The following is a 56345-nucleotide window of genomic DNA, read 5'->3' as shown; positions in this document are numbered from 1 at the left end:
ACCCAGGCCAGCATCGAGGTGGTGGTCGTCTTGCCGTGCGTGCCGGCCACGGCCAGCACATGCCGGCCCTGCAGCACGTGTTCGGCCAGCCACTGCGGGCCGCTGGTGTAGGGTTTGCCGGCGTCGAGGATGGCTTCCATCAGCGGAAACTTGGGGCTGCCGTCGGGCAGGCGGGCCCGCGACACCACGTTGCCGACCACGAACATGTCGGGAGAAAGTGCCAGCTGGTCGGCGCCGAAGCCTTCGATCAGGTCGATGCCGAGCGCGCGCAGCTGGTCGCTCATCGGGGGGTACACGCCGGCGTCGCAGCCCGTGACCCGGTGGCCTGCTTCGCGCGCCAGGGCGGCCACGCCGCCCATGAACGTTCCGCAGATACCCAGAATATGAATGTGCATCGGGCGATTCTAGGGAGCCGCCACAGGGGGGCGCGGGCGCTTCGCCCCGGGCGCCGTACTGATGTTCATGTGAGGGGCGTCCGCAGCGGGCAGAATGCGCCGATGGACACGTCCAAGCGTGAAATCGCCGCCGTTGCCGCCCGACTCGTCGTCGAGGAGGGGCTCGAGTACGGCCCGGCCAAGCGCCGGGCATTGCGCGAACTCGGCCTCCCGACGCGCACCGCGTTGCCCAACAACGACGAGGTCGAGGCCGAGGTGCGCGACTACATCGCGCTCTTCTGCGCCGACACCCAGCCGCAGGAACTGCATGCGCTGCGCCTGCTGGCGCTCGAGTGGATGGAGCGCATGACGGTGTTCCGGCCGCATGTGGGCGGCGCCGTCTGGCATGGCACGGCCACGCGCTTGTCAGACATTTATATTCAATTGTTCTGCGATGATTCCAAGTCGGCCGAAATCGCCTTGATCGATCACCATGTGGACTACGAGCCGCGCATGGTGACCGGCTTCCACGGCGAGCAGGTCGAAGCCCTCAGCGTCCACGCGCCGAGCCGGGCGCTGGGCGAGGAAATCGGGGTGCACCTGCTGGTGTATGACCTCGACGACCTGCGCGGTGCCCTCAAGCCCGACGCCCAGGGGCGTGCGCCGCGCGGCGACCTGAATGCGCTGCGCCGACGCATTGAACAAGAAAAGGACCAGTGAATGACTTCAACGCCCACACGACGCGGCATGCTGTATGCCGGCGTGGCGGCAGTCGCTGCCGCGGCCGGCATGGCCGGCGCCTGGTGGCGGGAGCGCAATGACAGCGGCGTCGCGGCTTCAGGCGGCGAGAAGCTCGATGCGGCCATGTTCTGGGACCAGCGCTTCGAGCGCCCGGAGGGCGGCGAGCTGGCCCTGACGAGCCTGCGCGGCAAGCCCGTGCTGCTCAACTTCTGGGCCACCTGGTGCCCACCCTGCGTCGAGGAAATGCCGATGATCGACGCCTTTTTCCGCGAACATGGTGCCAACGGCTGGCAAGTGGTCGGTTTGGCCATCGATCAGCCCAGCGCCGTACGCAAGTTCCTGCAGCGCACGCCGGTCACCTACCCGACCGCGCTGGCTGGACTGCAGGGCATGGAATTGGTGAAGAATCTGGGCAATACGGCGGGTGGCTTGCCGTTCACCTTGGTGCTCCATGCCGACGGTTCGGTGCTGGCTCGTAAAATGGGCAAGCTTGAAACGACCGACCTGGACGCGTGGCGACGCCAACTTGTTCACGGTTAGAATTTAAATACACAAGCTGGCGTTAGACGCCAAACGCCGAAAATCGACGGTTTTCGGTCAAGTTCTTTCCTAAAGACCGGCAAAGCTGGCACTGGAGTTCCATGGATCTGCGCAAACTCAAGACACTGATCGATCTGGTGTCCGAATCGAATATTTCCGAACTGGAAATCACCGAAACCGAAGGCAAGGTCCGCATCGTCAAGGGTGGCGGTGCCGCGCCCGTGCAGTATGTGCAGACCCTGGCCGCCGCGCCCGCCATGGCGGCTCCCGTTGCCGCGGGTGCCGTGACTGCCGCCCCGGCCGCTGGCGCACCTGTCGCCGAAGCGGCGCCGAGCGGCCACGCCGTGAAGTCGCCGATGGTCGGCACCTTCTACCGTTCGTCCAGCCCGGGCGCCGCGGCTTTCGTCGAAGTCGGCAGCAAGGTGAACGAGGGCGACACGCTCTGCATCATCGAGGCGATGAAGATCCTCAACGAAATCGAGGCCGACAAGGCCGGTACCGTCACGCAGATCCTCGGCGAAAACGGCCAGGCGGTCGAATACGGCCAGCCGCTGTTCATCATCGAGTAAGCATGTTCAAGAAGATTCTGGTTGCAAACCGGGGGGAGATCGCCCTTCGGATCCAGCGCGCTTGCAGCGAGATGGGCATCAAGGCCGTGATGGTCTATTCCGAAGCCGATCGCGAAGCCAAGTACGTCAAACTGGCGCAGGAAGCCGTGTGCATCGGCCCGGCACCGTCGGGGCAGAGTTACCTCAACATGCCGGCCATCATCTCGGCCGCCGAGGTGACCGACGCCGAAGCCATCCACCCCGGCTATGGTTTCCTGAGCGAGAACGCCAATTTCGCCGAACGTGTGGAGCAAAGCGGCTTCCAGTTCATCGGCCCGACGCCCGACAACATCCGCACGATGGGTGACAAGGTCTCGGCCAAGCAGGCCATGATCAAGGCCGGCGTGCCTTGCGTGCCCGGCTCGGAAGGCGAACTGTCCGACGACGCCGCCACCAACAAGCGCATCGCCCGTGCGATCGGCTACCCGGTCATCATCAAGGCGGCAGGCGGCGGCGGTGGCCGCGGCATGCGCGTGGTGCACACCGAGGCGGCGCTGGTCAACGCGATCCAGATGACCAAGGCGGAAGCCGCCGCGGCCTTCAACAATCCGGCCGTGTACATGGAGAAGTTTCTCCAGAACCCGCGCCACATTGAAATCCAGGTGTTGGCCGACAAGCACAAGAACGCGGTCTACCTCGGCGAACGCGACTGCTCCATGCAGCGCCGCCACCAGAAGGTGATCGAGGAATCGCCGGCCCCCGGCATTCCGCGCAAGCTGATCGAGAAGATCGGCGAGCGCTGTGCAGCCGCCTGCAAGAAGATCGGCTACCGCGGTGCCGGCACCTTCGAGTTCCTGTACGAGAACGGCGAGTTCTACTTCATCGAGATGAACACGCGCGTGCAGGTGGAGCATCCGGTCACGGAGTTCACCACCGGCATCGACATCGTGAAGACGCAGATCATGGTCGCCGCCGGCGAGAAGCTGCCGTTCACGCAGCGCCAGATCGAGATGCGCGGCCATGCCATCGAGGTGCGCATCAACGCCGAAGACCCGTGGAAGTTCACGCCGTCGCCGGGCCGCATCACCATGTGGCACCCGCCGGGCGGTCCTGGCGTTCGCGTCGACTCGCACGTGTACACCAACTACTTCGTGCCCCCGAACTACGACTCGATGATCGGCAAGATCATCGTGTACGGCGACACCCGCGAACAGGCCATGGCGCGCATGCGCACGGCCCTGAACGAGACGGTGGTCGAAGGCATCCAGACCAACATGCCGCTGCACCGCGAGCTGATGGTCGACGCCAAGTTCATGACCGGCGGCACGAACATCCATTACCTCGAAGAGTGGCTGGCAGCGCACAAGCGTTGAGCACTCCAGGCTTCGCGAGCTTCGCGTTGCAACACCAGCCCTTCGCAGGGGCAGCACCAGAGGCCCGGCAAGATCGGGCTCTCGGTGTTTCTTGACCAAAAGGGGCTCTTGTATGTTTGAACTCCGCCTCATGGCGCCGGAAGACCGGGTCGAATTGCTCGGCGATGCGCTCGACGCACTCGATGCGCTGAGCGTGTCGGTGGAAGATGCCGACGCGCAGACCGATGCCGAGCAGGCTTTGTTCGGCGAGCCCGGCATGCCGCCGCCCAAGGAGGGCTGGCAGCGTTCGCGCGTGATCGCGCTGTTCCCCGACGAGGCGGCTGCCAACGAGGCAGCCTCGGTGCTCGCGCTGCAGGACTTCTTCGAAGGCTGCTCGGTGCTCGGCGTGGCGCCGGTGCCCGACCAGGACTGGGTGCGGCTCACGCAATCGCAGTTTGCACCAGTCGAGATCACGCCCGAGTTCTGGATCGTGCCCACCTGGCACGAACCGCCCGCGCAGGCGAAGCAGGTGATCCGGCTCGATCCGGGTCTGGCCTTCGGTACCGGCACGCACCCGACCACGCGCATGTGCCTGCGCTGGATCGCGACGCGGGGCGAGGGCGCTTTTGCCGATCAGCGCGTGCTCGACTACGGTTGCGGCTCCGGCATCCTGGCCATCGGCGCGGCCAAGTTTGGCGCCCGCGACATCGATGCCGTCGACATCGACGACGCCGCGGTCTCCTCGACCCGGCTCAATGCCGAAGCCAACGGCGTGCAACTGAAGGCTGGCCTGCCCGAAGCGGCCAAGGGCCAGTACCAGACGGTGCTTGCCAACATTCTTGCGACGCCGCTCAAGGTGCTGGCGCCGCTGCTGCGCAGCCATGTGGCCGCCGGCGGCTCGCTGGTGCTGGCCGGCATCCTCGAGCGCCAGGCCGACGAATTGAAGGCGGCCTATGCGCCGTACGCCGCGCTCGAAGTCAGCGACACCGAGGACGGCTGGATCCTCATGACCGCGCGCTGCTGAAGCACGCGACCGTGCTTCCGCGCCGCGGACGCCTGCCTGCGCGGCGAGGGCCCAACCCTACAATCGCCCCGTCATGAGCCTCGTCACGCGTTGCCCCGCCTGCACCACCACCTTCAAGGTGGTGCGCGACCAGCTTCGCATCTCGGACGGTTGGGTGCGCTGCGGCCGCTGCAGCCATGTGTTCGATGCAACGCTCGACCTGCAGGACACACCCGACGGAACCGTGCCGGCGCCTGCTGCGCCGGCATCCTCATCCGCCTCGCCGATGTCTTCGATGGCCGCGCTGGTGGCGTCTTTCAATGACGTGCGCCTCGAGCCTGCAGTCGTGCCGCCGCCGGCAGCCTCGTCACCGGCCGTCGAGGAAGCAGACTTTCTCGATGACGAGCCGGAGTCGCAGCCGACGCCGCTTTCAGCGCCGGAGTCCGCCGAAGCACAGCCTTCATCTGATGTTGCTCCCGCCCCTTCAGCCGCACCGCAGCCTTTCGCACTGACGCTGCCCGCGCACGGCCTTGCCGCAGACGAACCCTGGTCCGACCTCGACGCCACCGAGCCCGCATGGCGTCCGCCGGCGAGTTCGCTGCCGCCGTTTCCGAACATCGACCTGAACCTCGGCGCACCGCCGCCCGTATCACCGTCGCCTCCGCCGCCGTTGCCCAACCTGCCGCGCAGCACAGCGCTGCGCGGACTGGTCGCATCGACCGACGAAGATGACGGTGCAGCCGCGGAGCGCGAGCAGGAAGAAAAAGATCACGACCAGCTCCAGATACAGAAGGCGCTGCGCCGTGCGCGCGCCAAGTCGGCCAAGATCGCGAACGCCAAGGCGCGCGATGCGCAACAACACCACGAGGCCGCCGTGCCGGTGCCAGGCCCTGGTATCCGCGCCGAAGGCGAGCCTGACTTCTCGCTTTCCGCGACCTTCGAGGCACCCGACGATCACCGTTTCGCCGAAGAAGACGAGCCGGCGGAAAAACCTCCCGCCTTCTGGCAGCGCAAGGGCGTGCGTCGCCTGCTGGTGCTGCTGGCGGTGCTCGCGGCATTGATCCTCGTCGTGCAGGTCGTTCGCCATGAGCGCGACGGCATCGTGGCGCGCCAGCCGAACCTGCGGCCGGCCCTGACGGCGCTGTGCCAGTACACCGGTTGCGAACTCGCGGCGCTGCGCCAGATCGGCGACATCGTGATCGAAGGCGCGGCCTTCGCGCGCGAGAAGAGCGGCGGCAACGACTACCGCTTGAGCTTCACCTTGCGCAATGCGGCGACCGTGCCGCTCGCCATGCCGGCCATCGAACTGTCGTTGCTCGACACGCAGGAGCGGGCCGTCGTGCGGCGCGTGCTGACGCCGGCGGACTACGGCGCATCGGGCGTGCTGGCGGCGCGTGCCGATCGCGCGGCCTCGTTGCCCCTGACCCTGTCGGCCACCGAGGCGGCGGCGCTGCCGCCGATCGCGGGCTACCGCGTCGAAGCTTTCTATCCCTGAGCGAAGTGCCGACACGCGCGCCGTTCTTTCTCTTGTTCATCCAACCTACGGTTCACCCATGGCAGCAGTGATTTGCGGTTCCCTCGCGTTCGACACCATCATGACTTTCGAGGGCCGGTTCGCCGACCAGATCCTGCCGGACCAGCTGCACATCCTGAATGTGTCGTTCCTGGTGCCGGGCCTGCGCCGTGACTTCGGCGGCTGCGCCGGCAACATCGCCTACAGCCTCAACGCGCTCGGCGGCACGGCACTGCCGATGGCCACGCTGGGCAGCGACGGTGCCGACTACGCCGAGCGCATGCGCACGCTGGGCATCAGCACGGAGTTCGTTCGTCAGCTCGACGACACCTTCACCGCGCAGGCGATGATCATGAACGACACGGACAACAACCAGATCACGGCGTTCCACCCCGGCGCGATGCAGCAGGCGCACATCACGAAGGTGGTGGCACGCGAGGACATCAAGCTCGGCATCATCGCGCCCGACGGCCGCGAGGCGATGCTGCAGCATGCGGAGCAGTTCGCCGCCGCCGGCATTCCCTTCGTGTTCGATCCGGGTCAGGGCCTGCCGATGTTCGACGGCGACGCGCTGCGTCACTTCATCGATCTCGCGAGCTGGGTCGTCGTCAACGACTACGAGGGCAAGATGCTGTCGCAGCGCACCGGCTGGAGCCTGGCCGAGATCTCGAAGCGCGTGCGCGGCCTCGTGGTCACGCTGGCCGCCGAAGGCTGCGAGGTGTGGACCGACGGCGAGCGCGAGCACGTGCCCGGTGTGACGCCGACGGCGGTGATCGAACCCACGGGCTGCGGCGATGCGTGGCGCGGCGGCCTGCTGTACGGCCTGGAAAAGGAATGGCCGCTGGCGCGCTGCGCGGCGCTCGGCAACCGCATCGGCGCGCTCAAGATCGCGCAGCGCGGGCCCCAGAACTACCAGGTCGATCGCGCGACGCTCGAGCTGTAAATCACAGGCCTGCCCGCATCGCTTCGGCGACGGCGGGCGCCCATGAAAAAAGCCCGGCACCTTGCGGTGCCGGGCTTCGTGCCTTTCAGGGCTGCTGAGAATTCACTCAGGGCTTGCTGGCCGTCGGAAACGGCCATGCTGCCTGGGGATTCAGCGTCGTTTGCGCCGCAGGGGCAGGCGCTACGGCAGCCTTGGCGGGCGCGGCAGCCTTCTTGGGGGCAGGCTTCTTGGCAGCAGCGGCAGGCTTGGCAGCGGGCTTTTTCGCGGCTTTCTTGGCCGCGGCCTTTTTGGCAGGGGCCTTCTTGGCAGCAGCCTTCTTCGCAGGCGCCTTCTTGGCGGCAGCCTTCTTGGCAGGCGCCTTCTTCGCTACGGCCTTCTTGGCAGGCGCCTTCTTGGCGGCGGCCTTCTTTGCCGGTGCCTTCTTGGCAGCGGCCTTCTTCGCCGGTGCAGCCTTCTTCGCTACGACCTTCTTGGCCGCAACCTTCTTGGCGGCGACCTTCTTTGCCGGAGCCTTCTTCGCTACGACCTTCTTGGCGGCGGCCTTCTTTGCCGGAGCCTTCTTGGCAGCGACCTTCTTTGCCGGAGCCTTCTTCGCGGCGACAGCCTTCTTAGCCGGAGCCTTCTTTGCAGCGGCCTTCTTGGCCGGCGCTTTCTTTGCAGTTGCCATTTCTATTTCTCCTTGATCAAGTTGAAAAAATCAACCTATTGAAGCACTCCACGCGCGTTGGGAGCGTGAAGCGATTCATGGCGTTGGAATCTGAGCCCCAGCACCATGAACACCTGAGCCCTCGTCCATGCCGCGCTCTGTGGCGCAGTCGGTGGCAAGGGCAATTCTTGAATTCATGAATTGTTGTGTATCGAAAAATTCAATCCCAGGAGAGCGCACCACCCGACTGGTACTCGATCACGCGGGTTTCGAAAAAGTTGCGCTCTTTCTTCAGGTCAATCATTTCGCTCATCCAGGGGAACGGGTTTTCCTCGTTCGGGAAGAGCGTTTCGAGGCCGATCTGCTGCGCGCGCCGATTGGCGATGTAGCGCAGGTAGCCCTTGAACATGGAGGCGTTCATGCCGAGCACGCCGCGCGGCATGGTGTCTTCGGCGTATTTGTATTCGAGCTCGACGGCGTGCAGGAACAGCGCCTTGATCTCGGCCTTGAACTCGGCGGTCCACAGGCCGGGGTTCTCGAGCTTGAGCTGGTTGATCAGGTCGATGCCGAAATTGCAGTGCATCGACTCGTCGCGCAGGATGTACTGGTACTGCTCGGCGGCGCCGGTCATCTTGTTCTGGCGGCCCAGCGCAAGGATCTGCGTGAAGCCGACGTAGAAGAAGAGGCCTTCCATCAGGCAGGCGAAGACGATGAGCGACTTGAGCAGCGTCTGGTCGGTCTCGTGTGTGCCGGTCTTGAAGTTCGGGTCGCTGATGGCGTCGATGAACGGGATCAGGAACTGGTCCTTCTCGCGGATCGACGGCACTTCGTTGTAGGCGTTGAAGATCTCGCTCTCGTCCAGGCCGAGCGACTCGACGATGTACTGGTACGCGTGCGTGTGGATCGCTTCTTCAAAAGCCTGGCGCAACAGGAACTGGCGGCACTCGGGCGCCGTGATGTGGCGGTAGGTGCCCAGCACGATGTTGTTGGCGGCCAGCGAGTCGGCGGTCACGAAGAAGCCGAGGTTGCGTTTGACGATGCGGCGCTCGTCTTCGGTCAGGCCGTTCGGGTCCTTCCACAACGCGATGTCGCGCGTCATGTTCACTTCCTGCGGCATCCAGTGGTTGGCGCAGGTGGCGAGGTACTTTTCCCAGGCCCACTTGTACTTGAACGGCACCAGCTGGTTGACGTCGGTCTGGCCGTTGATGATGCGCTTGTCGGAGGCCTTCACGCGCTGGCCGGCAGCGGCGGCCACCGGTGCGGTGGCGTGGGCGGGTTGTGCAAGCGACGAAGTCGGAGCGGCGACCGCGCGACCTGCGGGAGAACCGCTGGTCGATGCGTGGTGCTGCTGCAATCCTTGTTGCATATCCTTTGGTAAGGAGGGCTTGACTTCTTCGTCCCAGGTCAACATAGAAAAATCCAATGCTCAATTATCGGAGCAACGATGTGAGTTGCAAAGTGCCCGTTCACATCGCGCGCCATTTATGTGGTTGTTATGTTGCTCGCATGCATCGCGCGACGTCAGTCAATGCCTTGATTGATTGAACGTCGCGCGCTTTTGCGAACTCCTCGCTGATCGATCGAAGCGTCTGCAATGACGCTTCACTTGCACATCACTGGCAGGCTTCGCAGGTCGGATCGTCGACGCCGCAGAACGCGATGTCGGTGGCGGGAATGGCGCTCATCTGTGCCTTCGCTGCTGCAGCGGCGGCTTCGAGTGCGCTCATGCCCGAGGGTGCGTCATTGCTTGCGCCACCAGAGGACACCGCGTTGAGACGGCCCGATTGCACGGTCGACTTCTCTGCGTGCGTCGCGCTCTGCGTGCGCAGGTAGTAGGTGGTCTTCAGGCCGCGCAGCCAGGCGAGCTTGTAGGTGTCGTCGAGCTTCTTGCCCGATGCGCCGGCCATGTAGATGTTCAGCGACTGCGCCTGGTCGATCCACTTCTGGCGACGCGCGGCGGCTTCCACCAGCCACGTGGTTTCGACTTCGAACGCGGTGGCGTAGAGCGCCTTCACGTCCTGCGGCACGCGGTCGATGGGACGCAGCGAACCGTCGAAGTGCTTCAGGTCCATGACCATCACGTCGTCCCACAGGCCCAGGCGCTTCAGGTCGCGCACCAGGTAGTGGTTGATCACGGTGAACTCGCCCGACAGGTTCGACTTGACCGACAGGTTGCCGAAGCAGGGTTCGATCGAGGCGTCCACGCCGATGATGTTCGAGATGGTCGCGGTCGGGGCGATGGCCACGCAGTTCGAGTTGCGCATGCCGTCGGCCTTGATCTTGGCGCGCAGCGTGTCCCAGTCGAGGGTGGCCGAGCGGTCCACTTCGACGTAGCCGCCGCGGGCCTTCTCGAGCAGGTCGAGCGAGTCGATCGGCAGGATGCCCTTGTCCCACAGCGAGCCCTTGTAGCTCGAGTACTTGCCGCGTTCCTTGGCCAGCTCGGTCGATGCCCAGTAGGCGTGGTAGCAGATGGCTTCCATCGACTCGTCGGCGAATTGCACGGCTTCCTGCGAGGCGTACGGAATGCGCAGTTCGTACAGCGAATCCTGGAAGCCCATCAGGCCCAGGCCGACCGGACGGTGACGCAGGTTGGAGTCGCGCGCCTTCTTCACGGCGTAGTAGTTGATGTCGATCACGTTGTCGAGCATGCGCATCGCCGTCGAGATGGTGCGCTTGAGCTTTTCCTGGTCGACCTTGCCGTCCTTCAGGTGCTGCAGCAGGTTCACGGAACCCAGGTTGCAGACGGCGGTTTCGGTGTCGCTGGTGTTCAGCGTGATCTCGGTGCACAGGTTCGACGAGTGAACCACGCCGGCGTGCTGCTGCGGCGAGCGCACGTTGCAGGCGTCCTTGAACGTGATCCAGGGGTGGCCGGTCTCGAACAGCATCGTGAGCATCTTGCGCCACAGGTCCGACGCCTGGATGGTGCGGGCGGGCTTGATGTCGCCGCGCGCCGCCTTTTCTTCGTAGGCGACGTAGGCTTTCTCGAATTCGGCGCCGAACAGGTCGTGCAGGTCAGGCACGTTGGAGGGCGAGAACAGCGTCCAGGTGCCCTTTTCCATCACGCGGCGCATGAACAGGTCGGGGATCCAGTTGGCGGTGTTCATGTCGTGCGTGCGGCGGCGGTCGTCGCCGGTGTTCTTGCGCAGCTCCAGGAACTCCTCGATGTCGAGGTGCCAGGTTTCCAGGTACGTGCAGACCGCGCCCTTGCGCTTGCCGCCCTGGTTCACGGCCACGGCCGTGTCGTTCACCACCTTCAGGAACGGCACCACGCCCTGCGATTCGCCGTTGGTGCCCTTGATGTGGCTGCCCAGCGCGCGCACGCGGGTCCAGTCGTTGCCCAGGCCGCCGGCGAACTTCGACAGCAGCGCGTTTTCCTTGATCGACTCGTAGATGCCGTCCAGGTCGTCGGGCACGGTGGTCAGGTAGCAGCTGGACAGCTGCGAGCGCAGCGTGCCGGCGTTGAACAGGGTGGGCGTGCTCGACATGAAGTCGAACGACGACAGCACTTCGTAGAACTCGATGGCGCGGGCTTCGCGGTCGATTTCGTTCAGCGACAGGCCCATGGCTACGCGCATGAAGAAGGCTTGTGGCAGCTCGATGCGGGTCTTGCGCACGTGCAGGAAGTAGCGGTCGTACAGCGTCTGCAGGCCGAGGTAGTCGAACTGGTTGTCGCGCTCGGCCTTCAGGGCGGCGCCCAGGCGGGGCAGGTCGTACTGCAGCAGCTTCTCGTCGAGCAGCTCGTTCTCGACGCCCTTCTTGATGAACTGCGGGAAGTAGTCGGCGTAGGCGGTGGCGCGTTCGGCCGGCATCACTTCGCGGCCGATGATTTCCTTGAAGATCGTGTGCAGCAGCAGGCGCGCGGTGGCGAAGGTGTAGTCGGGGTCCTTCTCGATCAGCGTGCGGGCAGCGAGGATGGACGCCTTGTAGACCTCGTCCAGCGGCACGCCGTCGTACAGGTTGCGCATCGTCTCGGCGACGATGGGGGCTGCGGTGATGCTGTCGCCCAGGCCCTGGCAGGCCGATTCGATCAGGCCCTTGAGTTCGTTCAGGTCGAGCGCCACGCGCTCGCCGTTGTCGAGCACGTGCAGCGCCGGTGCGGCGGGCACGTCCTGCTCGCCCTGGCGGGAGCGCTCCTGCGTGCGGCGTTCGCGGTACAGCACGTAGGCGCGCGCGATTTCATGGTGGCCGCCGCGCATCAGGCCGAGCTCGACCTGGTCCTGCACGTCTTCGATGTGGAAGGTGCCGCCGCCCGGACGCGAACGCACCATGGCGCGGATCACGCCCTGGGTCAGCACGTCGACGGTCTCGCGCACGCTGGCCGAGGCCGCGCCCTGGGTGCCATGCACCGCCAGGAAGGCCTTCATCATGGCGATGGCGATCTTGTTCGGCTCGAAGGGAACGACGGCGCCGTTGCGGCGAATGATCTGGTAGTGGGCGAGGTTCTGACCGGTGGGCGAGCCCGCAGTGTCTTGTTGCTGCTGCGGCGTCGCGGGGACGGCGCGGGGGGTCGACGGGGTGTTCAGTGCAGTTTGCATTCGCTTCCTCTCGGTTGGGCAATTCTTGTTGGATGGCAAGGCCTCGGCGGGCCTTGCGTCGGCGTTGGTGCCGAACGGGAGGACACTATATCTAGGGTGTGGGAGGGCTACAACCCACTAGATGTAGCGTTTTCCTATGGATACAACCCCTACGGAATTGCTTTGGGTCCAGCGCATCGCCAGCGATGCCGCGTGAATACTGGCCCATGGTGGCGCAACCCGCACAGGGCGTGGCTTGCAAGGCGATTTGGGCCTGCAGGCCGCATGGTTGCTGCATCGCGCGGTGGCGCCGATCAAATTGCTGCGCCGCGAGAGCGCCGCATCACACCTCGCCGCCCGATTGAAAAAATTAGCGCGCCACCACCTGCTCGGGAAACATCTGTGGACTCCAGCCCAGCTGTTCGCGCAGCAGGCGCCAGTCGAAACCGGCACCGGGGTCCTGCTTGCGGCCGGGCGCGATGTGTTCGTGGCCCGCCACATGAGCGATGGCGTAGTGCTGCGCGAGTGCGGCGCAGAGGCTGGCCAGCGTTTCGTACTGTGCCTCTTCGAAGCGCTCGCCCTCGAGGCCTTCGAGCTCGATGCCGACCGAGTCGTCGTTGCAGTTGGTGCGTCCGCGCCATGCCGAAACGCCGGCATGCCAGGCGCGGTCGTCGCAGCTCACGAACTGCCAGAGTTCGCCGTTGCGCCGCACATAGAAATGCGAGGACACCTCGAGCCCGCGGATCGACTGGAAGTAGGGATGCGCGTCCCAGTCGAGCTGGTTGGTGAAGAGCTGTTGCACGGCGTCGCCGCCGTATTCGCCAGGCGGCAGGCTGATCGAGTGCAGCACGATCAGGTCGGTCTGCGCGCCGGCAGGGCGCGGGCCGAAGTTGGGCGAGGGCAGGGCCTTGGCGAAGCGGTACCAGCCGGCGCGCCAGAGTCCGTCGTCGCCGGCGGGTGCCGTGGCGGGGCTGTCAGTCGTCGGCATGCGAGGTGGCGCCGTCGTCGCCGTTGGGCGTGGAGATGCCCAGGCGCGCGATGCGGTAGCGGATCTGACGCAGGCTCATGCCGAGCCGCGCGGCGGCGGCCGTGCGGTTGAAGCCGCTTTCGTGCAGCGCGCGCACGAGGATTTCGCGCTCCTGCTGATCGAGCCAGGCTTGCAGGTCGGAGGGCAACGGCGGCGGCACGGGCTTGGGTTCGGCGGCTGGCGCGGGGGCGGGAGCCACCGCAACGGCGGGCGGCGCCTCGGCGGATTCGCTGCGGGGCGCGACCGGCGCTGCCGGCATGGGCTTCATCGCGCCCATCAGGTCGATGTGCAACTCGTCGCCGTCGTTCAGCGCCACGGCGCGGTGCAGCAGGTTCTCGAGTTCGCGCACGTTGCCGTCGAGCGGGTGCTGGGCCAGGCGCTGCAGTAGCGCGTCGGACAGACGCGGCACGGGCAGGCCGCCGTCCTGCGCGATGCGCGCGAGCAGCGCGGTGCACAGCGCGGGCAGGTCTTCGCGGCGCTCGCGCAACGCGGGCACCGCGATCTCGATCACGTTGAGGCGGTAGAACAGGTCCTGCCGGAAGCGGCCGGCCAGCACCTCGGCGTGCAGGTCTTTATGGGTGGCGCTGACGATGCGCACGTCGACCGCGTCTTCCTGCGTCGAGCCGATGGCGCGCACGCTGCGCTCCTGGATGGCGCGCAGCAGCTTCGACTGCATGGCCAGCGGCAGGTCGCCGATCTCGTCGAGGAACAGCGTGCCGTCGCGCGCGGCCTGGAAGTAGCCGTCGCGGTCCTGCGACGAGCCGGTGTACGAGCCCTTCTTGGCGCCGAAGAATTCGGCCTCGAGCAGGTTCTCGGGGATCGCGCCGCAGTTCACCGCGACGAAGGGGCCTTCGCTGCGCTGGCTGCAGCCGTGCACGGCACGCGCGACCAGCTCCTTGCCGGTGCCCGACTCGCCGCGCACCAGCACCGGCGCCATGCCGCGCGCCACCTTGGCGATGCGCGACTTGACGAGGCGCATCGGGTCGGATTCGCCGACCAGCCGGTCGAGCGCGGTGGCGCCGCTGCGCGTCACGGCCAATGCATCGGGGCGCTCGCCCTGGCCGGCGGCCCGCGGCGCCGGCTTCTGCGGTACGACCACCGCGGCGCGGTTGGCCTGCACCGCCGACGCCACCACGGCGCGGAACTGCTTCAGGTCGACCGGCTTCGTGAGGTAGTCGAAGGCGCCGGCCTTCAGCGCCTCGACCGCGTTCTCGGCCGAGCCGTAGGCGGTCATGACCACGCAGCGCTCGCTGCGCTGGTCCTTCTGAATGCGGTGGATGATCTCCATGCCTTCGCCGTCGGGCAGCCGCATGTCGGTGATCACGGCGTCGAAACGGCCGGCTTCGAGGTGCTGCCACGCTTCGGACACGCTGCCCGCCGCTTCCACCCGGTAGCCTTCACGCAGCAGCGTGAGTTCGTAGAGCGTGCGCAGGTCGGGTTCGTCGTCGATGACGAGGATCTGCGCGGGACGCGGGGCGGCGGCGGAAGACGGGAGGGAGCTCACGGCCGCTATTGTGTCAGCCGGTTTTCGCTCGGCGCGAAGCTGACGAAGAATTCATTGCCCTCGGGGCCGCCCGGCACCAGCGCGCGCCGTTCGTAGCCGATGGTGGCGCCGTGGCGCCGGCACAGCTCACGGCACAGGAACAGGCCCAGGCCGCTGGAGCGGCTCTCGGACGAGAAGAAGGGCTCGAACAGGTGGCGCTGCACCGCCGGCTCCAGCGGTGCGCCGTCGCTCCACACCAGCAGCACGGGCCGCTGCACGCCGGCGCGCTGTAGCGTGGTGATGACCTGGATCGCACCGTCGCGCTGGCTCGCGTAGCGCGCGGCGTTGTCCAGCAGGTTCACCAGCAGGCGGCGCAGGTGCTCGGCTTCGAAGCGCACTTCGCTGCCCTGCGCGTCGAGCGCCACGCGCACGCCCTTGCGCTGGGTCTGGCGCACCCATTCCTCGGCCAGGATCTGCGCGGCGGGGTCGAGCACCAGCTGTTCGCCCAGCGAGAGCACGCGCTGCTGGCGCGCGCGCGAGACGTCGAGCACGTCGTCCACGATGCGCGCCAGGCGCCGGGCGTTGTGCTGCACCATGTCGGTCAGCTTGCGATGCGCCGGGTCGGTCAGGTCTTCGTTGAGCAGCGCGCTGGCCTGCGCGATGGCGGCCAGCGGGTTGCGGATTTCATGCGCCACCGCGGCCGACATGCGGCCCATCGCGGCGAGCTTCTCGGTGCGGATGCGGGCTTCGAGTTCGCGCAGGTCCTGCAGGAACATCACGCACAGGCTGTCGGCGCGGCGGTCGTCGGTGGGCGTGAGACGGGTGCGCACGCGCACCTCGCGCGCGGCGCCGCGCGCCTGCGCCACCGGGATTTCTTCTGTCTGCGGCGCGCGCCGCGCGAAGGTCTGCCGCGCGAGCGCGGCCAGCGCATGCCAGGCCGGTTGCGTGTGCAGCGGGAACGGCAGTGGCAATTGCGCCAGGCCCTGGCCGAGGATCGCATCGGCCGCCGGATTGGCCGCGTGCACGAGGCCGTCGGCGTCGATCACCAGCACGCCTTCGCTGAGGGTTTCGATCACCAGGTCGTTGACCTGTGCCTGCATCTGCGCGTGGCTGCGGCTGCGTTGCGCCACCGCTTCCTCGCGCGCCAGCCGGCGCGCCAGTTCGTGCGCGAGCAGCGCGACCACGAACAGGCCGGTGCCGGTGAGGGCGGCCTGCACGAAGCGCGCCGAGGCGTCGGTGGGCGACTGCAGCCAGTGCCAGCCGGCGTCGGCCAGCAGCAGCAGCGTCACGGTGGCCGTGGTGCCCAGGCCCACGATCAGTGTGCCGAGCACCGCGCTCATCAGCACCGGCAGCGCGAACAGCGGCGTGTAGTTGACGCTGCCGCCCTGCAGCACCTGCAAGGCGCTGAAGATGCCCAGGTCGACCCCGATGGTCAGCAGCCACAGGGTCGAGAAACCGCGGATCGGCGGTTCGAAGTGCGCGTAGCGCATCTCCAGCCAGGCCAGCACGAGGTAGCCGCCCGACAGCACGATCGCCACCGGCTGCACGGTCTGCCCGATGGCGAAGGCCACGCCCTGCAGCAGCACCAGCACCACCGCCACGAAACAGCGCGCCGCCATGAAGCCGCGCCACAGCCGCAGCAGCGCCGTGCTGTCGCCGGCGCCCAGGTCGAGCACGTCCCAGTCGGTGGCCGGTTCCCCGCGCGACCGGGGCAAGGCGCTCATGGCGTGGCGCCGGCCTGGCGGTGTGCGGGGCTGCAGTACACCGCGCCGTCCGGCCCGGCGATCGCGTCGGCCGCGGGCAGGTGCAGCCCGCAGTGGGCGCAGCGCACCATGGCCTGCGGCGGACCGACGGCCGGTGTGCGTTGCTGCGCCTTCCTGGCGCGCTCCTGCTGCGCGTCGTGCATCTCTTCGCGCCGGTTCTTGCGCCAGAGCCAGATCGCGAGCCACACCACCGCGAGGACGAGCAGGTACTTCATACCGGGGGCCGCGTCAGAACGACTTCGAGCACGAAGCGCGATCCCACATAGGCCAGCAGCAGCAATGCCGAGCCCGCGTAGAGCACGCGCCGCGCGGTGCGTCCGCGCCAGCCGAAGCGCGCGCGGCCGGTGAGCAGGACCGCGAAGCTGAGCCAGGCGAGCACCGAGAAGATGGTCTTGTGGTCCCACTTCCAGGCCCGGCCGGCGGCGCCGTAGAGCTGTTCGCTGAAGAACAGTCCGGCCAGCAGCGTGGCCGACAGCAGCACGAAGCCAGCGGTGACGAAGCGGAAGGTGAGCCGTTCCAGCGTGAGCAGCGGGACGCCGGCCTGCGCCTCGGCGCTGGCGAGGCGGATCTGCTTTTCGGCCCGCGTGATCAGCCAGGCGTGCACCACGGCGGCGCCGAAGAGGCCGTACGACGCGATGCCCAGCGCCAGGTGCAGCGGAAGCCAGGGCGAGGCGCTGACATGCAGCGGCGTGCCCGGGAACAGCAGTGCCAGCAGCACCGCGGCCGCGCCCAGCCAGGCCAGCGCGCGGCGCACCTTCAATTGCGGGTACAGGCGGCTTTCGACCGCGTAGACCGTGAGCACCAGCCACGCCGTGACCGACAGCGCCGGCGCGAAACCGAAGCGAGGGTCGCCGCCGACCAGCCCGTGGCCCAGCACCGCGGCATGCAGCAGCCATGCGATGCCGAGTGCCCACTGGGTGGCTTGGCGGCTGAGCCGCGTGCCGGCGGCAGCGGCAAAACCGTAGGCCGCCGCGGTGGCGATGCCCAGCGCCACGCCGAGTGGGGAGGGGATCGCTAAAATCATGAACGCAGTTTATCTCCCCCAGGCTTGCGCACTTCGTGTCGCAGCGCCAACCCCCTCGCCGGGGGCGACACCAGAGGCCCGGCAAAGCCGGCTCCTCGGTGTCTCGTGAAGGGGCCGTAGGCCGCCCGATTCCGTTCACTACTTCCCAAGAGCCCGCCGCAGCGGGCAACAAGGCATCCCGCTCATGGCCACCGCTCTCACCGAAAAGTTCTCCCGCCTCGTCAAGACGATGAGCGGCCAGGCGCGCATCACCGAAAGCAACGTGCAGGACATGCTGCGCGAGGTGCGCATGGCGCTGCTGGAGGCCGACGTGGCACTGCCCGTGGTGCGCGACTTCGTCGCCCGCGTGAAAGAGAAGGCGCTCGGCCAGGAAGTGCTGGGCTCGCTCAAGCCGGGCCAGGCGCTGGTCGGCATCGTCAACCGCGAACTCGCCGCCACCATGGGCGAAGGCGTGTCGGACATCAACCTCGCGGCCCAGCCGCCGGCGGTGATCCTCATGGCGGGCCTGCAGGGCGCCGGCAAGACCACCACCACTGCCAAGCTGGCCAAGCACCTGATCGAGAAGCGCAAGAAGAAGGTGCTCACCGTGTCGGGCGACGTGTACCGCCCGGCCGCCATCGAGCAGCTCAAGACGGTCACCAAGCAGGCCGGCGCCGAATGGTTCCCGAGCACGCCAGACCAGAAACCGCTGGACATCGCGCGCGCCGCGCTCGACCACGCCAAGCGCCACTATTTCGACGTGCTGCTGGTCGACACGGCCGGCCGCCTGGCCATCGACGAAGTGCTGATGGCCGAAATCAAGCAGCTGCATGCCGCGCTCGACCCGGTCGAAACCCTGTTCGTGGTCGACGCCATGCAGGGCCAGGACGCGGTCAACACCGCCAAGGCCTTCAAGGAAGCGCTGCCGCTGACCGGCATCATCCTGACCAAGACCGACGGCGATTCGCGCGGCGGTGCGGCACTGTCGGTGCGCCAGGTCACCGGCGTGCCGATCAAGTTCGCCGGCGTGAGCGAGAAGATCGACGGCCTCGAGGTGTTCGACGCCGAGCGCCACGCGGGCCGCATCCTGGGCATGGGCGACATCGTCGCGCTGGTCGAGCAGGTCACGGCCGGCGTCGACGTGGCTGCGGCGCAGAAGCTCGCGGCCAAGGTCAAGAGCGGCGCGGGCTTCGACTTGAACGACTTCCTCGGCCAGCTGCAGCAGATGAAGCAGATGGGCGGCCTTTCGAGCCTGATGGACAAGCTGCCGCAGCAGATGGCCGCCAAGGCCAGCGAGGCCGACATGACCCGCGCCGAGCGCGACATCCGCCGCAAGGAGGGGATCATCCAGAGCATGACGCCGCTGGAGCGCCGCAAGCCCGAACTGCTCAAGGCCACGCGCAAGCGCCGCATCGCCGCCGGCGCCGGCGTGCAGGTTCAGGAAGTGAACCGCCTGCTCAACGAGTTCGAGCAGATGCAGGGGATGATGAAGAAGATGAAGGGCGGCGGCCTCATGAAGATGATGAAGAAGATGGGCGGCATGAAGGGCATGGGTGGCATGCCCGGCATGGGTGGGGGCGGCGGCAAGCTGCCGTTCTGATCCAGCGCCTCCCGCTGCACACATATATATAAGAAGGCCCGCCGGTGCGAACCGGCGGGCCTTCCGTCTTCAGGTCTGGACTTCGTAGACCGTCTCGTGCGCTTCGACCGGCGCGGGCAGCTCCCAGCGGTGCAGCATGCGCTCGATGCCCGCATTCGACAGCGTGGTGTCGCGCGCGCGGTTGCGGCGCATCAGCTCCGCATGCGGCACCTCCAGGTACACCAGTTCGATCTGCGCGTGGTACGCCCACAGCAGGTCGAGCGTCTTGGTGCGCATCTGGTCGCTCAGGTGCGTTGCATTCCACACGAAGCGCTCGTGCCCGCGCAGCAGCGCCTTGGCACGATCGACCGCATGGTGCGCGGCGAGGCCGTCGTTCTCTCCGTGCTTCAACCCGAGTTCTGCGCGCGCATCGTCGAAAGAGACCACCGGCCAGCCTTTGCGATGCTGTGACACCCAGTGGTTCTTGCCGCTCGCCGGCAGCCCGCACATCACCGTCACCCGCGACCCCGGGTTCTGGAACAGCGGGTAGTCGGGGCTGGTATCGGCGCCACGGAAATAGGCCAGCCGCGTGTGGGCGTCGACCATCGGCCGCGGGCTGTTCCAGCAGCCTTCCTCCTGCGCGAGCTGCTCGAAGAGCGCGATGTCGGCAAGGCTGTCGTTGCGCTTTTCATAGCTGCGCCCGCGCATGTCGCTGCGCGCCACGCAGCACAGGTCGGGCAGGCTCAGCTCCCACGACAGCTTGTGGACCAGCCATTCGGGCCGCTGGCCCTTGCGCGAGGCGAAGGCATGGAATGGCAGCTGGTGCACCGCGATGATCCGGCACACGGCCTCGCGCAATGCGAAGGGCACGCGGGCCTTCCACATCAGCACGCGCACATCGACCGCGCCGCGCCGCGAATGGCCGGGCTGGCCGATGCGTCCGCTGGCTTCGTCGATGACGGTCGTGTCGGGCTTGGCGATGTCGTGCAGCAGGCAGGCCATGAAGAGCACGAAGCGGCCGTCGGCGTCGGCGCGCTGGTAGTGCGCGTCGTCCAGCAGGGCGTCGAGCACCATGCGCGTGTGGATGCCGACATTGCCTTCTGCGTGGTAGTACGGGTCCTGCGGGGTCTCCTCCAGGCGCCGCATCGCCGGCAGCAGTTCGCAGCATCGATGCCAGTCATGGCCTCGTCCGGGGACGGGCACCAGCGATTTCAGGTCGTCGAAGGTCATCGCGGCCTCCTGGTCGTGAGGGTGATTTCGGCCGGGTCGCGCAGGGTGCGCAGCCCGAGGTCGTGCCAGCCTGTCGAGGGCTGTGGCGCGTAGATGTCGACGCCGGGCGCGAGGCGGTTGGGCAGCACCGGCCGGCGGCTGTGGTGCGAGCCCGAATCGAGGATGGTCTGGACGAAGTCCGGCCGCACCCACTTGTAGCGTCCCGTCACCTGGTCGCCCGATTCGGTCTTGAGGTACAGGCCCTCAGCCAGGTCGGAGAGATCGGTCTGCTGCCGCACGAGGTCGAGCGGCTGGCCTTCCTGCGCCACGGCCTGTTCGAAGGCGGCCCGCCAGTCCGCGCTGCGCGCGAGCGAGGGCCGCACCAGCGCCTGCAGGGCCTTCGCCCGACGCGGCATCTCGCCCTCGTAGAGCACCGGCACCGACAGCACCGGGCTGCCTGCGAGCAGCGCATGCCGCGCTGGCGTCGAGAGGAAGCACTGCGCCTGCCGGTCGTAGAGATCGAACTCCAGGAAGTAGGCCGGCAGCCAGTCGTACCAGCAGCTGTGCTTGGCGAAGCACCACTCGCCGTACATCACATAGCGGTCTTCGAGGCGTTCGAGCAGCGATGCCTCGTGCGCCGCGGCCCAGTGCTTGAACAGGTTGAACTGGCGCTCGCTCGCGCCGCCGGCCAGGTAGTGGCCGCGCGACTGCAGCAGCAGCTCGCCCGCGGACGTGAACGACACGGCGGCGTTGGCGCCATCGAGCTTTTCCTCGATGACCACATGCTGGTCGTGCAGGTCGGACAACGGTGTCTGACCGTCGTCGGTGTCGCCCGGCTGCAGGCGCGAGCCTTCGAGATGCGCAGTACGCGGGTACTTGAGTAGCGGGATCGACGAAAGAGAAGAGAGAGGGAACACGTTGGTCTCCAGATGCAAATCAGGAAGAACCGACAACGTGCGGGAGCGAAGCTGGAAGAGAGATCGACTCGGCGGCCCGTGTGGGGCCGTGCCTGGTCAGTGTGGGAACGCAGCTTGGCGCCCGACATGACCAGCGAGTGGTGTTGTCGGCGTCAGAGGGTGATGACGGCGAATCGGGGCACTTGGCGCTCCAGGGGATCGATGAGATCCGTGGGTTGAAAAAAGGAAGGCGCGATTCTAGCCACGCGCCATGAAAAAAGCCGACCCTGAGGTCGGCTTCTTGTGGGCACTGTGTCTTCAGCGAATCAAGCGGCAGCCAGTGCCGGACGCGCCAGGCGCAGCGCATGCATCCAGGCGCGGCGCAGCACGGCGGGCGAGCGCGATTCCTCGGGGATCAGCAGGAAGCCGCGGTCGCGCAGCGTGGTGCCCAGCGCGATCTGGCTGGTCAGCACGGTCAGCGGGATCGCCAGCAGCAGCGGCAGGCCCACGGGCATCAGCCAGACCAGCGCGCTCGGGTCGATCATGGCGACGCCGACGGCCAGCATGGCGATCACCAGCGTCATGGGGGCCAGCTGCGAGGCAGCGACCTTCCACGGCACGGCGGCGGCTTCACGCGGGGGCGACTTCCAGTCGAGCTTGATGCCGGTGAGGGCGACCAGCACGAACAGCGAGTGGGCCAGCATGCGCACCGGGGCCTGCACGATGGCCAGGCCGGCTTCGAGCACGGAGCTCTTCACCAGGCCCCACAGGCCGCCGTACTGGCGTTGCTCGCCGCGCATCAGCACGGCGGCGATGCCCAGCACGCGCGGCAGGAACAGCAGGCACAGGGTCCAGACCCACAGGCCGGCCAGTTCGGCGGGCAGCACGTTCCAGCTCGACACGAGGCTGGAGCCGCTGAGCCACAGGGCGGTGCCCAGCGTCAGGAAGGCGAGCCACAGCGGGGCCGAGACATAGGCCATGGTGCCGGTCACGAACATCGCGCGGTGCACCGGGTGGATGCCGGGTTCGGCCATCAGGCGGGCGTTCTGCAGGTTGCCCTGGCACCAGCGGCGGTCGCGCTGGAGTTCGGCCAGCAGGTCCGGCGGTTGCTGTTCATAGCTGCCGACCAGGTCGGACACCAGCCACACGTGGTAGCCGGCGCGGCGCATCAGCGCGGCTTCGACGAAGTCGTGCGACATGATGCCGCCCGACATGCCGCCGGTGCCCTTGATCGGGGCCAGCGCGCAGTGCTTCATGAAGGCTTCGACGCGGATGATCGCGTTGTGGCCCCAGTAGTGCGACTCGCCGAGCTGCCAGAACTGCATGCCCAGCGTGAACAGGCGACCCGTCACGCGCGAAGCGAACTGTTGTGCGCGGGCGTGCAGCGTGACGTGGCCGATGGCCTGCGTCGCGGTCTGGATGATGCCGGCGGTGGGGTTGGCTTCCATCAGCTTGACCATCGAGGACAGGCAGTCGCCGCTCATCACGGAGTCGGCGTCGAGCACGACCATGTAGCGGTAATCCTTGCCCCAGCGGCGGCAGAAGTCGGCGACGTTGCCGGCCTTGCGGTGCGTGCGGCGGGTGCGCAGGCGGTAGTACACCTCGACCTGCGGCTGGTTGGGGCTCTCGGCCAGCGCGACGCGCAGGTCTTCCCAGGCGGCGCGCTCGGCGGCGGCGGTCTCGGGGTTGTAGCTGTCGGACAGCACGAACACGTCGAACTGCTTGGCGTGGCCTGTGGAGGCAACCGATTCGCAGGTGGCGCGCAGGCCGGCGAACACCGTGGCAACGTCTTCGTTGCAGATCGGCATGATGATCGCGGTGCGTGCCTCGGGGTTCATCGGGTGGTGGGCCACCTGTTTCGCCGAGAGGGCGTGCTTGTCACCGCGCACGGAGACATAGAAGCCCATGAGCGCGGTCACGAAGCCGGTCACGACCCAGCCCGACAGCAGGCCGTACAGGCCGATCTGGCCGTATTCGAGCCAGACGTTGTCGTAGTCGGGTTGCACGCTGGCGAACAGCGACGACGCGATCACGGTGCTCAGCAGCGTGAGCAGCATGAAGGCGAGGCGGCGCTGGCCGGCGGCGCGTTCCCAGGCCTGGGGGGCCGGGGCGGCTTGTTCGGCCGTTGCTGCGTCGTCCGCGTTGCGGCCGGCGCCCAGGCGCACGAGCAGGGCGGTGCCGACGCTGTTCCAGAAACCGCGCCAGGGGCGCGGTGCCATGGAGCCGCGGTTGACCGGCGGTGCGGTGACGGCGTTGGGATGGCGTTCCTCGCGCAGCGCGCTGCGGCGCACGAAATCGGATTCGGCGAGGACGTTGAGGTGGGAGAAGTCGTTCGGCTTCATCGGCTCATTCACCAACGTTGCTTGTCCAGGGGGGTGTCGCCAATGGCCGGAAGACGCTTGAAGACGCAGTCCGTGGCGGCGCCGCCCACGCCGGAGAGCGCGGTCAGCGAATGGCCCGCGGCACGGGGCCGCGAGGGGGAAAACTGCTTTTGACGCAGGCCGTCGCGCTGCGGACGCAGTGCGAAAGATGGGCTGTGAAGTGCTGTCATGCCGGTACAGGGGCAAACCCTGTGCCAGCCTGGAAAAACGCTTTCAAATCAACGACTTGGCGCGATCGAAACCAGTTTTCCGTGGGGAAGGGGGCTGCAGGCCCCCCAAAACCCCCGTTTTTGTCGCCGAATCCCGACAAGCCCCATTGGCCCCAGGAAAACAGCCTTTCAAATCAATGACTTAGACCTGTCGCTACTCGGCGACAGGGTCGCTGCCGGGAGCGACAACGTCGGCCTTGAAGTTGCCGGGCGTAAGCTCGTGCTTCTGCAGCAGGCGATAGAACTCGGTGCGGTTGCGGTCGGCCAGGCGGGCGGCGTCGGCCACGTTGCCGTCGGTCAGCTTGAGCAGGCCGACGAGGTAGTCGCGCTCGAAACGCTGCTTGGCCTCGGCATAGGTGAGCACCTCCACGCTGGGCACGCGCAGCGCGCGCTGCACCAGCGCCAGCGGCACCAGCGGCGAGCTGGAAAGCGCGCAGACCTGCTCCACCACGTTGTAGAGCTGGCGCACGTTGCCCGGCCACGCGGCGGTGGTGAGCGCCTTCAGCGCCTCGGGCGCGAAGCCCGACAGCCGCTTGCCGTACTTGGCGGACAGCTTCTGAAGGAAGTGGTTGGCCAGCAGCGGGATGTCTTCGCGCCGCGCCGACAGCGGCGGCAGCGTGAGCGTCACCACGTTCAGGCGGTAGTAGAGGTCTTCGCGGAACTGGCCGGCTTCCATCGCGGCGTCGAGGTCGCGGTGGGTGGCCGAGACGATGCGCACGTCGACCTCGATCGACTGGCTCGCGCCCAGCGGGCGCACCGCGCGCTCCTGCAGCACGCGCAGCAGCTTGACCTGCAGCGCGGGCGGCATGTCCCCGATTTCGTCCAGCAGCAGCGTGCCGCCGTCGGCCTGCTGGAACAGGCCCTTGTGGTTGGCGTGGGCGTCGGTGAAGGCGCCCTTCATGTGGCCGAACAGCTCGGACTCGAGCAGCGCCTCGGGAATCGCGCCGCAGTTGACCGCCACGAAAGGCTTGTCGGCCCGCGCGCTGGCCTTGTGGATGGCGCGCGCGAGCATTTCCTTGCCGGCGCCCGAATCGCCGCGCAGCAGCACGGACGCGTCCGACTTGGCCACCATGCGCGCCTCGGCAAGCAGCTCGGCCATGCGGTTGCTGCGGCTCACGATGTCGGAGCGCCAGCTGTCGTCGCCGGTCTTGCTGGGCGCCGCCGTCGGGGCGCCGAGCGCCAGCGCCTGCGCGATCTTCTCGAGCAGCTCGCGTGCGTCGTAGGGCTTGGTGAGGTAGGTGAACACGCCGCGCGCCGTGGCCTCGACCGCGTCGGGAATGGTGCCGTGGGCGGTCAGCAGGATCACCGGCAGCGTCGGATGGCGCTTGCGGATCTCGTCGAACAGCTGCAACCCGTCGCGCCCGGGCAGGCGCACGTCGCTGAGCACCAGCTGCGGGTGTTCGATCTCGAGCTGGGTGAGCGCGGTCTCGGCCGAGGTGACGGCCGTGACCTGGTAGCCCGCCGACGTCAGCCGCATCGACAGCAGCCGCAGCATGTCCGGGTCGTCGTCGACCACGAGGAGGCGGGCGCCAGCTGTACTCATCGACATACCTCCGTGCTCCGCACTTCGGTGCGAGCTTGTTTGGGGCGGCCCGGCACGGCGCTCATGGATTCGTTCTGCTTCCGTTGGGTGTGACGGTGGCCGGCGTGTTGGGCCGGGCGAAGCTGCGCTCGATGGCGCGCAGTGCCTCGATGCGGTCGTTGAGCTGGTCGATGCGGCGCTGGCTGTCGCGCAGCTGTTGCACCTGCTTGTCACGGTCGTCCTCGACGCGGCGCTGCTCGACATAGCGTGCCGCCAACGCCCGCGCGAGCGGATGCAGCGGCTGCGCCTCGGGCGCCGGGTTGGCGATCACGCGCTGCAGCAGGCCCAGCGCGCGTGCCAGGTCGGCCGGCACGCGGGTCTGCGCGAGCAGGATCGCCAGCTGCATCTGTGCAGCGGGCGTCTCGCCCTGTTCGGTGACGCGTGCGATTTCCGCGCTCAGGTCGGCGCCGCCGAGCGGGCGGACCTTGTCGGCATAGGCCAGCAGGGCTGAGACCGGGCCCTGGGTGAGCTGCGTGAAAAGCGAGGCCGGCTGCACGGCCGGCGCGCGGGGCTCGGCCTCTACCGGCACCACGCGCGGTGCGGCCACGGGCGGGGGCAGCGCGTCGGCTTCGGCCGGCGGCTTGGGCTGGGAGGCGCAGGCCGCCAGCAGCAGGGCGCATGGCACGGCCATGGCCCCGGCGAAGGTGGATCTGCGGACGAACGAAAGGAACATGGGTCGGAAAAAGCGCGGGTCGGTGTTGGAGGGGGATGTCCGGGTCAGGCCGTACGCGGCAACTCGATGCGAAAGCGCGCGCCGGGGCCGTCCGGCAGCAGGGAGATGCGCCCCCCATGGGCTGCAATGTACTCCTGCACGATGGAAAGCCCGATGCCGGTGCCTTTCACCGTGTGCTCGGGCTGGCGCTCGCCGCGGAAGAAGGGTTCGAAGATGCGGTCGCGGTCGCCCTCGGCAATGCCGGGGCCTGCGTCGCACACGTCGATGAGCACCGCTTCGGGCGTGCCCGACACGGCCAGCGTGATGACGCCGCCCGCGGCCGAGAAGCGGATCGCGTTCGACAGCAGGTTGGCGATGGCGGTGCCCAGCTTGGTGCGGTCGACCGTGAGCGTGATCGGCTCGCCCTCGGCGCGCACGCGCAGGCCGTGCGCCTGCCACTGCAGGCGCTGGGACTCGATCTGTTCCTCGATCAGCGGCAGCAGCTCGGTGCGTTCGCGGCGCAGCTCGCGCGCTTCGAAGGCGGCGGCGTTGAAGCGCAGCAGCGCCTCGATCTGGCCCTGCAGCGACACGGTGTTCTGCTGCAGGATCTGCGCGACTTCGAGCTGCGCCGGATTCAGCGGGCCCGTCACGCCGTCCTCGAGCAGCGAGACGCCTTCACGCAGCGCGGCCAGCGGCGTCTTCAGCTCGTGCGACACATGGCGCAGGAAGCGCGCCTTGTCGGCGTCGAGTTCGGTCAGGCGCAGGCGCAGCCATTCGAGCTGCTGCGACACGCGCCGCACGTCGGCCGGGCCGCGGATGTCGATCGGTTCGTCGAGCCGGTTCTGGCCGAGGCCGACGATGGCGTTCTCCAGCCGCTTGAAAGGACGCGCGAGCCAGATGCCGAAGGCCAGCGCCAGCGACACGGCCAGCACGCTGGCGGCCACCACCTCGCGCATCAGCCGGCGGCGCGCGTTCTCGATGCGCCGGGCCAGCGCGTCGTTCTGCGTTTCGATCAGGAACTGCGCCTGCTGGGCGAGATTGGTGTTGAGCGCGTCGAGTTCGCGGAACTGCATCGCCATCGTGCTTTCGCGTGCCAGGGCGCTGTCGGCGCTGCCGCTCATCAGGCCCTCGATCACGCCGAGCTGGCTGCGCCACATGTCGATGCCGGCGGCCGGCAGGCCGTTGCGCTCCAGGCGCTCCAGCACCTGGTGCGCCTCGCGCGCCGCCTCGTCGAAGCGGCGGCGCAGCACGGCGTCGTTGAGCACCAGCGACTGGCGTCCCGCGCGCTCCATGGCCGCGCTGCGTTCGGCCAGCGACTGAGAGGCGCCCGACAGGCGCAACGCGCGCGCCGCGGCGTCGCGGCTTTGCGTGACCAGCGCGTCGTACTGCAGCACCGAGCGCAGCGCCACGCCGACCAGCAGCGCGGTGATCAGCAGGAAGGCGAACAGCAGGAGCTGCTGGAACGAGCCCCGGATGGATGGCCGCTTCGCCATCAGTGGTGCGCGAGCGCCATCGGCGATTCGTTCGTCACCACTTCGCCGCGCAGCGTGTAGGCCAGCGAGCGGGTGATGCGCAGGTCGGCCATCTGGCCGACGAGGCGGGCGTCGCCCTCGAAGTTGACGACGCGGTTGCAGGCGGTGCGGCCCATGAGCTCGTTCGCGTCCTTGCGCGACGCGCCCTCGACCAGCACGCGTTGGGTGCTGCCCACCAGCGCGTCGCCGAAGCGGCGCACGTTGCCGTCGATCACGCGCTGCAGCGTCTGCAGGCGCGCCAGCTTGACCTCGTGCGGCGTGTCGTCGGCCAGTGCCGCGGCGGGCGTGCCGGGACGCGGGCTGAAGATGAAGCTGAAGCTGTTGTCGAACTGGCAGTCGTCGATGAGCTTCATCATCTTGTCGAAGTCGGCATCGGTCTCGCCGGGGAAGCCGACGATGAAGTCGCTGCTCAGGGCCAGTTCGGGGCGGATGGCGCGCAGCTTGCGCACCGTGCTCTTGTATTCCATGGCGGTGTAGCCGCGCTTCATCGCCATCAGGATGCGGTCGCTGCCGTGCTGCACCGGCAGGTGCAAATGCGAAACGAGCTGCGGCACCTTCGCGTAGGCTTCGATGAGCCGGGGCGTGAACTCGTTCGGGTGGCTGGTGGTGTAGCGGATGCGCTCGATGCCGGGGATCTCGGCGACGTATTCGATGAGCAGCGCGAAGTCGGCGATCTCGGCGGTGTCGCCCATCTTGCCGCGGTAGGCGTTCACGTTCTGGCCCAAGAGCGTGATCTCGCGCACGCCCTGGTCGGCCAGGCCGGCGATTTCCACCAGCACGTCGTCCAGCGGGCGGTTCACTTCCTCGCCGCGGGTGTAGGGCACCACGCAGTAGCTGCAGTACTTGGAGCAGCCTTCCATGATCGACACGAAGGCGGTGGCGCCTTCCACGCGGGCGGGCGGCAGGTGGTCGAACTTCTCGATCTCGGGGAAGCTGATGTCCACCTGCGGGCGGTCCAGCCGTTCGCGGTCGTTCAGCATCTCGGGCAGGCGGTGCAGCGTCTGGGGGCCGAACACGATGTCGACGTACGGCGCGCGCGCGATGATGGCCTGGCCTTCCTGGCTGGCCACGCAGCCGCCCACGCCGATCTTCACGCCCTTGGCCTTCAGGTGCTTCACGCGGCCGAGGTCGGAGAACACCTTCTCCTGCGCCTTCTCGCGCACCGAGCAGGTGTTGAAGAGGATGAGGTCGGCCTCGTCCACGTTCTGCGTGGGCTCGTAGCCCTGTGCGGCGTTGAGCACGTCGGCCATCTTGTCCGAGTCGTACTCGTTCATCTGGCAGCCGAAGGTCTTGATGAATACTTTTTTCATGGGGGAGCTCTCTGTGCCCTTCGGGGAGACGAAGGGCTGCGGGCGCACGTGGCGCCCGCGGATTCTTTCTTGCCTGCGGCGGGGCCGCGTTACTGGGTGTTCAGCGTGTCGTTCGAGACGAACGGCCAGATGTTCAGGAACGGCCTGTTCAGCGATTCGCGGCTGGCCATGGCCTCGTCGGGCGTCAGGATCCAGACCTCGCGCAGCAGCCCGGCGGCGTCGCGCGTGTAGTTCACGAGGTACTTCTGGCCAATGATCGCGCCGGGCATCACCAGCATGTTCTGGGGGCTGCGGATGCGGGCGCCGGCGCCCAGGCGGTCGGCCTTGCCGTCGAGTTCGACGTCGGGCGCGCTGGTCACCATGAACTTGCCGCGCAGCGTCCCGATGGGGAAGTTGCGCCCGCCATTGAGCGATTCGTTCTGCGTCTGCGGACGGGGCACTTCGTCCTGGGCGCTGGCGGTGAGGGAAAAGAAGGCTGCGGCGCCGGCAACGGCTGCGCAGAAGGCAAGGGAAGTGAGCGTTTTCGTGGGTGTCTTGCAGCGGTTCATGGGGTATATCCAGAGGCTGTGGACCGGCGATTTTAGCGAGGGGGTGTTTTCCCTCATGCCGGGTGCAGCGGGTGGTGCGGGGGCTTTCCGATGACCTGCTTTACATTTCTTTACGGCGCCCGTGAACACTGCGCGTCGGCCACTGCTCCAATAGCTGCTGTCAGCCCAAAGTGCACAAGAACCCATGAAGAAAACTGCCGCCTTCGCCCTCGCTGGCGTGTTGATCGTAGCCGTCGTGGGCGGCTGGTGGCGCATGTCCGGCGATCGGGTCGCAACAAAAGACGAGGCCAAGGCCGCGAGCGCCGCGCCGGGCGCCCTGGTCACCCTGGCCACCGCCGAGAAGCAGGACGTGCCGGTCACGGTGCAGGTCAACGGCAGCGTGGTGTCGCTCAACAGCGTCGATCTGCGTCCGCAGGTCACCAACACCGTGAGCGCCGTGCATGTGAAGGAAGGCCAGTTCGTGAAGGAAGGGCAGCTGCTCTTCACGCTCGACGACCGCAACGACCAGGCCAACCTCGCCCGCGCCCGCGCCCAGCAGAAGAAGGACGAGGCCACGCTGGCCGACCTGGAGCGCCAGTACAAGCGCAGCCAGGAGCTGCTGGCGCAGAACTTCATTTCCAAGAGCGCCAGCGACGCCACGCTGTCGCAGCTCGATGCGCAGCGCGCCGCCGTGGCGGCCGACCGCGCGGCCGTGCAGTCGGCGCAGGTGGCGCTGGGCTATGCCACGCTGCGCGCGCCGATCACGGGGCGCATCGGGGCCGTCAACATCTACCCGGGCACGCTGGTGCAGCCCACGCTGTCGCTCGTCACCATCACCCAGCTTGATCCGATCGCCGTGAGCTTCCCGGTGCCCGAAGGCAACCTCCAGGACCTGCTGGCTGCGGCGCGCACGCGTGCGAAGGTCGAGGCGCTGGTCACGGGCCGTCGCGAGCCGCTCTTCGGCACGCTCGACTTCGTCGACAACACGGTCGATCCGCAGATCGGCACGGTGCGCGCCAAGGCCGTCTTCGCCAACGCCGACCAGAGCCTGTGGCCGGGCCAGTTCGTCAACACGCGCATCACGGTGCGCATGCTCAACGGCGTCACCGTGGTGCCGGCCGCGGCGCTCATGATGCTGTCCGATGGCGCCTCGCTGTATGTGGTCGACGCCGAACGCAACGCGGCGCGCCGCCAGGTCAAGGTGCTCCACACCTTCGGCACCAGGGTCGCGGTGAGCGGTGTGGCACCCGGCGAGCAGGTGGTGATCGAAGGCAGCCAGAACGTGCGACCGGGCGGCAAGGTGCGCATCGACGTCAAGGCGCCGGCCGGACCGGCTGGATCGGGCGGGGCGCCCGGCAACGGCACCACGGGCGTCACGCCCGGCAGCGCGGCCTCGTCGGACATCAAGCCCGCGCGGGAACGCGCATGACCCGCCGGGCCGCTCCCGGGGTGAATACCGCAGCACGCAGCGCGGAGGTGGCCCAATGAACATTTCAGAGCTCTGCATCCGCCGTCCGGCGATGACGGTGCTGCTGTCGGCCGCCGTCGTGGTCGTCGGCATCTTTGCGTACTTCAGCATCCCGGTGGCGGCGCTGCCCAGCTACAACACGCCGGTCATCAACGTCAATGCGCAGCTGCCGGGCGCCAGTCCCGACACCATGGCGAGCTCGGTCGCGCTGCCGCTCGAAAAGCAGTTCTCGACCATCCCCGGTCTGCAGACCATCAGCTCGGTGAACACGCAGGGCGTGAGCTCGCTCACGCTCGAATTCGTCAGCAGCCGCGACATCGATGCCGCCGCTGTCGACGTGCAGGCCGCGCTGCTGCGCGCCCAGCGCCAGCTGCCGCAGGAACTCACGCAGTTGCCCTCGTACCGCAAGGTCAACCCGGCGGACGCGCCGGTGCTCTTCATCGCGCTGATCTCGCCGTCGATGAACCCGTCGGAGCTCAACGACTACGCCGAGAACCTGATTTCGCCCACGCTCTCGACCATCGACGGCGTGGCGCAGGTGGGCGTGTACGGGCGCAAAGCCTTCGCGGTGCGCATCAAGGCCAACGCCGACCTGCTCAACGCGCGCAACATCACGCTCGACGAGCTGGCCCGTGCGGTCAACTCGGCCAACGCCAACACGCCGGTCGGCACGCTCGACGGCCCGCGCCAGACGCTCACCATCCAGGCCAACCGCCAGCTCATGAAGGCGGCCGACTTCGCCAAGCTCATCATCGCGCAGCGCAACGGCGCGCCGGTGCGGCTCGATGAGGTCGCCACGCTGGAGGACAGCTTCGAATCGGTCAAGACCGCCAGCAGCTTCAACGGGCAGGACTCGATCTCGCTGGCCGTGCAGCGCCAGCCCAACGCCAACACCGTGCAGGTGGTGGACGCGGTGCGCGCGCTCATTCCGCGCTTCAAGGCCGAGCTGCCGCAGTCGGTCGAGATCCACATGGTCAACGACCGCTCGCTCTCGATCCGAGAGGCGGTGCACGACGTGCAGCTCACGCTGCTGGGCACCATCGCGCTGGTGGTGCTGGTGATCTTCCTGTTCCTGCATCGGCTGGTGGCCACGCTGATTCCGGCGGCGACCATCCCGATCTCGCTGATCGGCGCGGTGGCGCTGCTGTACGCCTTCGGCTACAGCCTGGACAACGTCTCGCTGCTGGGCATCACGCTGGCCGTGGGCCTGGTGGTTGACGACGCCATCGTGGTGCTCGAAAACATCATGCGCTACGTCGAGAAGGGCATGGAGCCCATGGCCGCCGCGCTGCGCGGCGCGCGCGAGGTGGGCTTCACCATCGTGTCGATCTCGATCTCGCTGGTGGCCGTGTTCATCCCGATTTTCTTCATGCCGGGCGTGATCGGTCTGCTGTTCCACGAGTTCGCCGTGGTGGTGGCGCTGGCCGTGCTGGTGTCGGCGGTGGTGTCGCTCACGCTGGTGCCGATGCTGGCGAGCCGGCTGCTCAAGCATGTGCCGCGCAAGGAAGGCGCGCTGGATCATGAAGAGGAGCACCCCGAGCCCGGCACGGCGATCGGCCGTGCCTTCGAACGCGGTTACCGCGCGGTGCATGGCACCTACATGCGCACGCTCGACTGGACGCTCGCGCATCGCGGGCTGATGCTGGTCATGGCGGGGCTGACTTTCGTCGTCACGGCCTGGCTCTTCATCAGCATTCCCAAGGGCTTCTTCCCCGAGGAAGACATCGGCCAGATCCAGATCACGACCGAAGCGGCCGAAGACATTTCCTTCACCGCCATGAAGGCGCTGCAGGACCGCGTGGCCGCGGCGCTCAAGGACGATCCGAGCGTGGCCTACGTCAGTTCCTTCGTCGGCGTGGGCGGCCCGACCGCGACGCAGAACTCGGGCCGGCTGTTCGCGGTGCTCAAGCCGCGCAGCGAACGGCCGAAGATGTCGAAGGTGCTCGAATCGCTGCGCCAGCGCTTCCGCGAGATTCCGGGCATCGCCGTCTACATGCAGCCGGTGCAGAACCTGCGCCTGGGCGGGCGCCAGAGCAAGGCACGCTTCCAGTACACGCTGCAGAGCGTGAACGCCGGCGAGATGGTGCCGTGGTCCACGAAGCTCATGGAGCGCATGCGCGCCGATCCTGACTTCCGCGACGTCACCAGCGACTCGCAGAACCGCGGCCTGCAGGCCACGCTGGAGATCGATCGCGACAAGGCCGGCGTGCTCGGCGTGGCCGTGGGCGACCTGCGCACAGCGCTGTACAACGCCTACGGCGACCGCCAGATCGGCAGCATCTATGGCGCCAGCAACACCTACCAGGTGATCCTGTCGGCCGCCGACAGCGACCGCCAGTTCGAGGAAGACGTGGCGCGCCTGTCGGTGCGCAGCACCACCGGCAAGCTGGTGCCGCTGTCGGCCTTCTCGACCGTCAAGCGCACCGTGGGACCGACCTCGGTCAACCACCAGGGCCAGCTGCAGGCGGTGACGGTGTCGTTCAACCTCGGGCCCGAGGTGCCGCTGGGTAACGCGACCGCGAAGATCGACCGCTTCAAGGACGAGCTGAAGATGCCGCAGTCGATCATCACGACCTACGGCGGCGATGCGGCGGTGTTCCAGAGTTCGCAGTCGAGCCAGGCCGTGCTGCTGGTGCTGGCGGTGCTGGTCATCTACGTGCTGCTGGGCGTGCTGTACGAGAGCTACATCCACCCGATCACCATCCTCGCGGGCCTGCCCTCCGCGGCGGTGGGCGCCTTGATTTCGCTGAAGATCTTCGGCTTCGACCTCACGCTGATCGCCACCATCGGCATCCTGCTCCTGATCGGCATCGTGAAGAAGAACGCGATCATGATGATCGACTTCGCCCTCGACGCGCAGCGCACCGAGGGCATGAAGCCGGTCGACGCGATCCGCGAAGCCTGCCGGCTGCGCTTTCGCCCGATTCTTATGACCACGCTGGCGGCGCTGATGGGCGCGCTGCCTCTGGCGCTGGGCCTGGGCGCTGGCGCCGAGCTGCGCCAGCCGCTGGGCGTGGCGGTGGTGGGCGGGCTGATCTTCTCGCAGGTGATCACGCTGTACATCACGCCCGCGATCTACCTCGCGCTCGATCGCTACAGCGGCAGCGGGCCGATGGTGGAGCTGCCGGGCGAAGCGAAGGCCGAGGCTGCGGCAGGGGCCGGCGGCCACGCCGCCTCGCACGCCTGACGCCTGCCGGGTTCAGCCGGGCGGCTGTGCCCGGATGCCCAGCTTGCGCAGCAGCCGGTGGAAGTTGCTGCGGTCCATGCCGGCCTGCGCCGCCGCCTGGCTGAGGTTGCCGCCGTGGCGGGCCACGCAAGCGGCCAGCCACTCGCGCTGGAAGGCTTCGGTGGCTTCACGCAGCGTGGTCGTGGTCGCGCCGTTCGCGAGTGACGCAGGCATGCCCGAAGCTGCCGGTGTCGTATCGGCCGGCAAGGCCGCAACCGCCGTTTCCTCCAGCAGCAGGTGCCGCGGCTCGATCGCCACCCAACGCGCGGCGCGCCCGTGCTCGCGGTACGCACGCAGTGCGGCGCGGCTGATGGCGTGTTCCAGTTCGCGCACGTTGCCCGGCCAGGGATGCGCCAGCAGCGCGGTGCGCGCGGCCGGCGACAGCCGCAGGTTGCGCGCGCCCAGGCGGTGCTGGTTCTCTTCGAGAAAACCGCCGGCCAGCGCGAGCACGTCGCGGCCCCGCGCACGCAGCGGCGGCACCACCAGCGGGTAGACCGACAGCCGGTGGTACAGGTCGGCGCGAAAGCGTCCCTGCGCGATGGCGGCGGGCAGGTCGCGGTTGGTGGCGGCGATCACGCGCACGTCCACGCGCAAGGTGCGGTCGCTGCCGGGCCGCTGCAGTTCGCCGCTTTGCAGCACGCGCAGCAGCTTGGCCTGCACGGTGAGCGGCAGTTCGCCCACCTCGTCGAGAAACAGCGTGCCGCCGTCGGCCAGCTCGAACTTGCCGGTGCGGTCCTGGATGGCGCCGGTGAAGGCGCCCTTGCGGTGGCCGAAGAGTTCGCTGTCGGCCAGCGTCTCGGGCAGGGCCGCGCAGTTCACCTGCACCAGCGGCTGCGCCTCGCGGCGCGAGCGCGCGTGCAGGCGCTGCGCCACGAGGTCCTTGCCCACGCCGGTTTCGCCGAGCAGCAGCACCGTGAGGTCGGAGGCGCCCACGGTGTCGATCTCGCGGCGCAGCTGCTGCATGGCCGCGCTGGTGCCCAGCAGTTCGCGCGTGGCGACGCGGCTCGATTGCCAGGCCTGCGCGAGCGCCTGTTCCTGCGCGGCGCGCCGGGCCATGTCGCGGATGGTCTGCGCGGCGTCGATGCCCGACTCGACCAGCCGCACCAGTGCCTCCATCCGCGCCGGGCCGACCGCGTCGAAGGTGGAGGCTTCGAGCGCGTCGAGCGTGAGCAGGCCCCACAGCGCGCCGCGCAGGCGCAGCGGCGCGCCCATGCAGTCGTGCACCGGCAGGATCTCGGGCTGGCCCGACACCAGCCCGTCGTACGGATCGGGCAGGTCGCAGTCGGGCGGAAAGCGCAGCCCGGCGGGGCTTTCGAGCAGCCGCGCGAAACGCGGATGCGCGGCCACCGCGAAGCGGCGCCCCAGGGTCTCGTCGCTGAGGCCGTCGACGGCGACGGCGGACAGCGTGCCGTCTTCCAGCCGCAGCAGCGCGGCCGCGTCGCAGCGCACGAGCTCGCGCACGGCCTTCAGCAGGGCGCGAAAACGCTCGCCTTCACCCGCGAGGTCGGGGGCGTCCGATGTGGTCATTTCTGCACTCATGGGGTCGATTTGACAACGCCCGCGCGTGGTCGGTTTGACCACGCTCAAAGAAATGGCTTGTGAAACAAGGACTTGCGCAGGCGCGGCGGCTGGCACGTTTCATGACTGCACAAGAGTCACTTCTTCACTCTTTGCATCTCATCCGCCATGTTTTCCGAACGCACCATCTCGCTCGTCAAGGCCACCGTTCCCCTGCTGCAGTCGCAGGGCGAGGCGATCACGTCGCACTTCTACCGGCTCATGTTCACGAACCATCCCGAGGTGAAGGCCTTCTTCAACGAAGCGCACCAGGCCAGCGGCACGCAGGCGCGTGCATTGGCCGGCGCGGTGCTGGCGTACGCGGCCCACATCGACCGTCTCGAGGCCCTGGCCGGCGCGTTGCCGCGCATCATCCAGAAGCACGCCGCGCTGGGCGTGCTGCCCGAGCACTACCCCGTCGTCGGCCGCTGCCTGCTGCAGGCCATCCGCGAGGTGCTGGGTGAGGTCGCCACCGACGAGATCCTCGCGGCCTGGGCCGAGGCCTACCAGGCGCTGGCCGACCTGCTGATCGCCGCCGAAGAAGAGGTCTACCGCGCCAACGAACAGCAGCCCGGCGGCTGGCGCGGCCAGCGGCGTTTCCGCGTGGCGCGGCGCGAAGCCGAGAGCGAACTCATCCTCTCGCTCTACCTGGAGCCCGAGGACGGCGCCGCGCTGCTCGCGTTCACGCCGGGCCAGTACCTCACGCTCGTGCTGGACATCGACGGCGAGACCGTGCGGCGCAACTACTCGCTGTCCGATGCGCCCGGCAAGCCCTGGTACCGCATCAGCGTGAAGCGCGAGGAGGGCGGCCGCGTGTCGAACTGGCTGCACGCGCATGCGCAGGCGGGCACCGTGCTCGACGTGCTGCCGCCCTGCGGCGATTTCGTGCTGAAGCCCGTGCCCGCCGAAGGCCGGCCGCTGGTGCTGGTGACGGGCGGCGTGGGCATCACGCCCGCGATGAGCATGCTCGAGGCCGCTGCGCCCACGGGCCGTTCGATCCGCTTCATCCATGCCGCGCGCCACGGCGGCGTGCACGCCTTCCGCGAACGCGTCGACGCACTGGCGGCCGCGCATGCGAACGTGGAAGCGCTGTACGTGTATGACACGCCGCGCGACAGCGACCGCCCGCACGCGACCGGTTTCGTGACGCAGGAGCTGCTCGCGCAGGCCCTGCCGGCCGACCGCGACGTGGACTTCTACTTCCTCGGCCCGAAGCCTTTCATGCAGGCCATGTACGCGAACGGCGTGACGCTGGGCGTGCCCGCGCAGCAGATCCACTACGAGTTCTTCGGGCCGCTCGAAGACCTGAAGGCTGCGGCCTGAGTCGCGTCAGGTCGTGGTTTCGTCGAGGGGTGCGTCCGTGGCCAGATGGGCGATGTCGCTCCAGCCCACAAGGCTGAAACCCTCGGGCGTCCACAGCATGCGGTTGATCGCCGCGTTGCCGAGCTGCCAGGTGCGCGGCGCCTGCAGCTCCTGGCGCGTGGCGGCGCGGTAGAGCACATCCATCACGCCGCCGTGGGCCACGAGCACCACCAACTCGCCCGGATGGCGCGCGGCGATGGTCGAGGCGGTGTGCGTCACGCGGTCGCGGAAGGTCAGCAGGCTTTCGCCGCCGCCTTCGGGCTCGAACTCGGGGTCGCGCTCGCGCCAGCGCCGGGCCTCCTCGGGCAGCGTGGCCTCGATCTCGGCGAAGCTCATGCCCTCGAAGCGGCCGAAGGCGCGCTCGCGCAGACCCAGATCGGGCTGAACGTCGAGGCCGTGGGGCTCGGCGATGGCCTGGGCGGTCTGCCAGGCACGCGAGAGGTCGCTGGCATAGACCGCCGCGATCGGCTCGTCGGCCAGCGCCTGACCGGCGCGCTGCGCCTGCCAGAGGCCGGTGGCATTGAGTCCGATGTCGAGGTGGCCCTGGATGCGGGTGTCGACGTTCCAGGCGGTTTCGCCGTGGCGCACGGCGATCAGGCGGGTGAGGTTGGCGTCCATCCGTCGGAATTCTAGGAGGGGCTCATTTCTTGCTGGCCGGCGTGAGCTCGATGTTCACGCGGCGCTCGCCCGGCGGCGGGTTCGGAAAGCCCTGCAGCGCGGCCTCGAACATCACCGGCAGGATGGCCGCGCTCGAGCTGTAGGGGCCGTCGTTGCGCGCGCGGGTCTCGTAGACGACCCGGTTGCCGCCGTCCGCCTCGCGCAGCACGAGGCTGACTTCGCGTGCGTACCAGGGGTTGGACGGCTGCGGCATGAACATCGGGCCGCCGTACCAGCCGCCGCCATACCAGCGGTGGCTGTAGTAGCCGCCATAGCCGCCGTAACCGTACCCCCACGGGCCGGGCCCGTACAGCCACGGATCGGCCCAGGGCGAGAGCGCCGCCGTGACGCGCGCATTGATCTGCGCGGTGTACTGCGGCCTGGCGTCGTCGCGGCGCAGGCCGACCTTGTCGAGCGCCGCGGCGGCCATGGCCTCGAGCCCTTCCTGGCGTGCAGTGTCGGCCTGCTGCGAAGGCAGGCGCTCGAAGCGGTAGGTGGCGCCCGGCGGCACGGTGGTGCCCGGCGTGGCGAAGCTCTTGACGTTGCTGTCGACCACCCACGAGGTGGCGCAGCCGCTCAGGGCGGCTGTCAGGAATAAAGCGGAAAACGCACGATACATAAGGGTCTCCGGGCCTCAGGCCCTCAAAGTCCCCTGGGTTGCCCGAGTCAGCCTTGAATGATGCGCAGGGCCGAGGGTGCCTGGGAGAGCAGGTCGAAAGAGGGCGTGTCGAAGGCCTTGTCGCCGTTCTCGTCGGCCACGCCCGTCGCCTTCAGACCCTTGAAATCGTGCTGCGTTCCATCGAGCAGGTGCGAAGGCACGACGTTCTGCAGCGCAGTGAACATGTTTTCCACGCGGCCGGGGTATTTCTTGTCCCACTCGCGCAGCATCTCGCCGACCTGCTTGCGCTGCAGGTTCTCCTGGCTGCCGCACAGGGTGCAGGGAATGATCGGGAACTCGCGGTGCTGCGCCCAGCGCACGGTGTCCTTCTCGGCCACGTAGGCCAGCGGGCGGATCACGATGTGCTTGCCGTCGTCGCTCACCAGCTTGGGCGGCATGCTCTTGAGCTTGCCGCCGAAGAACATGTTGAGGAAGAAGGTCTGCAGCATGTCGTCGCGGTGGTGGCCCAGCGCGACCTTGGTGGCGCCCAGCTCGTCGGCCACGCGGTACAGGATGCCGCGGCGCAGCCGGCTGCACAGGCCGCAGGTGGTCTTGCCCTCGGGGATCACGCGCTTGACGATGCTGTAGGTGTCCTGGTTCTCGATGTGGAAGGCCACGCCGAGTTCGCTCAGGTACTTCGGCAGCACTTCCTCGGGGAAGCCGGGCTGCTTCTGGTCGAGGTTGACCGCGACGATGTCGAAGTGGATCGGCGCGCGCGCCTTCATCTTGAGCAGGATGTCGAGCAGCGCATAGCTGTCCTTGCTTATCGGACGTAGAGCCCATCAAGAACATGCTTTTTCCGAGGCCTTCAAGAGTGACGGGTCGCAGCGGCTAGGCGCGGTCCTTTACAGCCGTTGAATTTTGTCAAGAAACGTCGCCAGACTGGCCAATGTTTACATCGGAGGGCGTTGCTGACAAGTCTTCCCTACAATTCCACGAAAGGTTCTCTATGAGTGTTGAATTTAATAAGCTGCGCAAGCGCATCCGCCGACTCGCCGGCCAAGCTGTCGTTGACTACGGGATGATCGAGGAAGGTGATCTCGTCATGGTCTGTCTGTCGGGTGGGGCAGACAGCTACACCATGCTGGACAGCCTTCTTTACCTCCGGGAAGTCGCTCCGATCAATTTTGATGTCGTAGCAGTCAACCTGGACCAAAAGCAGCCAGGCTTCCCGGAGGACATCCTTCCCGCATATTTGACTCAACTGAACGTCCCATTTCGCGTCATCGAGGAAGACACCTACTCCATTGTCAAAGAGAAGGTGCCTGAGGGGAAAACGACTTGCGCTCTTTGCTCAAGGCTGCGACGCGGCATCCTCTACCGGACCGCAGTGGAATTGGGCGCCACCAAGGTAGCGTTGGGCCACCATCGCGACGACATCTTGGAGACGCTGCTTCTCAACATGTTCTTCGGCGGAAAGCTGAAAACCATGCCGCCGAAGCTGGTCTCGGACGACGGAAGAAATGTAGTCATTCGCCCGCTCGCGTATTGCAACGAGCGAGACATCAAGGCCTATTCGGCGGCGATGAATTTCCCGATCATCCCTTGCAATCTGTGCGGCTCTCAGCCCAACCTTCAGCGCAGAGCAATGAAGGAAATGATTCAGGAATGGGATCGACGCTTCCCGGGGCGCTCCGACAACATGTTTCGTGCGTTGACAGATGTGGTGCCGTCGCATCTGCTCGACCGAAAGTTGCATGACTTCAACACGCCAGCGAAGGTGAGCGGCGAACTGGACGATGTCAGCAACTGGCTCGCTGCGCCGAATGAGCCTTCGGAAGTCGTCGTGGCCCCGATCCGGCTCATGCCTGGTACTTCAACAATCGGTAGTTCAGCTAGCTGATCGGGGAGCTTGGCGCCGAATGGAGCCGAAGAGCGCATGAGCACAAGAGTCGGGGCGAACCGTAGAGGGATACCATTCCTTGTCGAATGGCAGCGTCTCGCGGTTGGCTCTCTACCTATCTTCTCGCCTTCTGCGCGTATTACTGGGCAATGGAAGAGCCAGCAGCCCGATGCCACCGGGCAATAGGGACACGTTGTGGATCAGCTGCATGTGACGCAACTGCAGTGCAGTTTTTTTCGCAGACAGGTCGGCAACCTGTAGTTCCAACTCAATAACTCGCTTCACGTACCAAGACCGACTGTGCTGGGGAGCGCTCGAGCGCTCAACACCTGGCTTCTTGGCCGCCTCGTACGCGTTATAGATGGCCTCATTCGCGCTGAGCGATTGGCGCGACCACACGTCTGAAGCTTTGAATTTCTTGGCAATTTGCCTTCTTAGCGAATCCCAGGTCAATCGCTGCTTGGCCGGCCATTCTTTCAAGATGACGACGATCGCCGCTTCGGCCCTCCGACTAATCTTTGGCATCCCCATCGTCATCTCTTTCCGGCGGCTCGCCGACATGTTTATCGTGTAATCGAGACGTGAGTTCGGACAGGCCCAGAGCCGCTGGCGCCGCATCGAACGTCACGAGCGTGCCTGGTGCAATTGAGGGGTCATTCTCCACAGCGAAGATCTCTTCACAGCGAGCGCGAACCCATCCGTGTTGTCTGATGTGGCGCTCGATCGGCTTCTTCAGGCCCCCGCTCGATCGCAATTTTTTGCGTCCCTCGGCGATCATGTGGAGGGAGTGCCGATGCATCTCTTTGATGATCGGCAAGCGCTTCTTGTCCCCTTTCCTCCAGACGTGGTGGGCACACCCCATGCAGTCACCATGCTGTTCACAAGGGTTGAGAGACCAAGATGTTGAGCATCCCCCCACTTCTGTGATTTGCTTGGGAACAGCTCTTTCAAAGAGAAAGATCTCTCGATCTACTACTTCAATTGTTCGAGCGGCGTTCGCAACAGGGCCAATCACCTTAAAGTCGACTGCCGGATCAAACCCCTCGATAGAGCCGCTCACAATCTCTGCCGGGGTGCGCAAATCGTAATGTGCTGACTGCGGGCCTGACGTTCGTCCGGCAAGTAGATCAAGGTACTGCTCGCTCACCCCCAACGTTAGCGCTCGTGTTTGAAGATAGGCTCGTGTGTCGTGAAGGGTGAACGATGGATATTCGCCATTCGAGAGTTTGATGTTCAGTGTCGCGAAGAGTCTTGGAGGCTTACCCAAGCGCACGCTAGTCCATCTGAGAAAGCGAGAATACGTGAGGACAACAGGGCGCCACCAAGCTCGCTTCCGCGCCAAGTGATCAGTTTCCTGATCAAGCTGACCATCAAACGCGGCGCAGAGGACCTCGTCGAGCCGCGTCTTTCTGTCGCTGGATGAGTAAGGCCAGTGAGGGAATCTTGCCTTCTTGAAGTCCGCCAAAAGTCTGGTACGCAACTCTTCAACACTGGAAAAACAGGAAAGACTTCGCCCAGCCACCAGAAAAGCCAGTTCGATTCCGATCTTCTGTCCTTCGTTTGCAGAGATCGAGTTGAGTAAGTAGTCCCGATCAATGAAGATATCTTTTTCAAGCAGTTGGACTTCACTAGGCAATTTGACCCCGATGACCCTGAACAACACGCTCAGATCGAGGTGTGATAGGTAGATTCGCCCTGAGACTTGAGATCTGGTCTGCTGCGGGAAGAAGTCTTGGGGATGGTTCACGCCACGTAGCGTGCGCAGCTTGACGCAGATGACTTCTGGGATCTTGTCGTAGAGTGAAGGAGACGCATGAGCCATTGAATCTACGGCACTGACGGGTACATGTGGAGCAGTCTTTTTGGTGCCGAACGGAGGTCTTCTGAAGTACGACTGCGAAAAATCGCTCTGCAGGTGGTCCGGGATATACAGCTGATTGATCTTTTCGAAGCTGTCGAAGTTCTCAATGTAGTACTTGAACGCTGCTCTTGCGTCCGCTGAGAAATTGCCGGCGACCTCGAACAGTTCCTGGGCAAGAGCCCCGAGTAGTTTCGGGACAGGAAGTTCTTGGTACAGATCGGTCTTGGGTCGATAAATTGATATCCGAACCCTTCCGTCAACGCTCCTGAGGGCGTCGGGGTGGAGCTGCAATAGATCCGATAGCCGCATCGACACGGTTGTGAAGGGCAGCGCTACCAATGCGGCCATTGAGGTAACTTCGTGTGCCGGACCGAAGCGCTGTTGCGCAGAACGGTATGCCAGTCCAACAGCAGCTACGACTTCATTCGGTAGACGCCTGGACTGGCTCTTCTTCTGCACATCGTCATCAAGAAGTTGTGCTTTCCGTTTCGTCGGGCTGGGCACCTTGGACTTGAAAGTGAACCGAGTTGCCAGCAGGCCGAATCCGTATTGGCCAAACCTGAAACTTTTCGTGTGATGGCCACCCTGCAACATACCTGCGAGCAAGTCCAACTCGCATCCAATATCGTATTTGACAGATGCGCAATCTGATCCGCCAATCAACGTTTGTTCGGCGAGAACGAAGGTCGCGCGCGTCAGCAAGCTTGGGTCATTGTTTCCAGAGTTGAGCTGGCGCAGAGCCCAGTCCAGAAGCTCCAGGGTGCGGGCGATCGTCTTCGGAGCCCCTCTCAGATTGCGGTAGATGATCATCACGTTGATGTATGTCTTCGCAAACGTGAGGAAACGGTCTCCGCCAACCATTGCCTCAGGGGCGGTGATCCTGGGCGGCCCCGTTCGAGTGCGAATGAATATCTTTCGTGCCCGTTCACGGTGCTCGATCTTGATGAGCGGTAGTCGTGTGGTCTTGTCACCCGCTTTCAGGCGATGCGGAGCCATCGCAAACCACGGAACACTGGGGTCATAACCTTGCTCGTGCACAGCGTCAAAACCTGCGACTCCACCGGGGCATCCCCACCTGACAAACTCATTAAATCTGTCGGGGCCCGCAGCGGTCTCGGTCCTGAAAAGCGGAACTACTCCCTGCATTCGTTTTTCCTCTTGCTCTCACAGATATGAATGACCTGCTTCACCGCGGAGATGATGTTGTCGTCTCTTTGAATCGTTTCCACTGGCAATAGCATCAGCACTTTCCTTTCTCGCGCCTTCTCCATCTTCGCTAGAACTTGGTCGTGCGGTCCATCTACGAAGGCCTTGAACCGCGGACAGATATAGCAACCATCGGGAGCCAAAACGCCGCATAGTTCATCTCCGCATCCGCCCAGGCTGTCGTTCAACTCGGCGTCGAGGATGAGGTTGTCTTCAGGTATGGACTTCTCGTTGCCCGCATCCAGCACCGAACCTCTAAACGCGTTTATGACAAGCACAAAGTGCGGATCCATCTGCCGCTCATACGCCTCAGCCATCTCGTCGGTCAAATTGACATAGCGCGTGAGCGAACCGGTGGTGGTGTGAAAGGCCGCCTGCCTGAGGACCTCCAATGGAGCACCGAGGATGGCCAGATGGGTGAGTTTTGTGTGTTTGAATCGCCTGGTGAAAAGATCGAGATCGCCTAGGTCTGCAATGTGGTCTGTGATTCGCCCTCGAGTGCGAACTATCAGAGATGTGATACCGAGGGATTGCTTCTGTAGAAAAGGAACGTGCTGATTGATGTTGACGCAAAAGAGTGGCTGATCGGGAGAAAGGTTGCGGCCAGACAGCTTCTCCATCCAAGCCAGGTGATCGCGAAGAGCCACGTGTACAGCCTCTGAGACGCTCACGGTCATCATCCTCGAGCGGCTCGGTCTTCCATGAAGTTTGACCAGAGGCACTGCGAGTGTCTTGGCGGACAATGAAACGTCCTTGACCCTCAAGAGTTGCATTTGCGAGGGCCGCAAAGCCTCGGAGATCATCAGACGCCAAAGCAGGTTCTGCTGTGGATTGAACTTCCCGTCGATGTACAGGTCATCTACTTGTCGATGAATCGAGCGCACCTTCTCGATCGAGAAGGGGCGCTCGTGCGCCTTCCTTGCCTGAATCTCGATGGAGGTCGCGCTCTTCGGCGATTGAGAGGTCAGAATGTGCGCCTTGAGGTCTGGGGCGATGCCTGGATAGCGGAGACGTATCCAATACCTCAACAAGCTCCTGAGCGTCTTTAGATCATTCGGTGACGATTGCCGCGCTTCCTCCATGTACATCTTCAGCGTGATGGATGCAACTCTTGCGGTGAGATTCAACCTTCTGATCATCCGCTCAAAACGAGAAAACCACTGGACCGCGGTGGAGACCTTACGGTGGCCGTCCAAGGCGTGCAGAACCACTGCGTAATAAATGGTCGCTGTTGCGGGCGTCAGCAGATCCTCGACATTCCTGAGCCTGAATACGCTTTCTATGCCATCGGTTTTGGGAAGCATCATGCCGTCCAAATTGACGGGGATGAGCCGCGATTCGTTGTCGATGACCTTGATGTGAGTTGGAAGACCGTCGGGAAAAACTTCCTCGCTCCCGACAACGAACTCGGTGTATGGGCCGTACATGCCGCAATCTCGTCAGGAAATGATCCGGTCTCTTTGCTGAACGAGCTCAGCCGAGCGTTCTTCGATTGCACGAGCGGCGTATCGATCCGGCATTGTTGATTTCGTAGACCATCGACCTCGTTGGATCACGATTTCACGAGCGTCACGGCCTTTTGACGTCGCAGTCTTGTAAACGTGATTGAGGTTGGTGTGTCGCAGGACGTGAGGCGAGATGGTGGAAGGGAGCGATTCGAAGGATTTGAGTTTGGCGAGTATGCGATTCAGGTTCCTTCGGCCGAGGGGGCTTCCTTCGTACTTGCCCTCATGATTTACAAACAGAAAGGGCGTCGCTGAGTTTGATTTGAAGACGGCCGCTTCACGATCGCCAACGATGTATTCAATGAGTTTGGTCGCAAGTGATGTGGAGATCGGCACCAAGCCACCCCCGGTCTTGCAAGCGGGTTCGTGCAATCGAGTGTCGGCAGGATCGTTCTGCGCTTCGACGACCTTGATGCATCCGGTGAAGTGCTCAGGCTTGTATTCCCACGACTCCATCACATCTACACAGCAGAGCTTGAGTAACTCTCCCGCTCTGAGGCCCGACTCGTGGAGTGTTTCCACGATCAAGCGATCGCGCTGCCCTGTTGGAGTTTGAGGAAATGGGCCACCGTTCCCGATGGCTCTCTCAACGCTGCTCCGTTGTTCATCGTTTAACGAGCGCACCTCTACAGAATCGTCGCCTGTAGCGATGTGCTTATGAAATTCCATTCGAATGCTCTGCGCGCTGGCTTCGAGCATTCGATGCTCCTCCGCGGTGAGTTCCGACCGAGGGTCGCATTCCTTCGTCAGCCAGGCAACATAGTTTCCGGTGGTCCTGATGCGGCGGTTCGACGTGCCGAATTTGACGGCTTTGCCGGTTGCCAACAGAGCGAAGGTAGAGGATTCGTCCTGTAGCGCGGTCGCGAGCTTGTCGGCTGACAGGCATGCCCAACGGCAGTACTCAGTAATTTCTCTGCTCGTCAGTGCACGTATGCCAGCAAGCACGCGGCCTTCCGGACTGATGAAGGGCGCTTTCGCCTTTCCCGAGGCTTCAGCACGCCTTGCGCGAAGCAGCTGCCATTCGAGAAAGAACGCGAGATCCAAAAGAACCGCGATCTGGGTATTCAGCGGCGTCTGACCAAATTCGTCGAGCAAAAAAGCTACTGCAAGCTCGTGCTGCAACTCGGTTTCGCGGTCCACGAGGACAACGCGGCGAACGGCATCACTGCCATCCGGCGATGTATCCAAGAGCAATTCAATTCGGAAACGAAGCGTCATGGCCGGAACCTTACAAAGAGCGAGTCGTCTCGGCAACCAGATTCACGGATGACAGAGGGCGGGGGCTTCATCCGGCTCGGAAATCTTGTCAATTTGGAATGGAATCCGATAATTGCGTTCTCCGCTGAGCAAAACCTCTGGCGAAGGAGGATGTGGCCGGGGGCCATGGTGTCGGACGTGCAATCACGACAGTGGCGCGTCGAAGTTTGCGATGTCAGTTGATTGCGACAGGCATGGATGGCAATCGGCACTTGGGCAGAGCAAACGAGCCTTTACCATCCCGTCATGCCCGAGCGCGCCATCGGACCAGACCGGTCAATCGGTGCGCGCGACCTTCGTGGCGCTTGCGCCAAATCGGACTGGCTGAGCCTGTGATGGTCACCACTGATAGCGACCACGACGCGTGGTCATGCGTTGACCAGAATTCCGATTTCAGTGCCCCTCAGCAACAAGTGGTGCGTTCCTCATGTCGGCCGTCATGACCACAAGCGCAAGGCATGCGGACAGGCCAAGGGCAGCGGAGAACCACAGTGCCCCGTCACCCCATCGCTCCACCGCAATGCCGAACAGAAACGGTGCCCCGGCCTGCACGATGCGCGCTGGCACCATCAGGAATCCTTGGCGCTGCCCGTAGCCCTCGGCACCAAAGATCAGCAGCGGAAGCGTCCCGATGGCGATGGTCAGGATGCCATTTCCCAAGCCGTGCAGCACCGCGAAAGCAGCGGTGGCCGAAGTACCGAGCAGGCCGAGGCAGAGAGCGCCCAGCGGGTGAGCCAGCGTGGCCAATCGGGCCGACAAAAGCGGATGCGCACGCTTGAGAAAAGTGAACTCGATCACCCGTCCCACCACCTGGGCTGGACCGACCAGGGCGGCGATGCCAACTGCCGCGGCCAGCGTGGCACCGCTGGCGAGCAGCAGTTCCGGCAGATGCGCGGCCATTGCCGTGCTGATGAACCAGGTGACGGCAAAGACGTATGCCATCAGGAAAGCGGCGCGGCGCGGCTGCGCTGGCGCAAGACCCGCGCCCGCGCCCTTGTTGGCGACAGTTGCCTCCTGCGAAGCCTGATCGGCCCGGGCAGCGCGTGGCAGCAGCACATTGAGTGGAAGGCCGATCACCAGATGCAATGCCGCCCACGCAAGACACGCCCCGCGCCAGCCCACGGTGCTTTCCAGATAGGCCGACAAAGGCCACCCCACGGTGCTCGCAAAGCCTGCGAACAGTGTGATGCCGGTGATTGCTCTGCGCGCATCCTGGCCATGCAGGCGTACAACGGTGGCGAACGCAGCCTCGTAGAGCCCGCTGCCCATGGCCAGGCCCATCAACGCCCAAGCGACGAATACATGGCTGGCATGCGTGGACTGGCTCAACGCCGCCAACCCTGCGGCAAACACCACGTTGCTGGCGATGAGCACCGGGCGTCCGCCCAAGCGGTCGATGAGCCGGCCGGCGAAGGGGCCGATGCCGGCCGCGACGAGCAGCGCCATCGAGAAAGCACCGAAGACCGTGGACGTGGAAATTCCGATGTCCTTGCCGATGGCACCGGCCAGCACCGCGGGGAGGTAATACGACGAGGCCCACGCCAGGGTCTGAGCCACACCCAGCATCACCGTCGTCGTGGTCTTGCTTTGCACCCTGGGTTCGCCCCGCTCAGATGCTGCGCAGGTTGACCCGCTTCGACAATGCCTCGGCACTCTCGCGCCGCTCGCTGTAGCGGTCCACGAGGTAGCCCGCGCAGTCGCGCGTGAGCAGCGTGAACTTCACCAGCTCTTCCATCACGTCGACCACGCGCTCGTAGTAGGGAGAGGGCTTCATGCGCCCGGCCTCGTCGAACTCCATGAAGGCCTTGGCCACCGACGACTGGTTGGGGATCGTGATCATGCGCATCCAGCGGCCAAGCACGCGCAGCTGGTTCACGGCGTTGAACGACTGGGAGCCGCCCGACACCTCCATCACCGCGAGCGTCTTGCCTTGCGTGGGCCGAACGGAGCCCATGGCCAGCGGAATCCAGTCGATCTGGGCTTTCATGATGCCGGTCATGGCGCCGTGGCGTTCGGGCGAGGTCCAGACCATTCCCTCTGCCCACTGGGCGAGCTCGCGCAGCTCCACTACCTTGGGGTGGTCGTCGGGCTCTGCGTCCGGCAACGGCAAGCCGCGAGGATCGAAGATCCGCGTCTCGGCGCCGAGCGCGCGAAGAAGCCGCGCTGCTTCTTCGGTCAGCAAGCGGCTGTAGGAGCGCTCACGGACCGAGCCATACAGCAGCAGGATGCGGGGCGCGTGGGTGGAGCGCTGCGCCGGCATCAGCAGATCCGGATCGGCCTTTTCGAACAGCTCAGGATCTACGTTTGGCAGCTCACGACTCATACCAGCCTCGCGACGAATTCACGACCTTCACCACCGCCAGCATGAGCGGCACCTCGATCAGCACGCCAACCACGGTGGCCAGGGCCGCCCCCGAGTGGAAGCCGAACAGGCTGATGGCCGCGGCCACCGCCAGCTCGAAGAAGTTGGAGGCGCCGATCAGCGCGGAGGGACATGCGATGCTGTGCTTCTCGCCGAGCTTCCGGTTGAGCCAGTAGGCCAGGCCAGAGTTCAGCACCACCTGAATCAGGATCGGCACCGCAAGCATCGCGATCACCAGCGGCTGCTTGATGATGGCCTCACCCTGGAACGCGAACAGCAGCACGAGCGTCAGCAGGAGCGCCGCAATCGACCACGGCCCGATGCGATGCATCGCTCGTTCGAAAGCCGCGGGCCCGTTCTTCAGCAGTCGTTTGCGCAGCACCTGCGCGAAGATCACCGGCAGGACGATGTAGAGCCCCACCGAGGTGATGAGCGTGTCCCACGGCACGGTGATGGCTGACAGCCCCAGCAGCAAACCGACGATGGGAGCGAAGGCGAACACCATGATGGCGTCGTTCAAGGCGACCTGCGACAGCGTGAAGACAGGGTCGCCGCCAGTCAGGCGGCTCCAGACGAAGACCATTGCCGTGCAGGGCGCGGCGGCCAGCAGGATCAAGCCTGCGACGTAGCTGTCGAGTTGGTCGGCTGGCAAGTGGCCCGCAAAGACCTGGCGCACGAAGAGCCATGCCAGGAATGCCATCGAGAACGGCTTCACCGCCCAGTTGATGAACAGCGTCACGCCGATGCCGCGCCAGTGGTTTTTCACCTGCGCAAGGGCTGCGAAATCGACCCGCAGCAGCATCGGGATGATCATCGCCCAGATCAACACGCCCACGGGGATGTTGACCTTGGCGACCTCGAGGCGGCCAACGGCCTGGAACACGGCCGGGAGCAATTGCCCCAATGCGATACCGACGACGATGCAGAGGAACACCCACACCGTCAGGTAGCGCTCGAACACGCTCATGGGGGCCGCGCTGGCGCGCGGGCTTTCGATGACTGCACTCATGGTGTCAGTTCGCGGAGATGCGCTTCAGCCGCTCTTGCAGCTCGGCGTCGCTCATGGCTTGCGGGTTGTCCAGTGCGAGCAGTTGCAGCATGCGGTAGGAGATCGCCTGGCGCGTCAGCTCGAAGGCCTGGCGTTTTGCCGCGTCGCCGCCCTCGGTGTTCGATGGGTCCGGATAGCCCCAGTGAATCTTGACGCGCGTTCCGGGCCAGTACGGGCATGCTTCCTGCGCCGCGCTGTCGCAGACGGTGATGACCACATGCATGACCGGCGTGGAGAACTCGTCCCAGCTCTTGCTGCGAAAGCCCTCGGTGTTCACGCCGGCCGCCTGCAGCACTTCGATGGCGAACGGATTGATTCTTCCGCTGGGTGCGCTGCCGGCGCTGAACGCCTTCACGTCCTTGCCGAGCTGGCGGGCCCAGTGGTTGAGCATGCCTTCGGCCAGCACGCTGCGGGCCGAATTGTGAGTGCAGAGGATGAGTACGTTGAGCGTCATTGCGCAGCCTTCTGAACCTTGCCGATATCGCGGATCTCGCGCTGGATGGCCATCGAGTCGAGCCGGGCCAGAGGCAGGGCCAGCATCAGCTCGATCCGGCGCTTCAGCGTGAGGGCCGTGTCCATGAACTGGCGCTCGGTAGCTTCTTCCGGCCCCGCGAAGGCTGCGGGGTCGGCCACGCCCCAGTGCGCGGTCATCGGCTGGCCGGGCCACACAGGGCACACCTCGCCCGCGGCCTTGTCGCAGACGGTGAGAACGAAATCCATCACCGGCGCATCCGGCTTCGCGAACTCTTCCCAGTTCTTGCTGCGATAGCCGGTGGCGGGAAGGTGCATCTTGTCCAGAGTGAGCAATGCGTAGGCGTTGACCTTGCCGGCAGGATGGCTGCCAGCGGAGTAGGCCTTGAATCGCCCTTTGCCCAGGTAGTTGAGCAGGCCCTCGGCCAGGATGGAGCGCGCAGAGTTGCCCGTGCAGATGAAAAGGACGTTGTAGGTTTTCTCAGCCATGACGATGTTTTTCGGTGGAGGAAGTCGGGTTGATCTCTTTGAACATGCAGACGGCCGAGGCCGGGCAAAGGCTCTTGAATTCGCTGCTGGCCTGCACGGAGGCCGGTAGCGCCGTGCGGTCGCAGCGCTCGAAGCCTCGGGCCTCGAAGAATGGCTCTGCCGTGGTGGTCAGGATGCAGAGGCGATTCACGCCTTTCGACGCAGCAAAGGCCTCCATGGTTTGGAGGGCCTGGTCCCCCACACCATTGCCACGTGCATCGGCGCGAACCGCGAGGGAGCGGAGCAACGCGGTGTCGCCGAAGCGTTCCAAGCCGACACAGGCAAGAATCCCTTCGTCGCCGGCGCGGCTCACGAAGAAGGCTTCCATGTGCTTTTCCTGCAGATCGGACTCGGGCAGGCCGGCCTCCCGAAGCAGCGTTCGCACGGACGCGAGCGACTCAGCTTCGGCACGCACAAAGAGGGACTTGACCACCGACTCCGGTGGCGCAGCGACAGTTTCTTGAGACATGGTGCATCCGTCAGCAGCAGGCGTTCTTGCCCTTGGTGAGGCCAACGCGATCAGCGGCCTTTTCGCACCATCCTTGCACCTGCTGGCTGACCAGGTCACGTCGCTGTCCGAAGCTCTCGTTGTCCTCGAAGGTTTGGTAGTGTTCCCAGGCGATGCCTTGGGGATCAGTGACCCAGTGCTTTTCGCTTTTCGCGTAGCAGCATGTCGTCGCGCCCTCATCGAACACAGTGCGGTCGGCCGCGCCGGCTCGGCGCTTCAACTCGATCAATTCGTCCGAACTCTCTGCTTGAAAGCCGAGGTGGTCGATGCCCTTCGCCTCTCCCACCGTCGAGATGGCGAAGTTGACGCGCGGATCGTCGAGCATCCATTTCGCATAGTCGGCCTCGACACGTGCTGGCGGCGATGCGAACAGGTTGGAATAGAAGGCGATGCTCTTGGCGAGGTCATCGACATGCAGGTGGACGTGGAAGCGCTTCATGGGTTTCTCCTTCAGCATTCACAGGCAGTGGCGCTGTCGGTGAGGCACGCCTCGCCCTGACAGCAGTTCTCCGTGAGGTAGCCGAGTAGCGCATTCATCTGCTCGAACACCGCGCGGTAGATCAGATTTCGGCCGTCGCGCTCCTGGCTGACCAGGTTGGCGTGCGTCAGCTCCTTGAGGTGGAACGAGAGGCTGGTCGAGGGCACGCCAAGCCGTTCGGCGAGCACGCCCGGCGTGAGGCCGGTATGGCCGGCGACGACCAGTGCGCGGAAAACTTGCAGGCGCACTGGTTGGGCCAGTGCGGCCAAAGCTCGAATGACAATCTTTTCTTCCATGATTCAATAATAGTTGAATTATAAAATTCATTCAAGAAGCTCTGAGCAAGGCTCCATACTGGAGTTCAAAGAAGCCAAGTGGCCGGACCCGGCTTTACGGCTTGCGCCAGCCAACTCGGCACCCGGCCACAGTGCAACGTGACGGGCAGCAGTTCGCTCAACGCCGCTTGACCAGCGGATCAGCTCTTGGTGGGGAGCAACGTAGCCTCCCGTGACAAGCAAACTGCGCCTCGAACGAGCGCTGGGCGCCCAAGAAGGGATCTATTTCGATACCTCTGCAGGCTCAAACGGGCTTTGCTACGGCTGCTCCTGCAGCGCGGAAATCAACGGGCATGACACCGTGTCGTGGCTCGCGCAACAATCTTCAACCAACGTGGCCAGAACCGACTCGATGCGGTGGAGATCGACCAGCTTGGCGCGCACATTGGTGAGCTTTTCCTGCGCAACCTGGCGCGCTTCGTCGCAATGGGTGCCGTCATCCAATGCGAGCAAACTGGATACCTCGTCGAGGCTGAAACCCAGGCTCTGGGCGGACTTGACGAACCGAACACGCGCCACGTCAGTTTCTCCGTAGCGCCGAATGCTGCCGTAGGGCCTGTCCGGCTGCGGCAGCAGGCCCTTGCGTTGGTAGAACCTGATGGTTTCCACGTTGACCCCGGCCGACTCGGCAAATGCGCCGATGGTCAGGATGTCGTGCACCTGATTTGCCATACCGCTTGACTCCGTACTTGACTACGGAAGTAAGGTTACTCCAGTTCAAAAACAACCGGAAGGATGGCGGCAATGCCAGAAACGAAAAGCAGTCGCGGAGTCCTGATTGCAGGGGGACTTGCCGCGTTGCTCGCCTCGACATGTTGTCTTGGCCCCCTGATTCTGGTCACGCTCGGTGTCAGCGGTGCATGGATCGGGAACCTGTCCGTGCTCGAGCCATATCGCCCGCTCTTCATCGGGGTGGCGCTGGTCGCGCTGTTCTTCGCCTATCGACGCATCTTTCGGCCGGTGCAGGCCTGTCAGCCCGGGGACGTTTGTGCCGTGCCCCAGGTACGGCTCGGCTACCAGGTCGTGTTCTGGATCGTGGCGATCTTGGTCGTCGTGGCGCTCGCGTTTCCCTATGTGTTGCCCTTGTTCTATTGAAAGGACCTCTTCATGAAAAAGCTGCTTTCTGTTCTCGCACTGCTCGCTGCGTTCACCGCTCCCGCGTGGGCCACGCCGCAAACCGTCACCCTCTCCGTACCGGGCATGACCTGCGCGGCGTGCCCGTTCACGGTCAAGCAGGCGCTGGGCAAGGTCAACGGAGTGAGCAGGGCCGATGTGAGCTACGAAAAGAAGCAGGCCGTCGTATCCTTCGATGACGCTAAGACCAGCATCCAGGCGGTGATCAAGGCCACCGCGGACGCCGGGTTCCCGTCGACCGCCAAGCAATAGGTCCTTCACCATGGGATTGATCACTCGCATTGGGGACAAGGCCGGGGCGCTGGGCACCGTCGTCTCTGCGATGGGCTGCGCGGGGTGCTTTCCGGCGCTGGGGAGCCTGGGGGTGGCGCTCGGACTGGGTTTCCTGAGCCAGTACGAGGAACTCGTCATTACCCGGCTGCTGCCGCTATTCGCAGTGGTTGCGCTTCTCGCCAACGGGTTGGGCTGGTTCAGCCATCGGCAATGGCATCGCAGCGTGCTGGGCATGGTGGGTCCCGCGATCGTACTGGCGGCGCTCTATCTGTTCTTCGGCTATGGGTGGACCGAGTGGCTGCTCTACACGGGCCTGACCATCATGGTCGCCGTCTCGGTCTGGGATCTGCTCGCGCCGGCGCATCGCAGGTGTGCTCCGGACTCGAGTGCGCAACCACGCAGGCAGTGAAGATTTTCAACGTACACAGACAGGCATTCAATGACCCGCTTGCAAATTGAAGGCATGACCTGTGCCTCGTGCGCTGAGCATGTGCGCAGCGCACTGCAGAAGGTGCCCGGCGTGCGCTCGGTGTCGGTGTCTTACCCGGACCGCCTGGCCAAGCTCACGCTCGATGAAGGCACATCGCCGGCTGCGCTGACGACGGCTGTGGCAGCGGCCGGCTACCGCGCGCTGCATGCCGACATTTCGGCACCCGCTGGGTTGCTCGGCAAGGCCCGCCAATGGCTCGGTAATGCCGCACATCCGAGCTCAGGTAGCCAACCGTTGCATGTCGCGGTGATCGGTAGCGGCGGCGCCGCGATGGCTGCGGCGCTCAGGGCGGTGGAGAACGGCGCACAAGTCACATTGATCGAACGCGGCACGATCGGCGGCACTTGCGTCAATGTCGGCTGTGTGCCGTCAAAGATCATGATCCGCGCCGCGCATGTCGCGCACATGCGCCGCGAAAGTCCGTTCGACGCCGGCCTGTCCGCGGCGGCGCCGACTGTGCTGCGAGACCGGCTGCTTGCACAGCAACAAGCTCGTGTTGATGAACTGCGCCATGGCAAGTACGAGAACATCCTGAACGGCACACCTGCCATCTCGGTCGTGCATGGCGCCGCGCGCTTCAAGGACAGTCATACGCTGATGGTGACGCTGAACGAAGGCGGCGAGCAGGAGGTGTCCTTTGAGCGCTGCCTGGTGGCCACCGGTGCAAGCGCCGCTGTGCCGCCAATCCCGGGCCTGAAGGAGACGCCCTACTGGACGTCGACCGAAGCCTTGGCCTGCGAGGCGATCCCTCAGCGCCTGGTGGTGATCGGTGCATCGGTGGTGGCGGTGGAGCTTGCCCAGGCGTTCGCCCGATTGGGCAGCCAGGTCACGATCTTGGCTCGCAGCAGACTTTTCTCCCAGGATGATCCGGCCATCGGCAAGGCGGTCACCGCAGCGTTTCGCGATGAAGGCATCGTGGTGCTGGAGCAGACCGAGGCGAGCCAGGTGGCGTACGCCAACGGCGAGTTCGCCTTGACGACGAATCACGGCGTTCTGCGTGCGCAGCAACTGTTGGTTGCCACCGGACGCTCGCCGAACACTGCCGGACTGGACCTCGAAGCCGCAGGCGTGAAGCTCGGCGAGCGTGGCGCCATCGTCATCGACCACGGCATGCGAACCAACGTCCCCGGCATCTATGCGGCAGGCGACTGCACGAACCAACCGCAGTTCGTCTATGTGGCTGCGGCGGCTGGCACACGTGCGGCCGTCAACATGACGGGCGGAAAGGCTGAGCTCGACTTGACTGCAATGCCGGCTGTCGTGTTCACCGATCCGCAGGTGGCGACCGTCGGCTGCACCGAGGCCGAAGCGAAACAAGCGGGGATCGAGGCCGAGAGCCGCACGTTGACACTGGACAACGTGCCGCGCGCCCTAGTCAATTTCGATACGCGTGGCTTCATCAAGCTCGTTGCTGAGGTCGGTACTGGCCGAATCCTGGGTGTGCAGGCGGTGGCGGCCGAAGCAGGCGAACTCATCCAGGCTGCGGCGCTTGCAATCCGAGGAGGCATGACGGTCCAAGACCTGGCCGACCAGTTGTTCCCATACTTGACGATGGTGGAAGGCTTGAAGCTCGCGGCCCAGACTTTCTCCAAGGATGTGACACAGCTTTCGTGCTGCGCTGGCTGAGGACCCTCCATGCTGAACTGTGGGGTGGCAATGACTGACAAGAGCGACCACGCCGCGCTCATCATCGACGCGTTGTCGGGCGGCTGCAGGATGGAGGCATTTGCTCCCGTCTTTGTCGCACTTTTGCGTGAGCTCGCGAATGGCCTCCCCGTGTCTGTGCGGGCGTTGGCCAAAGCCTCGCGCCAGTCATTGGCGCAAGTCGACACGGTATTGCGGGGTGCACCTGACATTGAGTACGACCGGATAGGCAACATCGTTGGGTACGGCCTCACGCAGCGGCAAACGCCCCATTCCTTTGAGTTGGAAGGGCGCCGGCTGTACACCTGGTGTGCCCTCGACACCCTGATGTTTCCCGCCCTGATCGGCAAGTCCGCGCGCGTGCACTCCCTCTGCCCGGAGACGGGTGTGCCGGTGTCACTGACGGTGGACCCGCACGAGCTATGCGTGGTCGAACCAGCCGACGCCGCTGTTTCGTTGGCGGTGCCGCAAACCGGCATCCGACAATCTTTCTGCTGTCAGGTGCACTTCTTCTCCTCTCATGCTGCTGGCGATCGGTGGGCGCTGCGCCACCCGGGAGTTGAGGTCGCAAGCATCGAGGCGGCATTCCTTCTGGGCCAGGAGGTCGCTCGCCGTCTTAACAAGTTGCAGGCGGCCTAAAGCCAAGCGGCAAAAATTCAAGGCCGAGTGGAGCCTCGTGCGGCATCAGACTGCGTCATCAGGACGAAAAGAGCACGAGCGATGAGCCAAATCAGTTTTGCGGATGCGGAGAAAGCGGGCAAGAGGAAGGAGACGAGGCGCGAAGTCTTCCGTGTCGAGATGGAACTGGCGGTGCCGTGGAAGGCGATGCTTAAAGTCATGGAGCTCCACTATCCAGTGGCAGGTCGAGGCCGTCGTCCCTAGGGGACTTCTCTATGAGTTCGGAGTCGTGCTGCCGCAACGTCACGCGGCGCTGCTCAAGGCATTGCCTGTGAACGCCTGTCAGTTCTTCTAGGAATGCGAGAACTGCAAGATCTTGCTTCGCCCGAAATCCGGCGACTGCTGTGTATTCTGTTCGTTCGGTTCGGCGAAATGCCCACCAATCCAAGGGTAGCAAGACTGTTGCAGTCCGGGCACCTGCTGAAGAAGCAGCTCTCCTCACTTGTTACTCAGCAGGTGTGCTCGCGAC

51 protein-coding genes and 3 pseudogenes (2 of these 54 running past the window's edge) are annotated in these 56345 nt (G+C 65.4%); 19 read left to right on the top strand and 35 right to left on the bottom strand.

Annotation, left to right across the window (positions count from 1 at the left end; all coding sequences use genetic code 11):
- Nucleotides 1-395, bottom strand: partial view of a UDP-N-acetylmuramate:L-alanyl-gamma-D-glutamyl-meso-diaminopimelate ligase gene (mpl, locus tag D3H34_RS16020; RefSeq protein WP_119554637.1) — the start only. The gene continues 1018 nt to the left of window position 1, outside the view; only the first 395 of its 1413 coding nucleotides appear in the window; its start codon is at nt 393-395; the stop codon falls past the left edge of the window.
- Nucleotides 396-497: 102 nt separating this feature from the next.
- On the opposite strand from mpl, the gene D3H34_RS16015 reads away from it, so the two are divergent.
- From D3H34_RS16015 to D3H34_RS15985, 7 genes are all read left to right on the top strand, one after another.
- Complete coding sequence (locus tag D3H34_RS16015) at nt 498-1094, top strand: hypothetical protein (RefSeq protein WP_119554635.1); 597 nt, start codon at nt 498-500, stop codon at nt 1092-1094.
- Nucleotides 1095-1655: a TlpA family protein disulfide reductase gene (locus D3H34_RS16010; RefSeq protein WP_119554633.1), complete on the top strand. Its 561-nt coding sequence runs from the start codon at nt 1095-1097 to the stop codon at nt 1653-1655.
- 101 nt (nt 1656-1756) lie between these two features.
- Entirely contained in the window at nt 1757-2224 is a 468-nt protein-coding gene (gene accB, locus D3H34_RS16005) for an acetyl-CoA carboxylase biotin carboxyl carrier protein (protein ID WP_119554631.1), read from the top strand.
- 2 nt (nt 2225-2226) lie between these two features.
- Nucleotides 2227-3576 carry an acetyl-CoA carboxylase biotin carboxylase subunit gene (gene accC / locus D3H34_RS16000; protein WP_119554629.1) on the top strand — a complete coding sequence of 450 codons (1350 nt, stop codon included), beginning with the start codon at nt 2227-2229 and terminating at the stop codon, nt 3574-3576.
- A gap of 112 nt (nt 3577-3688) precedes the next feature.
- Nucleotides 3689-4579 carry a 50S ribosomal protein L11 methyltransferase gene (gene prmA / locus D3H34_RS15995; protein WP_119554627.1) on the top strand — a complete coding sequence of 297 codons (891 nt, stop codon included), beginning with the start codon at nt 3689-3691 and terminating at the stop codon, nt 4577-4579.
- A gap of 73 nt (nt 4580-4652) precedes the next feature.
- Entirely contained in the window at nt 4653-6053 is a 1401-nt protein-coding gene (locus tag D3H34_RS15990; protein ID WP_119554625.1) for a zinc-ribbon and DUF3426 domain-containing protein, read from the top strand.
- Between the two features lie 58 nt (nt 6054-6111).
- Nucleotides 6112-7014, top strand: coding sequence for a carbohydrate kinase family protein (locus tag D3H34_RS15985; RefSeq protein ID WP_119554623.1), 903 nt, complete (start codon nt 6112-6114; stop codon nt 7012-7014).
- Between the two features lie 106 nt (nt 7015-7120).
- Here the strand turns inward: D3H34_RS15985 and D3H34_RS15980 are convergent, their stop codons facing one another.
- The 8 genes from D3H34_RS15980 to D3H34_RS15945 form a co-directional block, all read right to left on the bottom strand.
- On the bottom strand, nt 7121-7681 hold the full coding sequence (locus D3H34_RS15980) for a histone H1-like DNA-binding protein (protein WP_119554621.1): 561 nt from the start codon (nt 7679-7681) through the stop codon (nt 7121-7123).
- A gap of 199 nt (nt 7682-7880) precedes the next feature.
- The gene (locus D3H34_RS15975) at nt 7881-9071 is read right to left on the bottom strand and encodes a ribonucleotide-diphosphate reductase subunit beta (protein WP_119554618.1); all 1191 of its coding nucleotides are present in this window, start codon (nt 9069-9071) and stop codon (nt 7881-7883) included.
- 202 nt (nt 9072-9273) lie between these two features.
- On the bottom strand, nt 9274-12195 hold the full coding sequence (locus D3H34_RS15970) for a ribonucleoside-diphosphate reductase subunit alpha (RefSeq protein WP_119554616.1): 2922 nt from the start codon (nt 12193-12195) through the stop codon (nt 9274-9276).
- 349 nt (nt 12196-12544) lie between these two features.
- The gene (ampD, locus tag D3H34_RS15965; protein ID WP_119554614.1) at nt 12545-13162 is read right to left on the bottom strand and encodes a 1,6-anhydro-N-acetylmuramyl-L-alanine amidase AmpD; all 618 of its coding nucleotides are present in this window, start codon (nt 13160-13162) and stop codon (nt 12545-12547) included.
- Nucleotides 13149-14705, bottom strand: a complete 1557-nt coding sequence (locus tag D3H34_RS15960) for a sigma-54-dependent transcriptional regulator (RefSeq protein ID WP_119554612.1) — start codon at nt 14703-14705, stop codon at nt 13149-13151. The genes ampD and D3H34_RS15960 overlap by 14 nt, the downstream gene beginning before the upstream one ends.
- A 5-nt stretch (nt 14706-14710) precedes the next feature.
- Complete coding sequence (locus tag D3H34_RS15955; protein WP_119554610.1) at nt 14711-16408, bottom strand: two-component system sensor histidine kinase NtrB; 1698 nt, start codon at nt 16406-16408, stop codon at nt 14711-14713.
- The gene (locus D3H34_RS15950; RefSeq protein ID WP_119554608.1) at nt 16405-16662 is read right to left on the bottom strand and encodes a PP0621 family protein; all 258 of its coding nucleotides are present in this window, start codon (nt 16660-16662) and stop codon (nt 16405-16407) included. Before D3H34_RS15950 ends, D3H34_RS15955 begins: the two co-directional genes overlap by 4 nt.
- Nucleotides 16659-17471, bottom strand: coding sequence for a cytochrome C assembly family protein (locus D3H34_RS15945; protein ID WP_119554606.1), 813 nt, complete (start codon nt 17469-17471; stop codon nt 16659-16661). Before D3H34_RS15945 ends, D3H34_RS15950 begins: the two co-directional genes overlap by 4 nt.
- 184 nt (nt 17472-17655) lie before the next feature.
- Between D3H34_RS15945 and ffh the strand changes: the two genes are divergently transcribed.
- Nucleotides 17656-19050 carry a signal recognition particle protein gene (gene ffh / locus D3H34_RS15935; protein ID WP_119554604.1) on the top strand — a complete coding sequence of 465 codons (1395 nt, stop codon included), beginning with the start codon at nt 17656-17658 and terminating at the stop codon, nt 19048-19050.
- A gap of 69 nt (nt 19051-19119) precedes the next feature.
- Here ffh and D3H34_RS15930 read toward each other — a convergent pair whose 3' ends face one another.
- The 8 genes from D3H34_RS15930 to D3H34_RS15890 all read right to left on the bottom strand — a co-directional run bounded on the left by D3H34_RS15930 (nt 19120) and on the right by D3H34_RS15890 (nt 29348).
- Nucleotides 19120-20259, bottom strand: coding sequence for an AAA family ATPase (locus D3H34_RS15930; protein WP_119554602.1), 1140 nt, complete (start codon nt 20257-20259; stop codon nt 19120-19122).
- Nucleotides 20256-21155, bottom strand: coding sequence for an RNA ligase family protein (locus D3H34_RS15925; protein WP_119554667.1), 900 nt, complete (start codon nt 21153-21155; stop codon nt 20256-20258). Before D3H34_RS15925 ends, D3H34_RS15930 begins: the two co-directional genes overlap by 4 nt.
- A gap of 305 nt (nt 21156-21460) precedes the next feature.
- Nucleotides 21461-23476, bottom strand: coding sequence for a glucans biosynthesis glucosyltransferase MdoH (gene mdoH, locus D3H34_RS15920; protein WP_119554600.1), 2016 nt, complete (start codon nt 23474-23476; stop codon nt 21461-21463).
- Between the two features lie 402 nt (nt 23477-23878).
- On the bottom strand, nt 23879-25267 hold the full coding sequence (locus D3H34_RS15910; protein WP_119554665.1) for a sigma 54-interacting transcriptional regulator: 1389 nt from the start codon (nt 25265-25267) through the stop codon (nt 23879-23881).
- Between the two features lie 61 nt (nt 25268-25328).
- A complete protein-coding gene (locus D3H34_RS15905) occupies nt 25329-25937 on the bottom strand; it encodes a hypothetical protein (protein ID WP_286185786.1) in 609 nt (202 codons plus the stop codon).
- A gap of 86 nt (nt 25938-26023) precedes the next feature.
- The gene (locus D3H34_RS15900) at nt 26024-27451 is read right to left on the bottom strand and encodes a sensor histidine kinase (RefSeq protein ID WP_119554594.1); all 1428 of its coding nucleotides are present in this window, start codon (nt 27449-27451) and stop codon (nt 26024-26026) included.
- Complete coding sequence (gene miaB / locus D3H34_RS15895) at nt 27451-28800, bottom strand: tRNA (N6-isopentenyl adenosine(37)-C2)-methylthiotransferase MiaB (RefSeq protein ID WP_119554592.1); 1350 nt, start codon at nt 28798-28800, stop codon at nt 27451-27453. The genes D3H34_RS15900 and miaB overlap by 1 nt, the downstream gene beginning before the upstream one ends.
- A gap of 89 nt (nt 28801-28889) precedes the next feature.
- On the bottom strand, nt 28890-29348 hold the full coding sequence (locus tag D3H34_RS15890) for a hypothetical protein (protein WP_119554590.1): 459 nt from the start codon (nt 29346-29348) through the stop codon (nt 28890-28892).
- A 253-nt stretch (nt 29349-29601) separates the two neighbouring features.
- Here D3H34_RS15890 and D3H34_RS15885 point away from each other — a divergent pair, with 253 nt between their 5' ends.
- The gene (locus tag D3H34_RS15885; protein ID WP_119554663.1) at nt 29602-30756 is read left to right on the top strand and encodes an efflux RND transporter periplasmic adaptor subunit; all 1155 of its coding nucleotides are present in this window, start codon (nt 29602-29604) and stop codon (nt 30754-30756) included.
- Between the two features lie 55 nt (nt 30757-30811).
- Entirely contained in the window at nt 30812-33982 is a 3171-nt protein-coding gene (locus D3H34_RS15880; protein WP_119554588.1) for an efflux RND transporter permease subunit, read from the top strand.
- A 12-nt stretch (nt 33983-33994) separates the two neighbouring features.
- Here the strand turns inward: D3H34_RS15880 and norR are convergent, their stop codons facing one another.
- Nucleotides 33995-35548, bottom strand: a complete 1554-nt coding sequence (norR, locus tag D3H34_RS15875) for a nitric oxide reductase transcriptional regulator NorR (RefSeq protein WP_286185784.1) — start codon at nt 35546-35548, stop codon at nt 33995-33997.
- A 159-nt stretch (nt 35549-35707) separates the two neighbouring features.
- Between norR and hmpA the strand changes: the two genes are divergently transcribed.
- Nucleotides 35708-36901 (top strand): NO-inducible flavohemoprotein, encoded by a 1194-nt coding sequence (hmpA, locus tag D3H34_RS15870; RefSeq protein ID WP_119554583.1) that lies wholly within the window; start codon nt 35708-35710, stop codon nt 36899-36901.
- A 6-nt stretch (nt 36902-36907) separates the two neighbouring features.
- On the opposite strand, the gene D3H34_RS15865 is transcribed toward hmpA, so the two are convergent.
- From D3H34_RS15865 to ttcA (D3H34_RS15855), 3 genes and pseudogenes are all read right to left on the bottom strand, one after another.
- Nucleotides 36908-37558: a histidine phosphatase family protein gene (locus D3H34_RS15865; RefSeq protein WP_119554580.1), complete on the bottom strand. Its 651-nt coding sequence runs from the start codon at nt 37556-37558 to the stop codon at nt 36908-36910.
- A gap of 22 nt (nt 37559-37580) precedes the next feature.
- Entirely contained in the window at nt 37581-38216 is a 636-nt protein-coding gene (locus D3H34_RS15860) for a DUF4136 domain-containing protein (protein ID WP_119554578.1), read from the bottom strand.
- 47 nt (nt 38217-38263) lie between these two features.
- A pseudogene (ttcA, locus tag D3H34_RS15855) lies at nt 38264-39016 on the bottom strand (tRNA 2-thiocytidine(32) synthetase TtcA); the annotation flags it as partial.
- 128 nt (nt 39017-39144) lie between these two features.
- Here ttcA (D3H34_RS15855) and ttcA (D3H34_RS15850) point away from each other — a divergent pair.
- Nucleotides 39145-40098 carry a tRNA 2-thiocytidine(32) synthetase TtcA gene (ttcA, locus tag D3H34_RS15850; RefSeq protein ID WP_119554576.1) on the top strand — a complete coding sequence of 318 codons (954 nt, stop codon included), beginning with the start codon at nt 39145-39147 and terminating at the stop codon, nt 40096-40098.
- A gap of 111 nt (nt 40099-40209) precedes the next feature.
- On the opposite strand, the gene D3H34_RS33990 is transcribed toward ttcA (D3H34_RS15850), so the two are convergent.
- The 13 genes from D3H34_RS33990 to merR form a co-directional block, all read right to left on the bottom strand.
- A complete protein-coding gene (locus D3H34_RS33990) occupies nt 40210-40629 on the bottom strand; it encodes a hypothetical protein (RefSeq protein ID WP_167481220.1) in 420 nt (139 codons plus the stop codon).
- A complete protein-coding gene (locus D3H34_RS33985; RefSeq protein WP_147400453.1) occupies nt 40610-43105 on the bottom strand; it encodes a hypothetical protein in 2496 nt (831 codons plus the stop codon). Before D3H34_RS33985 ends, D3H34_RS33990 begins: the two co-directional genes overlap by 20 nt.
- Nucleotides 43093-44592, bottom strand: coding sequence for a site-specific integrase (locus D3H34_RS15840; RefSeq protein ID WP_119554572.1), 1500 nt, complete (start codon nt 44590-44592; stop codon nt 43093-43095). The genes D3H34_RS33985 and D3H34_RS15840 overlap by 13 nt, the downstream gene beginning before the upstream one ends.
- Before the next feature lie 12 nt (nt 44593-44604).
- On the bottom strand, nt 44605-45888 hold the full coding sequence (locus D3H34_RS15835; protein WP_119554570.1) for a tyrosine-type recombinase/integrase: 1284 nt from the start codon (nt 45886-45888) through the stop codon (nt 44605-44607).
- A gap of 432 nt (nt 45889-46320) precedes the next feature.
- Nucleotides 46321-47520, bottom strand: coding sequence for an MFS transporter (locus D3H34_RS15830; protein WP_119554568.1), 1200 nt, complete (start codon nt 47518-47520; stop codon nt 46321-46323).
- Between the two features lie 16 nt (nt 47521-47536).
- Nucleotides 47537-48250 carry an arsenical resistance protein ArsH gene (gene arsH, locus D3H34_RS15825; RefSeq protein WP_119554566.1) on the bottom strand — a complete coding sequence of 238 codons (714 nt, stop codon included), beginning with the start codon at nt 48248-48250 and terminating at the stop codon, nt 47537-47539.
- Complete coding sequence (gene arsB / locus D3H34_RS15820) at nt 48240-49298, bottom strand: ACR3 family arsenite efflux transporter (protein ID WP_119554564.1); 1059 nt, start codon at nt 49296-49298, stop codon at nt 48240-48242. Before arsB ends, arsH begins: the two co-directional genes overlap by 11 nt.
- A gap of 4 nt (nt 49299-49302) precedes the next feature.
- Nucleotides 49303-49791: an arsenate reductase ArsC gene (locus D3H34_RS15815; protein ID WP_119554562.1), complete on the bottom strand. Its 489-nt coding sequence runs from the start codon at nt 49789-49791 to the stop codon at nt 49303-49305.
- Complete coding sequence (locus D3H34_RS15810) at nt 49788-50297, bottom strand: arsenate reductase ArsC (protein ID WP_119554560.1); 510 nt, start codon at nt 50295-50297, stop codon at nt 49788-49790. Before D3H34_RS15810 ends, D3H34_RS15815 begins: the two co-directional genes overlap by 4 nt.
- Nucleotides 50290-50805, bottom strand: a complete 516-nt coding sequence (gene arsN2, locus D3H34_RS15805) for an arsenic resistance N-acetyltransferase ArsN2 (RefSeq protein ID WP_167481219.1) — start codon at nt 50803-50805, stop codon at nt 50290-50292. Before arsN2 ends, D3H34_RS15810 begins: the two co-directional genes overlap by 8 nt.
- A gap of 10 nt (nt 50806-50815) precedes the next feature.
- On the bottom strand, nt 50816-51283 hold the full coding sequence (locus D3H34_RS15800; protein WP_119554556.1) for an ArsI/CadI family heavy metal resistance metalloenzyme: 468 nt from the start codon (nt 51281-51283) through the stop codon (nt 50816-50818).
- A gap of 11 nt (nt 51284-51294) precedes the next feature.
- On the bottom strand, nt 51295-51618 hold the full coding sequence (locus D3H34_RS15795) for an ArsR/SmtB family transcription factor (RefSeq protein ID WP_119554554.1): 324 nt from the start codon (nt 51616-51618) through the stop codon (nt 51295-51297).
- A gap of 297 nt (nt 51619-51915) precedes the next feature.
- On the bottom strand, nt 51916-52329 hold the full coding sequence (merR, locus tag D3H34_RS15790) for a mercury resistance transcriptional regulator MerR (protein WP_119554552.1): 414 nt from the start codon (nt 52327-52329) through the stop codon (nt 51916-51918).
- 72 nt (nt 52330-52401) lie between these two features.
- Between merR and merT the strand changes: the two genes are divergently transcribed.
- The 7 genes and pseudogenes from merT to D3H34_RS35000 all read left to right on the top strand — a co-directional run.
- Nucleotides 52402-52752: a mercuric ion transporter MerT gene (merT, locus tag D3H34_RS15785; protein WP_119554661.1), complete on the top strand. Its 351-nt coding sequence runs from the start codon at nt 52402-52404 to the stop codon at nt 52750-52752.
- 12 nt (nt 52753-52764) lie between these two features.
- Entirely contained in the window at nt 52765-53043 is a 279-nt protein-coding gene (gene merP / locus D3H34_RS15780) for a mercury resistance system periplasmic binding protein MerP (RefSeq protein ID WP_119554550.1), read from the top strand.
- A 10-nt stretch (nt 53044-53053) separates the two neighbouring features.
- On the top strand, nt 53054-53473 hold the full coding sequence (gene merC, locus D3H34_RS15775; RefSeq protein ID WP_119554548.1) for an organomercurial transporter MerC: 420 nt from the start codon (nt 53054-53056) through the stop codon (nt 53471-53473).
- Between the two features lie 30 nt (nt 53474-53503).
- On the top strand, nt 53504-55180 hold the full coding sequence (merA, locus tag D3H34_RS15770; RefSeq protein ID WP_119554546.1) for a mercury(II) reductase: 1677 nt from the start codon (nt 53504-53506) through the stop codon (nt 55178-55180).
- A gap of 30 nt (nt 55181-55210) precedes the next feature.
- Nucleotides 55211-55837, top strand: a complete 627-nt coding sequence (gene merB / locus D3H34_RS15765) for an organomercurial lyase MerB (protein WP_119554659.1) — start codon at nt 55211-55213, stop codon at nt 55835-55837.
- An 81-nt stretch (nt 55838-55918) separates the two neighbouring features.
- A pseudogene (locus tag D3H34_RS15760) lies at nt 55919-56077 on the top strand (IS5/IS1182 family transposase); the annotation flags it as partial.
- A 106-nt stretch (nt 56078-56183) separates the two neighbouring features.
- Nucleotides 56184-56270 (top strand): annotated as a pseudogene (locus tag D3H34_RS35000) (GDCCVxC domain-containing (seleno)protein); the annotation flags it as partial.
- A 74-nt stretch (nt 56271-56344) separates the two neighbouring features.
- On the opposite strand, the gene D3H34_RS15755 reads toward D3H34_RS35000, so the two are convergent.
- Nucleotide 56345: a 1-nt sliver of a DUF4148 domain-containing protein gene (locus D3H34_RS15755; protein ID WP_119554544.1), read on the bottom strand. It continues 326 nt past the right edge of the window; only 1 of the gene's 327 nt is visible here; its start codon lies beyond the right edge, outside the window; only part of the stop codon is in view: it crosses the right edge, with 1 base visible at nt 56345.

Source organism: Acidovorax cavernicola (genome assembly GCF_003581445.1).
This window is presented reverse-complemented; position numbering and strand designations above follow the sequence as displayed.

Bases quoted from the DNA above. Each gene is read 5' to 3' on its own strand.
- D3H34_RS16015 (WP_119554635.1), top strand. From the start codon at position 498: ATGGACACGTCCAAGCGTGAAATCGCCGCCGTTGCCGCCCGACTCGTC.
- D3H34_RS16010 (WP_119554633.1), top strand. From the start codon at position 1,095: ATGACTTCAACGCCCACACGACGCGGCATGCTGTATGCCGGCGTGGCG.
- accB (WP_119554631.1), top strand. From the start codon at position 1,757: ATGGATCTGCGCAAACTCAAGACACTGATCGATCTGGTGTCCGAATCG.
- accC (WP_119554629.1), top strand. From the start codon at position 2,227: ATGTTCAAGAAGATTCTGGTTGCAAACCGGGGGGAGATCGCCCTTCGG.
- prmA (WP_119554627.1), top strand. From the start codon at position 3,689: ATGTTTGAACTCCGCCTCATGGCGCCGGAAGACCGGGTCGAATTGCTC.
- D3H34_RS15990 (WP_119554625.1), top strand. From the start codon at position 4,653: ATGAGCCTCGTCACGCGTTGCCCCGCCTGCACCACCACCTTCAAGGTG.
- D3H34_RS15985 (WP_119554623.1), top strand. From the start codon at position 6,112: ATGGCAGCAGTGATTTGCGGTTCCCTCGCGTTCGACACCATCATGACT.
- D3H34_RS15980 (WP_119554621.1), bottom strand. From the start codon at position 7,681: ATGGCAACTGCAAAGAAAGCGCCGGCCAAGAAGGCCGCTGCAAAGAAG.
- D3H34_RS15975 (WP_119554618.1), bottom strand. From the start codon at position 9,071: ATGTTGACCTGGGACGAAGAAGTCAAGCCCTCCTTACCAAAGGATATG.
- D3H34_RS15970 (WP_119554616.1), bottom strand. From the start codon at position 12,195: ATGCAAACTGCACTGAACACCCCGTCGACCCCCCGCGCCGTCCCCGCG.
- ampD (WP_119554614.1), bottom strand. From the start codon at position 13,162: ATGCCGACGACTGACAGCCCCGCCACGGCACCCGCCGGCGACGACGGA.
- D3H34_RS15955 (WP_119554610.1), bottom strand. From the start codon at position 16,408: ATGAGCGCCTTGCCCCGGTCGCGCGGGGAACCGGCCACCGACTGGGAC.
- D3H34_RS15950 (WP_119554608.1), bottom strand. From the start codon at position 16,662: ATGAAGTACCTGCTCGTCCTCGCGGTGGTGTGGCTCGCGATCTGGCTC.
- D3H34_RS15945 (WP_119554606.1), bottom strand. From the start codon at position 17,471: ATGATTTTAGCGATCCCCTCCCCACTCGGCGTGGCGCTGGGCATCGCC.
- ffh (WP_119554604.1), top strand. From the start codon at position 17,656: ATGGCCACCGCTCTCACCGAAAAGTTCTCCCGCCTCGTCAAGACGATG.
- D3H34_RS15930 (WP_119554602.1), bottom strand. From the start codon at position 20,259: ATGACCTTCGACGACCTGAAATCGCTGGTGCCCGTCCCCGGACGAGGC.
- mdoH (WP_119554600.1), bottom strand. From the start codon at position 23,476: ATGAAGCCGAACGACTTCTCCCACCTCAACGTCCTCGCCGAATCCGAT.
- D3H34_RS15910 (WP_119554665.1), bottom strand. From the start codon at position 25,267: ATGAGTACAGCTGGCGCCCGCCTCCTCGTGGTCGACGACGACCCGGAC.
- D3H34_RS15905 (WP_286185786.1), bottom strand. From the start codon at position 25,937: ATGGCCGTGCCATGCGCCCTGCTGCTGGCGGCCTGCGCCTCCCAGCCC.
- D3H34_RS15900 (WP_119554594.1), bottom strand. From the start codon at position 27,451: ATGGCGAAGCGGCCATCCATCCGGGGCTCGTTCCAGCAGCTCCTGCTG.
- miaB (WP_119554592.1), bottom strand. From the start codon at position 28,800: ATGAAAAAAGTATTCATCAAGACCTTCGGCTGCCAGATGAACGAGTAC.
- D3H34_RS15890 (WP_119554590.1), bottom strand. From the start codon at position 29,348: ATGAACCGCTGCAAGACACCCACGAAAACGCTCACTTCCCTTGCCTTC.
- D3H34_RS15885 (WP_119554663.1), top strand. From the start codon at position 29,602: ATGTCCGGCGATCGGGTCGCAACAAAAGACGAGGCCAAGGCCGCGAGC.
- D3H34_RS15880 (WP_119554588.1), top strand. From the start codon at position 30,812: ATGAACATTTCAGAGCTCTGCATCCGCCGTCCGGCGATGACGGTGCTG.
- norR (WP_286185784.1), bottom strand. From the start codon at position 35,548: ATGACCACATCGGACGCCCCCGACCTCGCGGGTGAAGGCGAGCGTTTT.
- hmpA (WP_119554583.1), top strand. From the start codon at position 35,708: ATGTTTTCCGAACGCACCATCTCGCTCGTCAAGGCCACCGTTCCCCTG.
- D3H34_RS15865 (WP_119554580.1), bottom strand. From the start codon at position 37,558: ATGGACGCCAACCTCACCCGCCTGATCGCCGTGCGCCACGGCGAAACC.
- D3H34_RS15860 (WP_119554578.1), bottom strand. From the start codon at position 38,216: ATGTATCGTGCGTTTTCCGCTTTATTCCTGACAGCCGCCCTGAGCGGC.
- ttcA (WP_119554576.1), top strand. From the start codon at position 39,145: ATGTTTACATCGGAGGGCGTTGCTGACAAGTCTTCCCTACAATTCCAC.
- D3H34_RS33990 (WP_167481220.1), bottom strand. From the start codon at position 40,629: ATGGGGATGCCAAAGATTAGTCGGAGGGCCGAAGCGGCGATCGTCGTC.
- D3H34_RS33985 (WP_147400453.1), bottom strand. From the start codon at position 43,105: ATGCAGGGAGTAGTTCCGCTTTTCAGGACCGAGACCGCTGCGGGCCCC.
- D3H34_RS15840 (WP_119554572.1), bottom strand. From the start codon at position 44,592: ATGTACGGCCCATACACCGAGTTCGTTGTCGGGAGCGAGGAAGTTTTT.
- D3H34_RS15835 (WP_119554570.1), bottom strand. From the start codon at position 45,888: ATGACGCTTCGTTTCCGAATTGAATTGCTCTTGGATACATCGCCGGAT.
- arsH (WP_119554566.1), bottom strand. From the start codon at position 48,250: ATGAGTCGTGAGCTGCCAAACGTAGATCCTGAGCTGTTCGAAAAGGCC.
- arsB (WP_119554564.1), bottom strand. From the start codon at position 49,298: ATGAGTGCAGTCATCGAAAGCCCGCGCGCCAGCGCGGCCCCCATGAGC.
- D3H34_RS15815 (WP_119554562.1), bottom strand. From the start codon at position 49,791: ATGACGCTCAACGTACTCATCCTCTGCACTCACAATTCGGCCCGCAGC.
- D3H34_RS15810 (WP_119554560.1), bottom strand. From the start codon at position 50,297: ATGGCTGAGAAAACCTACAACGTCCTTTTCATCTGCACGGGCAACTCT.
- arsN2 (WP_167481219.1), bottom strand. From the start codon at position 50,805: ATGTCTCAAGAAACTGTCGCTGCGCCACCGGAGTCGGTGGTCAAGTCC.
- D3H34_RS15800 (WP_119554556.1), bottom strand. From the start codon at position 51,283: ATGAAGCGCTTCCACGTCCACCTGCATGTCGATGACCTCGCCAAGAGC.
- D3H34_RS15795 (WP_119554554.1), bottom strand. From the start codon at position 51,618: ATGGAAGAAAAGATTGTCATTCGAGCTTTGGCCGCACTGGCCCAACCA.
- merR (WP_119554552.1), bottom strand. From the start codon at position 52,329: ATGGCAAATCAGGTGCACGACATCCTGACCATCGGCGCATTTGCCGAG.
- merT (WP_119554661.1), top strand. From the start codon at position 52,402: ATGCCAGAAACGAAAAGCAGTCGCGGAGTCCTGATTGCAGGGGGACTT.
- merP (WP_119554550.1), top strand. From the start codon at position 52,765: ATGAAAAAGCTGCTTTCTGTTCTCGCACTGCTCGCTGCGTTCACCGCT.
- merC (WP_119554548.1), top strand. From the start codon at position 53,054: ATGGGATTGATCACTCGCATTGGGGACAAGGCCGGGGCGCTGGGCACC.
- merA (WP_119554546.1), top strand. From the start codon at position 53,504: ATGACCCGCTTGCAAATTGAAGGCATGACCTGTGCCTCGTGCGCTGAG.
- merB (WP_119554659.1), top strand. From the start codon at position 55,211: ATGACTGACAAGAGCGACCACGCCGCGCTCATCATCGACGCGTTGTCG.